Annotated in this window: 50 protein-coding genes, 1 tRNA gene and 2 pseudogenes (1 of these 53 running past the window's edge); 33 read left to right on the forward strand and 20 right to left on the reverse strand. The window is 63.2% G+C overall.

Going from position 1 to position 57671, the window contains the following annotated elements:
* Positions 1 to 436 precede the first annotated feature (436 nt).
* Positions 437 to 883, reverse strand: a complete 447-nt coding sequence (locus F758_RS0127890) for a hypothetical protein (protein ID WP_024510978.1) — start codon at positions 881 to 883, stop codon at positions 437 to 439.
* 525 nt (positions 884 to 1408) lie between these two features.
* On the opposite strand from F758_RS0127890, the gene F758_RS44660 reads away from it, so the two are divergent.
* Positions 1409 to 3082 (forward strand): carbohydrate-binding domain-containing protein, encoded by a 1674-nt coding sequence (locus F758_RS44660; RefSeq protein WP_024510979.1) that lies wholly within the window; start codon positions 1409 to 1411, stop codon positions 3080 to 3082.
* Between the two features lie 48 nt (positions 3083 to 3130).
* On the opposite strand, the gene F758_RS0127900 is transcribed toward F758_RS44660, so the two are convergent.
* Positions 3131 to 3733: a CinA family protein gene (locus tag F758_RS0127900; RefSeq protein ID WP_024510980.1), complete on the reverse strand. Its 603-nt coding sequence runs from the start codon at positions 3731 to 3733 to the stop codon at positions 3131 to 3133.
* Between the two features lie 2 nt (positions 3734 to 3735).
* Positions 3736 to 4917, reverse strand: a complete 1182-nt coding sequence (locus F758_RS0127905; protein WP_024510981.1) for a bifunctional 2-C-methyl-D-erythritol 4-phosphate cytidylyltransferase/2-C-methyl-D-erythritol 2,4-cyclodiphosphate synthase — start codon at positions 4915 to 4917, stop codon at positions 3736 to 3738.
* A 302-nt stretch (positions 4918 to 5219) separates the two neighbouring features.
* Between F758_RS0127905 and dusB the strand changes: the two genes are divergently transcribed.
* From dusB to hflX, 9 genes are all read left to right on the forward strand, one after another.
* Positions 5220 to 6221 carry a tRNA dihydrouridine synthase DusB gene (dusB, locus tag F758_RS0127910; protein ID WP_084305697.1) on the forward strand — a complete coding sequence of 334 codons (1002 nt, stop codon included), beginning with the start codon at positions 5220 to 5222 and terminating at the stop codon, positions 6219 to 6221.
* Positions 6218 to 7396 (forward strand): two-component system sensor histidine kinase NtrB, encoded by a 1179-nt coding sequence (locus tag F758_RS0127915; RefSeq protein WP_035723296.1) that lies wholly within the window; start codon positions 6218 to 6220, stop codon positions 7394 to 7396. Before dusB ends, F758_RS0127915 begins: the two co-directional genes overlap by 4 nt.
* A 9-nt stretch (positions 7397 to 7405) precedes the next feature.
* Positions 7406 to 8848 (forward strand): nitrogen regulation protein NR(I), encoded by a 1443-nt coding sequence (gene ntrC / locus F758_RS0127920; protein ID WP_024510984.1) that lies wholly within the window; start codon positions 7406 to 7408, stop codon positions 8846 to 8848.
* A gap of 236 nt (positions 8849 to 9084) precedes the next feature.
* Positions 9085 to 9321, forward strand: coding sequence for a DUF3551 domain-containing protein (locus tag F758_RS0127925; RefSeq protein ID WP_024510985.1), 237 nt, complete (start codon positions 9085 to 9087; stop codon positions 9319 to 9321).
* 314 nt (positions 9322 to 9635) lie between these two features.
* Positions 9636 to 9761: a hypothetical protein gene (locus tag F758_RS53025; protein ID WP_349543428.1), complete on the forward strand. Its 126-nt coding sequence runs from the start codon at positions 9636 to 9638 to the stop codon at positions 9759 to 9761.
* Between the two features lie 504 nt (positions 9762 to 10265).
* Positions 10266 to 12635 (forward strand): sensor histidine kinase NtrY-like, encoded by a 2370-nt coding sequence (locus tag F758_RS0127940; protein WP_024510987.1) that lies wholly within the window; start codon positions 10266 to 10268, stop codon positions 12633 to 12635.
* Positions 12636 to 12655: 20 nt separating this feature from the next.
* Positions 12656 to 14026, forward strand: a complete 1371-nt coding sequence (ntrX, locus tag F758_RS0127945; protein ID WP_024510988.1) for a nitrogen assimilation response regulator NtrX — start codon at positions 12656 to 12658, stop codon at positions 14024 to 14026.
* 259 nt (positions 14027 to 14285) lie between these two features.
* On the forward strand, positions 14286 to 14534 hold the full coding sequence (gene hfq, locus F758_RS0127950; protein WP_006613906.1) for an RNA chaperone Hfq: 249 nt from the start codon (positions 14286 to 14288) through the stop codon (positions 14532 to 14534).
* A gap of 11 nt (positions 14535 to 14545) precedes the next feature.
* Positions 14546 to 15922 (forward strand): GTPase HflX, encoded by a 1377-nt coding sequence (hflX, locus tag F758_RS0127955; RefSeq protein ID WP_024510989.1) that lies wholly within the window; start codon positions 14546 to 14548, stop codon positions 15920 to 15922.
* 164 nt (positions 15923 to 16086) lie between these two features.
* Here the strand turns inward: hflX and mazG are convergent, their stop codons facing one another.
* Entirely contained in the window at positions 16087 to 16947 is an 861-nt protein-coding gene (gene mazG / locus F758_RS0127960; protein ID WP_024510990.1) for a nucleoside triphosphate pyrophosphohydrolase, read from the reverse strand.
* A 117-nt stretch (positions 16948 to 17064) separates the two neighbouring features.
* Here mazG and queC point away from each other — a divergent pair, with 117 nt between their 5' ends.
* Complete coding sequence (gene queC, locus F758_RS0127965; protein ID WP_024510991.1) at positions 17065 to 17784, forward strand: 7-cyano-7-deazaguanine synthase QueC; 720 nt, start codon at positions 17065 to 17067, stop codon at positions 17782 to 17784.
* A gap of 129 nt (positions 17785 to 17913) precedes the next feature.
* Here queC and F758_RS0127970 read toward each other — a convergent pair whose 3' ends face one another.
* From F758_RS0127970 to nthA, 3 genes are read right to left on the reverse strand one after another with little or no spacing between them, the layout of a single operon-like run.
* The gene (locus tag F758_RS0127970) at positions 17914 to 18285 is read right to left on the reverse strand and encodes a nitrile hydratase accessory protein (RefSeq protein ID WP_035723299.1); all 372 of its coding nucleotides are present in this window, start codon (positions 18283 to 18285) and stop codon (positions 17914 to 17916) included.
* The gene (gene nthB, locus F758_RS0127975; protein ID WP_024510993.1) at positions 18285 to 18944 is read right to left on the reverse strand and encodes a nitrile hydratase subunit beta; all 660 of its coding nucleotides are present in this window, start codon (positions 18942 to 18944) and stop codon (positions 18285 to 18287) included. The genes F758_RS0127970 and nthB overlap by 1 nt, the downstream gene beginning before the upstream one ends.
* Entirely contained in the window at positions 18941 to 19567 is a 627-nt protein-coding gene (gene nthA / locus F758_RS0127980; protein WP_024510994.1) for a nitrile hydratase subunit alpha, read from the reverse strand. The genes nthB and nthA overlap by 4 nt, the downstream gene beginning before the upstream one ends.
* Positions 19568 to 20130: 563 nt before the next feature.
* Between nthA and F758_RS0127985 the strand changes: the two genes are divergently transcribed.
* Together F758_RS0127985 and F758_RS0127990 are read left to right on the forward strand one after the other, a co-directional pair.
* The gene (locus F758_RS0127985; protein WP_024510995.1) at positions 20131 to 23322 is read left to right on the forward strand and encodes an efflux RND transporter permease subunit; all 3192 of its coding nucleotides are present in this window, start codon (positions 20131 to 20133) and stop codon (positions 23320 to 23322) included.
* Positions 23319 to 24581, forward strand: coding sequence for an efflux RND transporter periplasmic adaptor subunit (locus tag F758_RS0127990; protein WP_024510996.1), 1263 nt, complete (start codon positions 23319 to 23321; stop codon positions 24579 to 24581). Before F758_RS0127985 ends, F758_RS0127990 begins: the two co-directional genes overlap by 4 nt.
* A gap of 16 nt (positions 24582 to 24597) precedes the next feature.
* Here F758_RS0127990 and F758_RS0127995 read toward each other — a convergent pair whose 3' ends face one another.
* Positions 24598 to 24762, reverse strand: coding sequence for a hypothetical protein (locus F758_RS0127995; protein WP_157450184.1), 165 nt, complete (start codon positions 24760 to 24762; stop codon positions 24598 to 24600).
* Between the two features lie 233 nt (positions 24763 to 24995).
* On the opposite strand from F758_RS0127995, the gene F758_RS0128000 reads away from it, so the two are divergent.
* The 6 genes and pseudogenes from F758_RS0128000 to F758_RS0128020 all read left to right on the forward strand — a co-directional run bounded on the left by F758_RS0128000 (position 24996) and on the right by F758_RS0128020 (position 29795).
* Positions 24996 to 25451, forward strand: a complete 456-nt coding sequence (locus F758_RS0128000; RefSeq protein WP_024510998.1) for a baeRF12 domain-containing protein — start codon at positions 24996 to 24998, stop codon at positions 25449 to 25451.
* 327 nt (positions 25452 to 25778) lie between these two features.
* Positions 25779 to 26783: pseudogene (locus tag F758_RS53390) on the forward strand (class I adenylate-forming enzyme family protein); the annotation flags it as partial.
* Between the two features lie 275 nt (positions 26784 to 27058).
* Positions 27059 to 27349, forward strand: a pseudogene (locus tag F758_RS48175) (AMP-binding enzyme); the annotation flags it as partial.
* 84 nt (positions 27350 to 27433) lie between these two features.
* Positions 27434 to 27691 (forward strand): hypothetical protein, encoded by a 258-nt coding sequence (locus tag F758_RS0128010; protein WP_024511000.1) that lies wholly within the window; start codon positions 27434 to 27436, stop codon positions 27689 to 27691.
* A gap of 24 nt (positions 27692 to 27715) precedes the next feature.
* Entirely contained in the window at positions 27716 to 29098 is a 1383-nt protein-coding gene (locus F758_RS0128015) for an FAD-binding oxidoreductase (RefSeq protein ID WP_024511001.1), read from the forward strand.
* A 127-nt stretch (positions 29099 to 29225) separates the two neighbouring features.
* Positions 29226 to 29795, forward strand: coding sequence for a DoxX family protein (locus F758_RS0128020; RefSeq protein WP_084305701.1), 570 nt, complete (start codon positions 29226 to 29228; stop codon positions 29793 to 29795).
* A gap of 18 nt (positions 29796 to 29813) precedes the next feature.
* Here the strand turns inward: F758_RS0128020 and fsrB are convergent, their stop codons facing one another.
* Complete coding sequence (gene fsrB / locus F758_RS0128025) at positions 29814 to 31103, reverse strand: siderophore utilization protein FsrB (protein ID WP_024511003.1); 1290 nt, start codon at positions 31101 to 31103, stop codon at positions 29814 to 29816.
* A gap of 97 nt (positions 31104 to 31200) precedes the next feature.
* Entirely contained in the window at positions 31201 to 33444 is a 2244-nt protein-coding gene (locus F758_RS0128030; RefSeq protein WP_024511004.1) for a TonB-dependent siderophore receptor, read from the reverse strand.
* A gap of 199 nt (positions 33445 to 33643) precedes the next feature.
* Between F758_RS0128030 and F758_RS53395 the strand changes: the two genes are divergently transcribed.
* From F758_RS53395 to F758_RS0128050, 5 genes are all read left to right on the forward strand, one after another.
* Positions 33644 to 33949, forward strand: coding sequence for an SUMF1/EgtB/PvdO family nonheme iron enzyme (locus F758_RS53395; protein ID WP_502689186.1), 306 nt, complete (start codon positions 33644 to 33646; stop codon positions 33947 to 33949).
* A gap of 271 nt (positions 33950 to 34220) precedes the next feature.
* On the forward strand, positions 34221 to 34976 hold the full coding sequence (locus F758_RS0128035) for a hypothetical protein (RefSeq protein ID WP_024511005.1): 756 nt from the start codon (positions 34221 to 34223) through the stop codon (positions 34974 to 34976).
* Between the two features lie 476 nt (positions 34977 to 35452).
* Positions 35453 to 36472 (forward strand): TRAP transporter substrate-binding protein, encoded by a 1020-nt coding sequence (locus F758_RS0128040; RefSeq protein WP_024511006.1) that lies wholly within the window; start codon positions 35453 to 35455, stop codon positions 36470 to 36472.
* An 11-nt stretch (positions 36473 to 36483) separates the two neighbouring features.
* The gene (locus F758_RS0128045; protein ID WP_035723329.1) at positions 36484 to 38385 is read left to right on the forward strand and encodes a TRAP transporter large permease; all 1902 of its coding nucleotides are present in this window, start codon (positions 36484 to 36486) and stop codon (positions 38383 to 38385) included.
* 26 nt (positions 38386 to 38411) lie between these two features.
* A complete protein-coding gene (locus tag F758_RS0128050) occupies positions 38412 to 40061 on the forward strand; it encodes an acyl-CoA synthetase (RefSeq protein WP_024511008.1) in 1650 nt (549 codons plus the stop codon).
* Positions 40062 to 40225: 164 nt separating this feature from the next.
* Here the strand turns inward: F758_RS0128050 and F758_RS0128055 are convergent, their stop codons facing one another.
* From F758_RS0128055 to F758_RS0128080, 6 genes are all read right to left on the reverse strand, one after another.
* Positions 40226 to 41023 carry an MBL fold metallo-hydrolase gene (locus F758_RS0128055; protein ID WP_024511009.1) on the reverse strand — a complete coding sequence of 266 codons (798 nt, stop codon included), beginning with the start codon at positions 41021 to 41023 and terminating at the stop codon, positions 40226 to 40228.
* Positions 41020 to 41808, reverse strand: coding sequence for a TatD family hydrolase (locus tag F758_RS0128060; RefSeq protein WP_024511010.1), 789 nt, complete (start codon positions 41806 to 41808; stop codon positions 41020 to 41022). Before F758_RS0128060 ends, F758_RS0128055 begins: the two co-directional genes overlap by 4 nt.
* A gap of 12 nt (positions 41809 to 41820) precedes the next feature.
* On the reverse strand, positions 41821 to 43737 hold the full coding sequence (gene metG / locus F758_RS44665; protein WP_024511011.1) for a methionine--tRNA ligase: 1917 nt from the start codon (positions 43735 to 43737) through the stop codon (positions 41821 to 41823).
* 66 nt (positions 43738 to 43803) lie between these two features.
* On the reverse strand, positions 43804 to 44850 hold the full coding sequence (locus F758_RS0128070) for a DNA polymerase III subunit delta' (RefSeq protein WP_024511012.1): 1047 nt from the start codon (positions 44848 to 44850) through the stop codon (positions 43804 to 43806).
* Positions 44847 to 45536, reverse strand: coding sequence for a dTMP kinase (gene tmk, locus F758_RS0128075; RefSeq protein ID WP_024511013.1), 690 nt, complete (start codon positions 45534 to 45536; stop codon positions 44847 to 44849). The genes F758_RS0128070 and tmk overlap by 4 nt, the downstream gene beginning before the upstream one ends.
* Before the next feature lies 1 nt (position 45537).
* The gene (locus F758_RS0128080) at positions 45538 to 46785 is read right to left on the reverse strand and encodes a D-alanyl-D-alanine carboxypeptidase family protein (RefSeq protein WP_035723306.1); all 1248 of its coding nucleotides are present in this window, start codon (positions 46783 to 46785) and stop codon (positions 45538 to 45540) included.
* Between the two features lie 152 nt (positions 46786 to 46937).
* On the opposite strand from F758_RS0128080, the gene F758_RS0128085 reads away from it, so the two are divergent.
* Positions 46938 to 47888, forward strand: a complete 951-nt coding sequence (locus tag F758_RS0128085) for an alpha/beta fold hydrolase (protein ID WP_024511015.1) — start codon at positions 46938 to 46940, stop codon at positions 47886 to 47888.
* 9 nt (positions 47889 to 47897) lie between these two features.
* Here F758_RS0128085 and F758_RS0128090 read toward each other — a convergent pair whose 3' ends face one another.
* On the reverse strand, positions 47898 to 48836 hold the full coding sequence (locus F758_RS0128090; protein WP_024511016.1) for a septal ring lytic transglycosylase RlpA family protein: 939 nt from the start codon (positions 48834 to 48836) through the stop codon (positions 47898 to 47900).
* A 1099-nt stretch (positions 48837 to 49935) separates the two neighbouring features.
* On the opposite strand from F758_RS0128090, the gene F758_RS52825 reads away from it, so the two are divergent.
* Together F758_RS52825 and F758_RS0128120 are read left to right on the forward strand one after the other, a co-directional pair.
* The gene (locus F758_RS52825; protein ID WP_283805880.1) at positions 49936 to 50067 is read left to right on the forward strand and encodes a hypothetical protein; all 132 of its coding nucleotides are present in this window, start codon (positions 49936 to 49938) and stop codon (positions 50065 to 50067) included.
* A gap of 799 nt (positions 50068 to 50866) precedes the next feature.
* Positions 50867 to 50956 (forward strand) — tRNA-Ser (locus F758_RS0128120).
* Positions 50957 to 51051: 95 nt separating this feature from the next.
* Here the strand turns inward: F758_RS0128120 and F758_RS0128125 are convergent.
* Positions 51052 to 51828: a sulfotransferase domain-containing protein gene (locus tag F758_RS0128125; RefSeq protein WP_024511018.1), complete on the reverse strand. Its 777-nt coding sequence runs from the start codon at positions 51826 to 51828 to the stop codon at positions 51052 to 51054.
* Positions 51829 to 52387: 559 nt separating this feature from the next.
* Between F758_RS0128125 and F758_RS0128130 the strand changes: the two genes are divergently transcribed.
* From F758_RS0128130 to F758_RS0128145, 4 genes are all read left to right on the forward strand, one after another.
* Positions 52388 to 52588 carry a hypothetical protein gene (locus tag F758_RS0128130; protein WP_024511019.1) on the forward strand — a complete coding sequence of 67 codons (201 nt, stop codon included), beginning with the start codon at positions 52388 to 52390 and terminating at the stop codon, positions 52586 to 52588.
* 114 nt (positions 52589 to 52702) lie between these two features.
* Positions 52703 to 53215 (forward strand): NUDIX domain-containing protein, encoded by a 513-nt coding sequence (locus F758_RS0128135; protein WP_024511020.1) that lies wholly within the window; start codon positions 52703 to 52705, stop codon positions 53213 to 53215.
* A gap of 401 nt (positions 53216 to 53616) precedes the next feature.
* Complete coding sequence (locus F758_RS0128140) at positions 53617 to 54492, forward strand: S1C family serine protease (RefSeq protein WP_024511021.1); 876 nt, start codon at positions 53617 to 53619, stop codon at positions 54490 to 54492.
* The gene (locus tag F758_RS0128145; protein ID WP_024511022.1) at positions 54489 to 54860 is read left to right on the forward strand and encodes a response regulator transcription factor; all 372 of its coding nucleotides are present in this window, start codon (positions 54489 to 54491) and stop codon (positions 54858 to 54860) included. The genes F758_RS0128140 and F758_RS0128145 overlap by 4 nt, the downstream gene beginning before the upstream one ends.
* Positions 54861 to 54893: 33 nt before the next feature.
* Here F758_RS0128145 and F758_RS0128150 read toward each other — a convergent pair whose 3' ends face one another.
* Complete coding sequence (locus tag F758_RS0128150) at positions 54894 to 55895, reverse strand: glycoside hydrolase family 16 protein (protein WP_024511023.1); 1002 nt, start codon at positions 55893 to 55895, stop codon at positions 54894 to 54896.
* 127 nt (positions 55896 to 56022) lie between these two features.
* On the opposite strand from F758_RS0128150, the gene F758_RS0128155 reads away from it, so the two are divergent.
* On the forward strand, positions 56023 to 56433 hold the full coding sequence (locus tag F758_RS0128155; RefSeq protein WP_157450185.1) for a hypothetical protein: 411 nt from the start codon (positions 56023 to 56025) through the stop codon (positions 56431 to 56433).
* Positions 56434 to 56546: 113 nt separating this feature from the next.
* Complete coding sequence (locus F758_RS0128160) at positions 56547 to 56783, forward strand: hypothetical protein (RefSeq protein WP_051387062.1); 237 nt, start codon at positions 56547 to 56549, stop codon at positions 56781 to 56783.
* Here the strand turns inward: F758_RS0128160 and F758_RS0128165 are convergent.
* On the reverse strand, positions 56777 to 57671 hold the 3' portion of the coding sequence (locus tag F758_RS0128165) for a glycoside hydrolase family 17 protein (protein ID WP_349543439.1). The gene runs 758 nt beyond the window's last position; only the last 895 of its 1653 coding nucleotides appear in the window; the start codon falls outside the window, past its right edge; it ends in the stop codon at positions 56777 to 56779. The genes F758_RS0128160 and F758_RS0128165 overlap by 7 nt on opposite strands.

Genomic DNA, 57671 nt, shown 5'->3' on the forward strand with positions numbered 1-57671 from the left:
GCTTGTTGCCACCGTCGCCGGCGCGAGCATTAAGCATCGTCGCCAACTTGGCGCCTGCATGGGCGCGCCAGGACCACACGACTTCGCCGTCCGCAACAAGTGCTGCTCGTCCATCAACACCATCACGTCCACCGCACCCTGCCCCACGTTTCGTGACGATCGGCCGTAACGCCCCTCTTGCCGGGACAGGGTGCGCGAGACGATGGCGGTGATTTGCCCGACGGTGCAAGCCGACGGCCTGCGGCAGATTAACGCGACGGGCGAATCGGCGCGTTACACATTGGCGACGTCGTCACGTTGCTTTCCCCGCACGAGGCTCGCTGGATCACCGGTGAGACCGTCCGCGGTGAGCGCTTTCAGCGCATCCCGGAATGACGTGGACGACGTCGAGAGCCAAACCCAACGAAGATAATTGAAGGTCGTCGAGCATGATGTTTCAGTGACTCTTGTTCAGAGGTTCCTGACCGCCCCGCGCAGAATCACTCGCAGCGTCGTTGCCCGGGGCCACGGGGGCCTGAGTGGTTTGCTCGCTTTGCCGGGGAGGGGCGCTGCCTGTCGTCGCGCCTTTCTGTGTTCCCATGTTGGTGCCGTAGAGGGACCAGACCATCCACACGATCGCGAAACATACAATGACGACCGGGATGATAAGCGCGTAGGGAACATTTTTTCTTAACCCGAAATCCGGCCTCGCCGCGTTGGCTTCGGCCACCTCTTCGACGTGGCGGACGGCTTGCGTGTTCCGGTCGAGCCGCTCCCGCTCATTGCGCCGCAGCCAGCCGGCGCGCATAGCTGCATACGCAAGAGCCAGCCCGAGAACAATGATCCCCGCTGCCCAGCCCGCCAAAAGCCAGAACGAATACGCGTTCGGAGTCCCGCCGACCATGGATGTGAACTCCTTCGGTGCTTTGCTGCACATTCAGTGCGACTAGTCCAATGATCGGTCGTCCCGCCGGTTCCAAGACTCGATGATTTCGCGGCCCATTTCCGAACGACGCGATCAGCTTGCACCGCTTTCAGCAAAGCTCTCTGTGCACGCGCGGCCTTTGCCACCGAAATGATCTTCAAGCGAAGCGGCGAATGGGAGCGCTGAAACTGATTTGAGGCTCGTCACTGCGTGACATCTGGTCTGACATTTTTGACGTCAGCAAATTCATTCCCTTACCTTCGCCTAACCATCGGAAGTTCCTGTTCGATGGAGACACGTATCGACCTGTGCGGTTCAATCCGGCAGATCAGCGAAGCTGCTGCCTTTGAAATTGTCATCTCGGGGTGACGATGGATGCCTATCATTTCAGCGGTCACAACATCTTGCACCGCCGCATTTGCGTCGTGAAGAGCAACGAAGATGTGGTATGGTTGAATAATTCAGCCGCTTCAATCGACGGTTTCCGATTGCGAGGAGCGTCCGATGATCGATTTGACAGGCTACAAGCTGACATTCGATGACGAGTTCAACGCGAGAAGCATCTCGCTGACGGGGGCCGGCACCACCTGGGCTGATACGCGCGCGGAATGGCGCGGTGATGCGTTTTCTGACGTCGGCTTCGGCACGAGCTCGTTTGTCGATCCCGGCTCGGGCTATGATCCGTTCTCCGTCTCGCAGGGCGCGCTTACGATCACCGCCGTGCCTGATCGAACGCCGTATGGAGTCCCCGGAGCCTGGGAGTCCGGCCTGATTACCACGCAAGGAAATTTTTCCCAGACATACGGTTACTTCGAGATCCGTGCGGATTTCTCGAGCCTGCCCGGCGGTTGGGATGCGTTCTGGCTGCTGCCTGATCATCCGATCCCTGATCCGACCCAGACCGGGCATTGGCAGGAGCTGGATGTCGCCGAACGTTATGGCATTTCCGATTCAACCGTCTACAGCGGCATCCACACCACCGACCCGGGGCCGAACCAGGACTGGCAAGATCTGCTCCAGGTCACGAGCCAGATGCAGAATCCCGCCGGCTATCACACCTATGGCATGAACTGGCAGCCGGATCAGGTCAGTTTCTACATCGACGGCCAGTTCATCGGGTCGCACCCGACGCCGAGCGACATGCACGGCCCCATGTACATGATCGCGGACCTGGCCACGCAGGCAGCCGCCGGCATCGCAGACGTGCCGATCAGCTCGCACATCGACTACATCAGGGTTTTCTCTTCCGATCCGTCCGCAACCGCCGTTGCGCAAGGCACGGTCTCGTCGCCGGACGGACATGATCCCGGCCTGTACGGCGCCACGACGGCTTCGCAGGTCTCACAGGATCCACCACCACCGCCGCCGGCAGGATCGACCGTGATTGGCAGCGGACCGGACCAATTGGTGTTGAAGATCAGCGAAGACGCTTATCTTGGTGACGCCATGTACACCGTCTCGGTCGATGGCGTTCAGATCGGCGACACGCTCACCGCGCACGCCTCTCACGCCGCGGGCCAGGACGAGCTTGTTACGGTCGAAGGCGATTGGGCGCCCGGTAGCCATAGCGTGCTCGTTCACTTTCTCAATGATCGCTGGGACGGCACGCCGCAGACCGATCGCAACCTGTATGTCGACGGCGCGACCTACAACGGAGCTGTCGTCCCGGGAGGCGCGATCGGAAGCGCGGTCGGGCAGACCTTCACCTTCCAGGACACGTCGACGGGGACGACGGCAGCGACTGGAACGACAACAACGTCAACGTCGGCCACATCGGGCCAGACTTCCGGGTCTCAGACCTCATCGACGCAGTCGCCACCGGCGGGCTCGACCGTGATCGGCAGCGGACCGGACCAGTTGGTGCTGAAGATCAGCGAAGACGCCTATGTCGGCGATGCGATGTACACCGTCTCGGTCGATGGCGTTCAGGTCGGAGACACGCTTACCGCGCACGCCTCTCACGCCGCGGGCCAGGACGAGCTCGTCACCGTGGATGGCAATTGGGCCCCCGGCGATCACAGCGTGCTCGTTCACTTCCTCAACGATCGTTGGGACGGCACGCCGCAAGCCGATCGCAACCTCTATGTCGACGGGGCGACCTACAACGGAGCGGTGGTCCCCGGAGGCGCGATCGGAAGCGCGCTCGGGCAGACCTTCACCTTCCACGATTTGGCGTGACATCGGGGCGGCTGCTGCGGCTCAATGCAGTCGCTTGATTGAGGCCAACTATCCTCGGGGTGGTCGCCTTCGCTTCACCGCATGCCGGCGCGGCGTCCGCGCTACCCGCAGCCGCAACCGGCTTGCCGCTTCGCGGCGCGGCTTTGCGCTTGCATGGGGAGCCCGAGCGAGCTCCATCAGCATGCGGAGCGCTTCCACCACGCTGCGCTGGCGCACGGCGGTGCGGCCGATGCCGCCGAAGCGCATTTCGCGATGGATGATGCGGCCGTCGCGGGCAGCGGCGGCGAAATGCACGAGGCCCACCGGCTTGCCGGGAACGGCGCCACCGGGGCCGGCAATGCCGGTGATCGCTACCGCAAGATCGACGCCGGCGCGTTCCAGCGCCCCGATCGCCATTTGGGTTGCGGTCTCCTTGCTGACCGCCCCGAAGGTTGCGAGCGTCGAGGCGTTGACCCCGAGCATCGCGCGCTTGGCTTCATTGGAATAGGTGACAAAGCCGCGGTCCACCACGTCGGACGAGCCGGGAATGTCGGTCAGCGCGCCGGCGACGAGGCCGCCGGTGCAGGACTCGGCGGTCGCAATGGTGAGCTTGCGCATCCGGCACAGATCAAGCAGCGAACGGGCGAGGGGCCGAGCGTCGCTGCCGGTCATTGTCAAGCACTCCAGGGCAGGCGGATGGTGGCGCTCGCGGTGGCGGCGATGCCTTCCTCGCGGCCGGTGAAGCCGAGCTTTTCGGATGTGGTCGCCTTCACGGCCACCCGCGAGATGTCCACCCCCGAAATCTCGGCAATCCGCGCCCGCATCGTGTCGCGCAAGGGTCCGATCTTCGGCCGCTCGCAGATCAGCGTCACCTCGAGATTGGCGATGCGGCCGCCGCGTGCGGTGACGCGGTCCACTGCATATTTCAGGAAGCGATCGGAGGAGGCGCCTTTCCACTTGGCATCGGAAGGCGGGAAGTGGGAGCCGATGTCGCCGTCCGCGAGCGCGCCCAGAATCGCATCGACCAGCGCATGCAGGCCGACGTCGCCGTCGGAATGCGCAAGAAAGCCCTTGGTGTGGGGCACGCGCACGCCGCAGATCATGACATGATCGCCCGCGCCGAAGGCGTGCACGTCATAGCCGGTGCCCGTCCTGATGTCGCCGAGAGACGCGGCCAGGCGCGCTTCCTCGCGCACAAAGTCTTCGGGAGTGGTGAGCTTCATATTGGCAACATCGCCTTCAAAGGTTGCAACCGTCAATCCCGCCCACTCGGCGAGCGCCGCATCATCTGTGAAATCATCGCGTCCCTCCTGCGCCGCGCGGCGGTGCGCCTCCAAAATGACGTCGTAACGAAACGCCTGTGGCGTTTGCGCGATCCGGAGCTGCGCGCGGGCAGGGGTGTCGGCGACATTGCCGCCGGCGTCGACCAGCTTGATGGTGTCGGCTACCGGAATGGTCGGAATCGCAGCGCCGGTCCGGTGTGCGGCCTCGATTGCGCGCGAGATCAGCGCCTGCGAGACAAAGGGGCGCGCCGCATCGTGGATCAACACGATATCGGGCTTTTGCTCGGCCAGCGCCTCGAGCCCGGCACGCACGGATGCCTGCCGCGTCGTGCCGCCATGCGCCGGTTCTCGATGACGCAGACCCTCGGTCGCCGCATTAAACATCGCGGTGTCGTCGGGGTTGAGCACGGGCTGCACGGCATCGATCTGCGGATGCGTGCAGAACGGCTGCATGGCGCGAAAAATTACGGTTTGCCCGGCGATGACGCGATATTGTTTCGGTCCGCCGCTGCCGGCGCGTAAGCCTCGCCCGGCTGCGACAAGGACGGCTGCCGTTCGTTCAGAATTTGCCATGCGACTCAAATATCGGTGATGCGTTGGAGAGGGTTTCGCGCGAAGCGCGGCCCAGGCGGGGCAGCCCATAACACGGGTTGGCCGAAAAGGTGAGAGATTCAGCTTCTCGTCGGCGGTATGAGCAGGGCAGATATTGCTGCAGTGCACTTGCCAGACTGCAAGAATTGTCTAAAGTGTAGGCATAAAGCTTGACTGCACAAGAATTGTGCGCAAAATTGGATCGACAGCAGCCGCGATGATGCGGCTGCGCCCCGAAAGACGAGACATCCGTGAACGGCCCGGACGATCTACGTTCCAAGTCGCTGAGAATAGGCGATATTCAGCTCGCCAACCGGGTCCTACTCGCCCCGATGTCAGGCATTACCGACGCCCCTTTCCGGCGCCTGGCGGCAAGGCTGGGGGCCGGCCTGGTCGTCTCCGAAATGACCGCCAGTGACGATTTGGCTCAGGGCCGCGCCATCTCCAGGTTGCGCTGCGAGGCGGCCGGAATCGGACCCCATGTGGTGCAGCTTGCAGGCTGCGAAGCCCGTTGGATGGCCGAGGGGGTTCGAATCGCCGAACAGGCCGGCGCCGACATCATTGACATCAATATGGGCTGTCCCGCCCGCCACGTGACCGGCGGACAGTCCGGATCGGCGCTGATGCGCGATCTCGACCATGCGACCAGCCTGATCGAAGCGACCGTCGCGGCCGCAACTGTCCCGGTGACGCTGAAGATGCGGCTCGGCTGGGATGATCGCACGCGCAATGCCCCCGAACTGGCGCGCCGGGCTGAGGCCGCCGGCGTGAGGATGGTCACGGTGCACGGCCGCACCCGCGCGCAATTCTACAAGGGCAGTGCCGACTGGGCCGCCGTACGCGCCGTGCGCGAGGCTATTTCCATTCCGCTGGTCGTCAATGGCGACATCACCTCATTCGAGACCGCGGTCACCGCGCTCGACGAATCGGGCGCGGATGCCGTTATGATCGGTCGCGGCGCGCAAGGCGCTCCTTGGGTGCCCGGGCAGATCGCGCGGCGGCTCGCGACCGGGATCGTCGAGGAGACGCCGAGCCTGCCGCAGCAGCTTGCTGACCTGCGCGCGCTCTATGATGAAGTCTGCAGCCATTACGGCTTGCGTGTCGGCCTGCGCCACGCGCGCAAACATCTGTCCTGGGCCCTCGACATTGCGGCCGCTTGCGCGCAGGCGCCCGCCGAGACGCTCAAGGGCTGGCGCGAGCGGATTCTGACGTCGGACGATCCGCGCCGCGTGCATCAGGCCCTCACCGAAGCGTTCGACGACTTTGCATGGAGTGCCGCTGCATGACGACGACAGCCGCAGAACATCGCAAGGCACTGCTATCCGACAGCGATGCGATCCTGAACGCGCTGCCCAATCCGGTGCTGCTGATCGGGCCGGACGGCAAGATCATCGACGCCAATAACGCCGCCGAGGCCTTCTTCGATCTCTCGACGCAGTTCCTGCAGCGCCAGTCGCTGAAGGAGCTGGTGCCGTTTGGCAGTCCCTTGCTGTCCTTGATCGACCAGGTGCGGTCGGGCAATTCGCCGGTCAATGAATACAAGGTCGATCTCGGCACGCCGCGCAACGGCGGCGATCGCCAGGTGGACCTGCACGTCGCGCCGCTCACAGAGCGGCCGGGCCATATCGTGGTAATGCTGCAGGAGCGCACCATCGCCGACAAGATGGACCGCCAGCTCACCCATCGCAGTGCCGCGCGCTCGGTGATCGCGCTGGCCGCCATGCTCGCGCATGAGATCAAGAACCCGCTCTCCGGTATCCGTGGCGCGGCGCAACTCCTGGAGCAGCAGGCCTCGTCCGAGGACCGCATGCTGACGCGGCTGATCTGCGATGAGGCCGACCGTATCGTGACGCTCGTCGACCGCATGGAAGTGTTCGGCGACGACCGTCCGGTGGCGCGCGGCCCCGTCAACATCCATTCCGTGCTCGATCACGTGAAGCGGCTGGCGCAATCGGGATTTGCCCGCAACGTCCGCTTTGTCGAGGATTACGATCCCTCGTTGCCGCCCGTGCTCGCCAATCAGGACCAGTTGATCCAGGTGTTCCTGAACCTGGTGAAGAACGCGGCTGAAGCGGTGGTCGATCTCGGGACCGATGCCGAAATCCAGCTTACCACCGCGTTCCGGCCGGGCGTGCGGCTCTCGGTTCCTGGCAAGAAATCGCGTGTCTCCTTGCCGTTAGAATTTTGTGTCAAAGACAATGGTCCCGGCGTGCCGGAGGACCTGTTGCCCAATCTGTTCGATCCGTTCGTGACGACGAAGCAGACCGGCAGCGGCCTCGGTCTCGCGCTGGTCGCGAAGATCGTCGGCGACCACGGCGGCATCATCGAATGCGAGTCGCAGCCGCGCAAGACCATCTTCCGGGTGCTGATGCCCATGTACAACAGCGCCAAACAGCAACCAGAGCAAAGCCATCGCGATGACGTTCCGGGGACGCCGTTGCATGCCTCACAGGACCGATGAGGACTAACAATGCCTGCAGGAAGCATTCTTGTCGCCGATGACGACACCGCCATCCGGACGGTTCTCAATCAGGCTCTCTCGCGCGCCGGCTATGAAGTCCGGCTCACCGGGAACGCCGCCACCTTGTGGCGCTGGGTCAGCCAGGGCGAGGGCGACCTCGTCATCACCGACGTGGTGATGCCGGACGAAAACGCGTTCGACCTCTTGCCGCGCATCAAGAAGATGCGACCGAACCTCCCGGTCATCGTGATGAGCGCGCAGAACACTTTCATGACCGCGATCCGCGCGTCCGAGCGCGGCGCATATGAATACCTGCCAAAGCCCTTCGATCTGAAGGAGCTTATCGCGATCGTGGGCCGCGCGCTCGCCGAGCCGAAGGAGCGCACGCCGAGCCAGCCCGACGAGCAGGAATTCGAATCGATCCCGCTGGTCGGCCGCTCGCCGGCGATGCAGGAAATCTACCGCGTGCTGGCGCGATTGATGCAGACCGATCTTACCGTGATGATTTCGGGCGAGTCCGGCACCGGCAAGGAGCTGGTGGCGCGCGCGCTGCACGACTACGGCAAGCGGCGCAATGGGCCGTTCGTTGCGGTCAACATGGCGGCGATCCCGCGCGATCTCATCGAATCGGAACTGTTCGGCCATGAGCGCGGCGCGTTCACCGGCGCCAACACCCGCGCCTCGGGCCGCTTCGAACAGGCCGAAGGGGGCACGCTGTTTCTGGACGAGATCGGCGACATGCCGATGGAGGCGCAGACCCGGCTATTGCGCGTGCTGCAGCAAGGCGAATACACCACCGTCGGCGGCCGTACCCCGATCAAGACCGACGTGCGCATTGTCGCCGCCTCGAACAAGGATTTGCGCATCCTGATCCAGCAGGGCCTGTTTCGCGAAGACCTGTTCTTCCGCCTCAACGTGGTGCCGCTGCGGCTGCCGCCGCTGCGCGAGCGCATCGAGGATTTGCCGGACCTCGTGCGGCACTTCTTCGCCCTTGCCGAGAAGGACGGCTTGCCGCCGAAGAAGCTGGACGCGCTGGCGCTGGAGCGGCTCAAGCAGCATCGCTGGCCGGGAAATGTGCGTGAATTGGAAAATCTCGCCCGGCGGCTCGCGGCGCTCTATCCGCAGGACGTCATCACCGCCTCGGTCATCGACGGCGAGCTGGCGCCTCCGGCGGTGACCGCCGGCGCCGCCGTCCAGCACGGCATCGACAATCTCGGTGGCGCCGTGGAGGCATATTTGTCGTCGCACTTCCAAGGCTTCCCGAACGGCGTGCCGCCGCCGGGCCTCTATCACCGCATCCTCAAGGAGATCGAGGTTCCGCTGCTCACCGCAGCGCTGGCGGCAACCCGCGGAAATCAGATCCGGGCGGCCGACCTGCTCGGGCTCAACCGCAACACGCTGCGGAAAAAAATCCGCGACCTCGACATCCAGGTCTATCGCAGCGGCAATTGACGCTATGGAACCCCGCCTGCTGGAGGATCTAGCAGGCGGGGCCGCTTCGAGCTTGGGAGACCGAAGCTGCGCCTCTGAGAACGGCGCGCGGTCATCCTGCAATGCGAAGCTTACACGTCGCTTACAACATGGGCCTATCCACGACTTCGGCGCGAAGAGGCCGGACGCAACTTACGATAGGAACGGTAAGGGGGTCGGAGCGTTCATCATCAAACCCGACCCGAGGAGCCAGTCAGATGCATCGCATTCTGTTCGCCGGCATGTCTGCTGTTGCCTTGCTTGTCGTTGCCGCCTCGCTCTCGCCGGCATCCGCCGCGGGACGTTACTGCCTGCAGGGGAGAACCTGGGGCTATCCAGGCAATTGTCAATTCGCCACCTATCGCGAGTGCATGGCGAGTGCAGCCGGCACCAATGCGACCTGTGGCATCAACCCGCGCTATGCTTTCGCACGCCAGCGTCGCGGCTACCGGTAACGGGCCGCTTCCGTTCGCATTTGCACGCCATCCGGACGCACGGGGAACTTCGTAAGTCCCGGTGCGTTGGTTCGGCTGAACAACCCAACCGAGTTGCGTGCGAATGCGATCGCGGGTCCGCCAAACGCTTACACAAAGGCTGAGAGTGGCGCTGCCGATTGGGTCGGCTTCGGCTCGCTCGGGTCCGGAGCCGGAGTCTCGGCCCCGAACCCGGTAGGCCGCTCGTGAGCAGCAAGCGTCCAGACACTCTTTCCCCAGAACAGGCAGCGCGGCAGGACCGACAGCGGCGAGCTGCCGAGGAGGGTGCGCAAGCCATGAAAGAGGTCGCCGAGAAAGCAATAGCGGTGCGGGCAAATATGGCGCGGCTTCGTGAACTCAGGCTCGCCAAGGAAGCCGCCGACAACCGGACCAGGACCGCCAAGGCAAGCCGCAAAACCTAGTCCACGCAGCCAGTTCGGCCCGGACCACGTGCCGGTTTAGTGAACCAGCTCACAAAAAATACCCGCGACATCATGTAGGTGAATGTCGTCTGACTCCGATCACCTCATGATCGGAAGAAGGAGAGCAATTGAGCCCGAGAATGGAGCACGAGATGTCGCCCCTGGAACGGCAGGCCGCAGACGCTCTGCGTCGCGCGCGCCGGCTCCCGATCGGCCCGGATCGAAACGATTTGCGGCAGCTTGCAATGGGTCTTCTGTGGCTCCACCGGCACGGCATGGATGCGCTGGTGGAACGCCGCTCCGTCATACGCGAGGGCCGCTCCCTCGATACATCCGAGCCCGCATAGGTTTGCCGCGACATTTCGAAAGGTTTGGTTCGCTTGTGGATGAATATTTCGATGGCAGACGCGCCGCGGAATTGTCGCAATTCGGCAACATTGTGATATGAATGCATCAGTTCGCATCCCGCGAATGTGACCCGCTTCAGCACCACACCTTGCCGGAATGATCAGCGCAGAGGCCGCACCAGCACCGTTCGATCCATCGCTTGCTGAGCCGAAGCGGTCGTCCCTGCGGCGCTGGCTGGCGCCGTTTGCGGTCGGCATCGCGCTCCTGTCGGCGTTCCTGACCTTCATCGTCCTGACAGGGCTCACCCGGATCCCACCGACCCCGCCGGTGGTGAAGTCGTTCTACCTGATTAACGTCGCCACCATTCTGCTCCTGGTGGGGATCATTCTCCGCGAAGTCTGGCAGATGGTGCTGGCGCGGCGCCGTGGCCGGGCCGCGGCGCGCCTGCACATCCAGGTCGTCGGGCTTTTCTCGGTAATCGCCGTGTTGCCGGCGGTGCTGGTGGCGATCATCGCCAACGTCACCATCGACCGCGGCCTCGACCGGCTGTTTTCGGGGCCGACGCGGGAAGTCATTCAGAACTCGCTGACCATTGCCCGCGCCTATGTGCAGGAACATGCCCAGCTCATTCGCGGCGACATTCTGGGAATGGCCGTCGACATCAGCCATGCAAGGCCGTTGTACGATCAGGATCGCGGCTCATTTCTGCAATTGCTGACGGCGAGTGCCGTCGCCCGCAATCTGCCGGGCGCCATGATCATGGACAAGGACGCCAAGCCGTTGGTCACGGCGGATACCGGCTCTCAGCTACCCTATTCGCCGCCGTCACCCGACTTCCTGAAAAATGTCAATGAGGACGAGCCCGAAATCGCGGTGCTGCCCGATTCGAATTCGGTCGCGGCAGTGATCCGGTTGCGGGCTTTTACCGACACGTTCCTTTATGTCGAGCGCGTGCTCGACCCGCGCGTGGTGGCGCAACTCAAGCAGACCGAGGCCAGCGTCGCCGGCTATTCCGAAATGGAATCGCAACGGCTCGGCATTCAGGTCGCCTTCGCGCTGATGTTTGCCGTGATCGCGCTGACCATCCTGATGGCTTCGGTCCTGATCGGGCTGAATTTCGCCAACTGGCTGGTAGCCCCGATCCGGCGCCTGATGAACGCGGCCAATATGGTCTCCACCGGCGATCTGCATGTGCAGGTGCCGGTTATGAAGTCGGAAGGCGATCTCGCCCAGTTGGGTGAGACCTTCAACAAGATGACGCAGGAGCTGCGCACCCAGCGCGACGAACTCGTCAACGCGAGCGAGCTGATCGACAGCCGGCGCCGTTTCATCGAGGGCGTGCTGTCGTCGGCCAGCGCCGGCATCATCGGCGTCGATGCGTCCGGCAGCATCGGCATTCTCAACCGTTCCGCGGAAAAGCTGATCGGCCATGCCGAATCCGAGACGCTGGACCATCCGCTCTCCGATGTGCTGCCCGAACTCGATGAATTGATGAAGACCGCGCGCGAGGGCAACCAGCGCCTCGTCCAGGGGCAGGTGACGCTCCTGCGCGACGGCAGCGAGCGCAATCTCTCGGTTCGCATCAGCGCAGAGAAGAGCAGCCAATCCTCGCGGGACAGCTACATCATCACGCTCGACGACATCACCGAGCTGGTCTCGGCGCAGCGCACCTCGGCCTGGGGCGATGTGGCGCGCCGCATCGCCCACGAGATCAAGAATCCGTTGACGCCGATACAGCTCTCTGCCGAACGCATCCGCCGCAAATTCGGCAAGGTCATCACCGACGACAAGGCGGTGTTCGACCAATGCACCGAAACCATCGTGCGCCAGGTCGACGATATCAGGCGGATGGTCGATGAGTTCTCACGTTTCGCGCGCATGCCCAAGCCGGTGATCGAGGGCGAGGACGTGGCCGACACCGTGCGGCAGGCCGTGTTCCTGATGAAGGTGGGGCACCCCGATATCGATATCGAAACCGACATCAAGGAAGATCCGCTGCGCGCGCAGTTCGATCGGCGGCTGATCTCCCAGGCGCTGACCAACATCATCAAGAACGCGACCGAAGCCATCGAGGCGGTGGCGCCGGACGAATTGGGCAAGGGCCGTATCGACGTCGTCGCCCAGCGCGAGAAGGACGAGATCATCATCGACGTCATCGACAACGGGATCGGACTGCCCAAAGTGGCGCGCCAGCGCCTGCTCGAACCCTATGTGACGACGCGCGCCAAGGGCACGGGCCTTGGGCTTGCCATCGTCGGGCGCGTGCTCGAGGACCATGGTGGGCGCATCGAACTCAAGGATGCATCCGATTTCCGGCCCGGCCAGCGCGGCGCGTGGATGCGCCTGCGTTTTGCGGTCTCGGGACATGCATCGAAAATCGAGGTGAAGGGGCAGGGTACGGACAACAATCCGACGATGAGCGAAACGAAACCGACGGACGAAACAAAACAGCCGGCATCCGAAACCAACAACTCGGCTGAAGCGACCAACAGTGACACAAAAACCGAAGCCGCAACAGGCAACTGACGAGAGGCAGGGTGGGACCGATGGCAAGTGATATTTTGATCGTCGACGACGAGGCCGATATTCGTGAACTGGTTGCGGGCATTCTCGACGATGAGGGATTTTCGACCCGCACCGCGCGCGACAGCGATACGGCGCTCGCCGAGATCGCCAACCGCCGCCCGCACCTGGTGTTTCTCGACATCTGGCTGCAAGGCTCCAAGCTCGACGGCCTGCAGCTCCTGGAGCAGATCAAGCGCGATCATCCCGATCTGCCTGTCGTCATGATCTCCGGTCACGGCAACATCGAAACCGCCGTCGCCGCGATCAAGCGCGGCGCCTATGACTTCATCGAGAAGCCGTTCAAATCGGATCGGCTCATCCTCGTGGCGACGCGCGCGCTGGAGACGTCGCGACTGAAACGGGAAGTGCGGGAATTGAAACAGCTTGCGCCGACCGCGAGCATTCTGACCGGACGCTCGCCGTCCATGAACCAGCTCCGGCAGACGATCGAGCGCGCGGCGAAGGCCAACAGCCGCATCCTGATCGTCGGCCCCGCCGGTTCGGGGAAGGAACTGGTGGCGCGTACGCTGCATGCTGCTTCCAATCGCGCCGATGGACCGTTCGTGGTGATCAATGCCGCGGCCATCACGCCGGAGCGGATGGAAGTCGAACTGTTCGGCATCGAGCAGTCCAACGGCGAGCAGCCGCGCAAAACCGGCGCGCTGGAGGAGGCGCATGGCGGCACCCTGTTCATCGACGAAATCGGCGACATGCCGCGGGAGACCCAGAACAAGATCCTGCGGGTACTGGTCGACCAGACTTTCCAGCGCCAGGGCGGCACCACAAAAGTCCATGTCGACGTCCGCATCATTTCCTCGACCGCGCGCAACCTCGAAGAGGAAATCGCCGCCGGCCACTTCCGCGAGGACCTCTATCATCGGCTCTCGGTGGTGCCGATCCGGGTGCCGCCGCTGTCGGAGCGGCGGGAGGACATCCCCGAACTGATCGACTATTTCATGGACCAGATCTCGGCCACCACCGGCCTGCCGAAGCGGCAGATCGGCCAGGACGCGATGGCGGTGCTGCAGTCGCATGTCTGGCCGGGCAATGTCCGCCAGTTGCGCAACAACGTCGAGCGCGTCATGATTCTGGCCGCCGGCGGGCCGGAAACCATCATTACCGCTGATATGCTGCCGCAGGACGTCGGCTCCATGGTCCCGGCGATGCCGACCAGCAACAATGGCGAGCACATCATGGGCCTGCCCTTGCGCGAGGCGCGCGAGGTGTTCGAGCGGGATTATTTGATCGCCCAGATCAGCCGCTTCTCCGGCAATATCTCGCGGACCGCGGAATTTGTCGGTATGGAGCGATCGGCGCTGCACCGGAAGCTGAAGGCGCTCGGGGTCGGCTGAGAGGCGGAAATCCCAAAAAGCGGTGCAGTTTCATGCATTTGCTTGGGAAAATTCGCCTTTCTTCGAAAGTTTTGCAAAGAAATCTACGATTTAGCCCTCCCACTGCCGTCTCAAGCGGCTTGCCTAAAAACCGGACCTGCCCTCTAATCGGCTCGCCGCACCCCCAGAGGGGGACTCAAGGGGTGGGGCAGCCGGGGAATGCCCCATCAGAGGGCGGCAACCGGTTCAATAAAAAGAAGCACATAGCGGGATAAAAACAATGGCGGCAGACCGCGCACAAAATCTACAAGACACCTTCCTCAATCACGTTCGTAAAACCAAAACGCCACTGACGATCTTTCTGGTCAATGGGGTGAAGCTGCAGGGCATTGTCACTTGGTTCGACAACTTCTGCTTGCTGTTGCGGCGCGATGGACACTCGCAGCTTGTGTACAAGCACGCGATCTCGACCATCATGCCGGGTGCACCCATCCAGTTGTTCGAAGGCGGCGAGGATGCGTCGGCTTGAGAGTGATCTGATTGGAGCCCCGAGAGCGAGAACGGGGAGCTGACCGTCCGCGGTCGGCGGGACAGAAATCAACCGGGCGGGTGATCGTCATCGGCCCGTATATACGGATGCGCCGCGGCGGAGTCGAAGCGCAAACGGACGAACGTGCCTCGCGCGATTTCGAGGCCCGGCTCGATGAAGCCAAGGGCCTCGCTCGCGCCATCGATCTCGAGGTCGTCGATGCCCTGATCGCGCCGATCAGCGAAATCAGGCCGGCGACCTATCTCGGCAAGGGCAAGGTCGAGGAAATCACAGGCCTTGTCAGCGCGCGAGATGCGGAGCTCGTGGTGATGGATTGCGCGCTCTCGCCAATCCAGCAGCGCAATCTGGAGAAGGCCTGGAACACCAAGGTGCTCGACCGCACCGGGCTGATCCTGGAAATCTTCGGCCGCCGCGCCAAGACCAGGGAGGGCGCGCTGCAGGTCGAGCTCGCCCATCTGAACTATCAGCGTAGCCGCCTGGTGCGGTCCTGGACGCACCTGGAACGCCAGCGCGGCGGCTTTGGCTTCATGGGCGGCCCGGGCGAAACGCAGATCGAAGCGGACCGACGGCTGATCGGCGAGCGCATCACGCGTCTCGAGAATGAATTGAAGAAGGTTCAGGCGACGCGACGGCTGCATCGCGCAGGACGCAAACGCGTGCCCTATCGCGTGATCGCGCTGGTCGGCTACACCAATGCCGGCAAATCGACGCTGTTCAACCGGCTGACCCGCGCCGACGTGCAGGCCGCCGACATGCTGTTCGCAACGCTCGATCCGACGCTGCGCGCGATCCATCTGCCGCATGGCGGCAAGGCGATGCTGTCGGACACCGTCGGCTTCATCTCCAACCTGCCGACCCAGCTCGTCGCGGCGTTCCGCGCCACGCTGGAAGAGGTGCTGGAAGCCGACGTCATCCTGCATGTTCGCGACATCTCCCATGAAGATGCGGAGGCACAGCAGCGCGATGTCGACGCCGTGCTGCGCCAGCTCGGCATCGATCCCGACCCCGGGCGTATTCTTGAAGTCTGGAACAAGATCGACCGCTTCAGCCCGGAGGAGCGCGAGAAGCTCGCCAATATCGCCGCGCGCCGTCCGCCGGAGCATCCGTGCCTGTTGGTGTCAGCGCAAACCGGGGAGGGCATCGACGCGCTGCTGGCTGCGATTGAAGATCGGCTCGCGGCTGCACGCGTCACGCTGGATCTGTCGATCGATGCGTCTGACGGCGCCGGCATCTCCTGGCTGCACCGCAATTCGGAAGTGCTCAATAAGGAGCTCCACGACGGCCGTTTCGATATGACCGTGCGCGTGGACCCGAGCAAGCGCGACATTGTGGTGTCGCGGTTTGATGCAGAGCCGCATGGGATGTAGCTGTCGCTCCTGAGAAAGTATGCGACGGCAGGGGCCCACAACTTTATCGCCATCACCCTGAGGAGCGCGCATCGCGCGCGTCTCGAAGCGCGACGGCCCGTCTCTCACAGCGGGGGCCGTTCATCCTTCGAGGCTCGCTATCGCGAGCACCTGAGGACGACGGTTCAACTTGGGCGTTCGCTTTGCTCGGCCGGCTGGGACGACGGAGAGCTTTCGTTGCGCTTCGCCTCGTTCCACAGCGCATCCATCTCATCGAGTGAAGCTTCCTCCAGCGTTAGCCCGCGTGCCTCCAGCGCGCGCTCGATATAGGCAAAGCGGCGCTCGAATTTGGCGTTGGAGGCGCGTAGCGCCATGTCGGGGTCGGCGCCGACATGGCGGGCGAGATTGACCAGCGCGAACAGGAGATCGCCGGTCTCGCTTTCGAGCTCGGCCTTGTCGTTGCGCTCCAACGCAGCCTCGATCTCGTCGGCCTCTTCGCGGATCTTCTTCAACACCGCGCGCGGATCGTTCCAGTCAAAACCGACGGTCGATGCCTTGCGCTGTAATGCCATCGCACGGCTCAGCGCCGGCTGGCCGGCCTTGACGCCTGACAGCACCGATTTGTGGGTGTGTTCTTCCGCGGGACGGCGCGCGGCACGCTCGGCCTTTTCTTCCGCCTTGATGCGGTCCCAGTTGCCCTTGACGTCGGCCGGCGTCAGTTCCCCGTTCTCGTCACCGAAGACATGCGGGTGCCGGCGGATCATCTTTCTTGTGATGGCTTCCACGACATCGCCAAAAGCAAAGGCGTGCTGCTCTTCGGCCATGCGGGCATGGAACACGACCTGCAGCAGGAGATCGCCGAGCTCCTCGCGCAGATCGTCGAGGTCGCCACGCGCAATCGCGTCGGCGACCTCATAGGCTTCTTCGATGGTGTAGGGGGCGATCGTCGTAAAATTCTGCACGAGGTCCCAGGGGCAGCCCGTCACCGGCGTGCGCAGCCTCGCCATGATCTCGAGCAGGACGGCGATATCGCGGGAAGGAGTCATGGCGATTGGAGTTCCCTAACAGAAAGGCTGGCTTCTCTATGCCGCAAGATGCGGCGCGGTCCCAGTCTCAAACAGCGCTGATTTCCACTTGTTCGCCGGAAATGCTATGGGCCGCGTATGAGTGATCAATTCCCATCAGAAACAGCGCTGGTGCTGTTTTCCGGAGGGCAGGATTCGACCACCTGTCTCGCCTGGGCGCTGTCGCGCTTTGCGCGCGTCGAAACGCTCGGCTTTGCCTATGGACAGCGCCACGCCATCGAGTTGTCCTGCCGCGATCGGTTGCTGGACGGCATCAGGGCCTCGCGCGACGATTGGGCCGCCAAGCTCGGCGATAGCCATACGCTGGAAATTCCGACCCTGGCCGCGATTTCCGAGACGGCGCTGACGCGCGAGGTGGCGATCGAAATGGGAGCGGACGGCCTGCCCAACACGTTCGTGCCCGGCCGCAATTTGATCTTCCTGACTTTTGCGGCGGCGCTCGCCTATCGGCGCGGCATTTCGCACATCGTCGGCGGCATGTGCGAGACCGACTATTCCGGCTATCCCGATTGCCGCGACGAGACCATCCGTGCTCTCGGCACCGCGCTCAATCTCGGCATGGCCAGGCATTTTGAGCTGCACACGCCGCTGATGTGGCTGGACAAGGCGGGGACCTGGCGGCTCGCGCACGCGCTCGGGGGCGCGGCGCTGGTCGACCTGATCCGCGAGCACTCCCACACCTGCTATCTCGGCGAGCGCGGCGCACACCACGATTGGGGTTATGGCTGCGGCGAATGCCCGGCCTGCGAGCTGCGGGCGAAGGGCTGGCGGGAGTATGTGGCGGGCGCTCAGCTCTGACTCTCATTCCGGGGCGATGCCACCCGGTCCGCGCGAAGCGCGGCCGGCTGAAAGGCTCCGCATCGAACCCGGAATCTCGAGGTTCCGGTTCGTCGCTGGCGCGACGCCCCGGAACGACGGCGATGGAGCCTACCCAAAATCCTCCGGCTTGAGCTCGATCGGCTTGCCGTGCGGGGTGCGGTCGGCGGCATGGTCCCAGGCGTCGCGGTAGCGGTCCAGCGTGTCCATTGAAGCCACGCCCTTTTGCGCAACCAGCTTTTCCAGCGTGGCCAGCCAGTGCCGGTAATAGGTCTCGCCAGTGTCGGGATCACCGGCCGCCTGCGCGCGCTTGATTTCGTCGGCGAGTGCCGCGGCCCATTCCGTCCAGGTGAAGACGCCGCGCTGATTCAGCGTCAGCGCTATCGCAAAGGCATGGGCTTCCCAGGGTTCGCGGAAGACCGGGCCGCCCTCGTCGCGAGGAATGCCGGGGATTTCCGCGGTCGCGCGCGCCGCCGCGTCCATCAGACGGGCTCCAGATAGGGCTCGAAGGCGTCGATCGAGACTTTCACGGTGGGATCGCTGTCGCGCCCCCAAAGCTCACGCCCGTCGAACACGACAGTGTAAAGCCATTGCGGGTTTTCGCCCGATTCCGTGGCAGCCGAATCCGGAAACACATGACAGCCATGGTCGCGCTCGACCACGCCGACATGACCGCGCACATAACGCGGGAGTCTCGTATGCGTCACGGGGTGCATGTTCCTGGCGCGCACCTTGTCGCCTGGCTTGAACTTGGCCGCGGCCTGCGGCGTGCGCCCGAACTGGCCGCGCGTCATGATGCGCTCGACATCGCCACGCGTGAACTGACCGCGCTTGAGCGGCTTTGCTGATTGCACCGCATGGCCCGCCGCCATGTCGGTGTCGGAGACGAAGCCCTTGTCGATCAGCATGTTCTCCAGCCCGAGCAGCCATTTCTGGTAATATGAGCTGGCGAGATAGACATGCGGCGGCAATGTCTCGCGATAGTAGCGCGAGGTGTCGATGTTGTAGGCGCCGGCGGCGCCCATCGCGCGCACCATCGCCATCACGCGCGCTTCCCAGTCGGCATGAAACATCGGCTCGTTCGGTTCGATCTCGACCTTGCCGAACCCGTCCATGCCGCCCATATCGTGCACGCCGTTCATGATGCCGCTCCCGGCGCTTTCGGAAAGCCCGTGCCGATCATGGAGTCGCGGGTCACGAGTTCGGCGAGTTGCTGCTCGCTGAAACCTTCAGTGCCGGCGGGCCGCATCGGCAGCACCAGGAAGCGGGTCTCGGCGGTCGAATCCCACACCCGGATCTCCGTGTCCTTCGGCAGCGTGACGCCAAAATCGGCGAGCACGCCACGCGGGTCTTTGACCGCGCGCGAGCGATAGGGCGAGGATTTGTACCAGACCGGCGGCAGGCCCAACAATTCCCAGGGATAACAGGAGCACAGCGTACACACGACCATGTTGTGACGGGCCGACGTATTCTCCACCACCACGAGATGGTCGCCGACGCGGCTGACATGGCCGAGCGTGCCCACCGCCTTCGTGCCGTCTTCCAGCAACGCCTTCTTGAAGGCGGGATCCGTCCAGGCCTTGGCAACGACGCGTGCCCCGTTGTGCGGGCCGATCTTGGTCTCATAGGCCTGGATGATCGCATCGAGCGCGCCGGACTCGACATAGCCTTTCTCGGTCAGGATGGTTTCGAGTGCGCGCACGCGCAGCTCGGTTTCGGACAGCTCCGAGCGGTCGTGATCGTGGTGATGGTCTTGAGGGCTCATGGCGCAAAAATAGGCTCAAGATGCCATCCCTGTCGAGGTCTATCGGCGCCGTGAGCTGGCCTGCTTTGTCGAATCCTAAAATGCAGTCCGTGCGACGGCTGGCGCGAAACTTGCAATTCATTTTCGCGTTTGCCGGCGTGTCCTCAATCACTTTTGAGGCGGCGCGTCACGGCAATCACCGATTTGTGGTCAGAGAAGCGGACGTATTACGGCGGAAACGGACTGCTTGGACATTCAACTCTCGCTTATGATCCCTAGATGGGGTCTTCGGCCGGCGAGTGCGGTGTAGGCGGCCGCGGTAACAACGCCGCCAGCTCGTCGGCGCGGCGGGGGCGCTTCTTAGCGAGCTGCCAACAACAAGCAAGGGAACGCAACAGGCGGGGCGGCGGAGAAATCGCGCGCAACGGCCGGTCGTGGGCGCTCTTACGTCATGGGGCTTCGCGCTCCCTGGCGAGTGCCGATCCCGCTTTTGCGCGGGCGCGGCGGCTGCCGCCAGTTGAGGCTGTTACGAGAATTGCGCCCGCCCAGCCGTGCCCACGGCGAGGTGCGGGCGGGGAGTGCCAATGGGTATTGTTCGTTTCGCGCTCAGGTATCCGCACACGTTCTACGTGGTCGCCGCCCTGATCCTGTTTCTGGGCATCGTCAGCGTGCGCGAAATGCCCACCGACATCTTTCCGGAAATCAATATTCCCGTGGTGACGGTGATCTGGAGCTACACGGGCTTGAGCACGCCCGAGATGGAGCAGCGCGTCACCACCTACAGCCAGTATTCGATCTCCTCGAATGTCAACGGCATCAGGAATATCGAGGCGCAGACGCTGGCCGGGCTGTCGGTGCAAAAGATCTACTTCCAGCCGGACGTCAATCTCGACCTTGCGATCTCGCAGATCGTCTCCGCCACCAACTCCATCCGCGCGCTGATGCCGCCCGGTATTCAGCCGCCGATCGTGGTGCAGTTCAATGCCTCGAGCGTGCCGGTGCTGCAGATCAGCCTAAGCTCGGATTCGCTGAGTGAGCAGCAGCTCTATGACTACGGCATCTACCGGATCCGCCAGCAGCTCGCGCCGATCCCTGGCATCACGCTGCCGACGCCGGCGGGCGGCAAGTACCGGCAGATCATGGTCGACATCGATCCGAACAAGCTGGTGGCGAAGGGCCTGACTCCGCTCGACGTGGTGAACGCCGTCAATGCGCAGAACCTGACGCTGCCGGCGGGCACCGCCAAGTTCGGTAACACGCAGTATGTCGTCCGCACCAATGCAACACCGCCCTCGATCGACGACCTCAACAATATTCCGATCAAGGTGGTGAACGGGGCCACCGTCTTCGTCAAAGACGTCGGCCAGATTCATGACGGCTGGCTGGTGCAGCAGAACGTGGTGCGCGAGAACGGGCGGCGCTCTGTGCTGCTCTCCATCATCAAGAACGGCAATGCCTCGACCGTCAGCGTGGTCAATGCGGTGCATAAGGCCCTGCAGACGGCTCGCGCGGCCGCGCCGCCGGGCATGCAGATCAACGAGCTGTTCGATCAATCCGTGTTCGTGAAGGAGTCGGTCACGGGCGTGCTGCGCGAGGGCGCGATCGCCGCGGGCCTGACCGCGCTGATGATCCTGTTGTTCCTGGGCTCATGGCGATCGACGGTTGTCGTCATGGTGTCGATCCCGCTGTCGATCCTGGCTTCGCTGATCGTCCTGTATTTCCTCGGCGAGACGCTGAATACGATGACGCTGGGCGGCCTTGCGCTCGCGGTCGGTATCCTCGTCGACGATTCCACTGTCACCATCGAGAACACGCACCGCCTGCTCACCGAGGAGGGCCAGCCGCTGCCGCAAGCCACCCTGCATGGCGCGGCCGGGATCGCGGTGCCGACGCTGGTCTCGACGCTCGCGATCTCCTGCGTGTTCACCTCGGTCGTCTTCCTGGAGGGGCCCGCCAAATACCTGTTCACGCCGCTCGGCCTTGCCGTGGTGTTCGCGATGCTGGCCTCTTACGGGCTGTCGCGGACGCTGACGCCGATCATCATCGGCCTGTTACTCAAGGGTGAGCATCACGGCCCCGCCGATCAGGCGACGCGCAATCCGTTCGCGCGCTTTCATGCAGCGTTCGAGCGCAATTTTGAGAGGTTGCGTCACGCTTATTCGCGCTCCCTCATCGAGCTGCTCAACCACCGTTTCATCTTGCCCATCGGCATGGTGGCAGTGCTGGCGCTCGGTGCGGTGCTGTATCCGATGGTCGGCCGGGACTTCTTCCCGGCGATTGACGGCGGGCAGATCCAGTTGCACGTCCGCGCCCCCGCGGGCACCCGGATCGAGACCACGGAACGGACTTTCCAGGACATTGAGAACAAGATCCGCGAGATCATCCCGGACAGCGAGCGCGAACTGGTGGTGGACAATATCGGCCTGCCGGCGCGCGCCTATAACCTCGCTTTCAGCGACGGCTCGACCATCGGCGTGAACGACGGTGTGATCCTGGTTTCGCTGAAGGAGGGCCACCGGCCCACCGCCGAATATGTGCGCAAGCTGCGCGAGGTCCTGCCGGCCGCGTTCCCGGAAGACACATTCTACTTCCAGGCAGCCGATATCGTGACGCAGATCCTCAATTTCGGTCTGCCGGCGCAGATCGACGTGCGCACCGTGGGCTATGACCGCGGCAACAATCTGCGCATAGCGAAGAAATTGCGCCAACGGATCGCCGCGATCCAGGGCGTCGCGGACGCGCATCTGCAGCAGGAAGTGGACGCGCCCGCCTTCTTTGCCGACATCGACCGCTCGCGCGCGGCGCAACTCGGGCTGAACGCGAACACGATCGCGACCAATGTCAACGTCAGCTTGAGCTCGTCGGAGCAGGTGACGCCGAATTTCTGGACCGATCCCGCGTCGGGCATTCCTTATTACCTCGCCGTGCAGACACCGGAGAGCAAGATCAGTTCGTTGAACGATCTCGCCAACACGCCGGTCTCGACGTCGCTGGCGTCAGCTCTGACCGACACGCCGATCCCGGGCCTGCTCAGCAATGTCGCGACCTTCAAGCGCACGACCGTCCCGACCAATGCCAACCAGGCCAATATCCAGCCGGTCTACGAGGTCTATGCCAGCACGCAGGGCCGCGATCTCGGCAGCGTGGCCAGCGAGATCAGCAAGATCGTCGCCGACCTGCAGAAGGAGCTCAAACCCGGCAACACCATTCAGGTGATCGGGCAGATCCAGAGCATGAACGGCGCCTTCATCGACCTCGGCATCGGGCTGCTATTTGCCGCCGTGTTCGTCTATTTCTTGATGGTGGTGAATTACCAGAATTTTGGCGATCCCTTCGTCGTCATCCTGGCGCTCCCGGCCACGCTGTGCGGCATTCTGACCATGCTGTTCGTCACCGGTACCACGATGAACGTGCCGTCGCTGATGGGCGCGATCATGGCCGTCGGCGTTGCCTCCGCAAATTCCATCCTGCTCGTGACATTCGCGCGCGAGCAGCAGCTCGCAGGCAAGACCGCCTTCGAGGCTGCCATCGAAGCCGGTCACACCAGGATCAGGCCGGTGCTGATGACGGCGGCGGCGATGATCGTCGGCATGATCCCGATGGCGATCGGCGCGCCCGGCGAAGAGCAGAATGCGGCGCTGGCGCGCGCGGTCATCGGCGGGCTCCTGTTCGCGACGCCGACGACGCTGTTGGTCGTGCCCTACCTGTTCGCCATGCTGCGCAAGGGCAACGACGGCAAGACACATCACGGGGTATTCGACGAGGTGCTGGAATGAACTTCAACGGGCCTTTCAACGCGGAAGTGGCGACGGAGACCGATCGGCAAACCGAGATGCCGGCCCCGCTTGCGCACAAGCGCAAGCGGCGAGGGCGCTTGATCCTGCTCGGCGTGGTGCTCGTCTTTGCAGGGGCGCTGACATCCGGCGCCTGGAACCATCTGTCGCAATACCGTCAGACCGCAGCCGCTGCGGAACAGCAACGCGATCTGGTCCCGCAGGTTCGCGTCGCCGCCGTGCAGCCGAGCGAGGAGACCCAGACCGTCACCCTGCCTGCGACGACCTCGGCCTTTGCCAGCGCCAACATTTTCGCGCGCGCCTCCGGCTATATTGGTCGGCGCGAGGTCGATATCGGTGATCGCGTCAAGACGGGGCAATTGCTGGCGGAGATCGTGGCACCCGAGCTCGATCACCAGATCGCGCAGGCCGAAGCGACGCTCGCCCAGCTCAAATCGGCGTTGCAGCAGGCCGAAGCCAACCGGAAGCTAGCGGAGGTAACGTGGGACCGTGATCGGCCGCTGGTCGAGAAGGGCTGGGTAACCGCTCAGCAGGGCACGATCGATCAGCAAACGCTGAAGGCACAGGAGGCCGCCGTCCTGGTCGCGCAGTCCAATGTCGCCGCCGAAGAAGCGCAGCTTCAGGTGTTGCATCAGCAGAAGGACTATCAGCGCGTAGTGGCACCCTTCGACGGCGTCATCACGCAACGCAATATCGACGTGGGTAGCCTGGTGCAGGCCGATGCGACCTCGGGCACTTTCATGTTCAACATCATGCAGGGCAACGTCATCCGCACCCAGATCTTCGTGCCGCAGGACCAGGCGTTCGGGCTCAAGCCCGGTATCGATGCCGTGGTGCACGTACCAGAGATCCCGGATCGCACCTTTCCAGGCAAGGTGACGCGCATCGCGGACGCCCTCCAGCCGGGCTCGCGGACCCTGCTGACGGAGATCGATATCCCGAATCCAGACGGGGCGCTCACGCCCGGTATCTACTGCACTATCGACCTGCACATCCCGCGCAAGACGCCGAGCTTCAGAGTGTCGGCCGATGCCGTGATTTTCAACGCGGGCGGCATGCAGGTCGCCGTGGTCGAAAACGGCGTCGTGCATCTACGCAAGATCAACGTGGTGCGCGACTTGGGGCGGGAGGTCGAGGTCAACAGCGGCGTCAAGCGCGGCGACCAGGTCATCCTCAATCCGGCCGTCGATCTCGCCGAGGGCGCGAAGGTGCACATGCGCACGCCCGCGGCAGTGTCGTGAGGGCGGGCGGGCTGGATCAGGTGACGACCTGCGTCACCAGTCGGAAGATGATCCATCCCGCCACCACCAGCAATATGCCGATGAGCAAGAGCTTCTCTTGCCAGGTCACGCCGCGACGGATTTCGTCGGCCTCATGGTGCGCCGCAGCCTTGCGCGCGGCGGCAGCGCTGATGTGAGACAATGGCTGCTCCGCGCCTTGCATCCTAAACGTCCACAGATCTCGCCCTTGCGTAGCTCGCAAGCTCCTTGCTGGGAGCGCCGCTATTGTGGCCGCTTGCGGCGCAATTTCCATTGATGCGGATCAATTGGGTGGCCGGCCGCAATCCGCCGGCAACTTGACCTTCGTCAATTCCAACCCGGCGCCTACATCTACCTTGGCGAAGATGAAGATAATGGATCGCCTGGAGCGAAGGAATGAGCAAGTTAAAGATTCCGCATAATGCATTCGTATTCGTCGGGGACGGTCGCAAGGCCTTGTTCCTGCGCAACGAGGGCGATGAGAAGTTCCCCAATCTGAAGACCGAAAACGTGTTTGCCAACGAAAACCCGCCGACCCATGAGCAGGGCAACGAGGAACCTGGACGGGTGAGTAAAGCCCTGGAGTCGGGTCAGCGCAGCGCGGTCGAGCCGGTCGATTGGCATCAGATCGAAGAGCATCGCTTTACACGGAAGGTGGCGGCGGCGATGGAGCAGGTGGTGCGGACGAGGAAGGTCCCGGCGCTGGTCGTGGTGGCACCGCCGAAGACCTTGGCCGACCTGCGCAATGCTTTCCACGAGGACATCAAGTCGCGTGTGATCGCCGAGATCAACAAGGACCTCACCAAACACCCGATTGGCGAGATCGAATCGCACCTGACCAGTGCCGCCTGAGAAATTCTCGCGGCAGTGCAGCGCACGACGAGAGCGCGGGGCTCACAACCGAGCACGCGCTCCTTGTCTATTCATGTGCGTCTGCAGGCGAGGCTGCCCCTCCGCGACATAACCAAGAGATGAAGGCTGAGCAGAAGGCCCGCTTCGCGCGGGCCTTTTCACAGGTGTGGTCGGCTTGGTCGCACTTTTGCCGCTTGTCGGGCGGCCGGTTACCAACGCAACTATTTTCCTGAAAACCTGAAATCCGGCAGTAGCACGACCGCTGCAATGTCGCTCCCATCGCACAATGGGAGAAGGTCGATGATATCAACCCCACTCGACGCTTTGATGGCGCAGGCGCAAGCCCGACCCAGGAGCGCAGCTTTCGTCTTTCACGAGGAGGCCTGGACCTACGAGCGGATCCTCCGCGAATCCGAAACGGTTGCGCGCGGAATGGCGGCACGCGGCGTCAGGCCGGGCGATCGCGTGGTGCTTCACATGGTGAACCGGCCGGAATTTGTTATTGCCTATTATGCCTGTTTTCACTTGGGAGCGATCGCGGCGCCGCTCGGACCCGCACTCAAATTCGCCGAACTCGCACCGCTCTTGCAGCGGTTGAGGCCTGCACTCTACATTGGCGAGACGCAAACTTACGACAACGTCGCTGCTGCCGATGAGGTTATCCTGCGGCGGGACAAGCGCTTCATTGTCGGCGCAACCCCGGCAGACGATGACGGCCTGCCATGGGAAAGTCTGTTCGACGGCGCCAGCAACGATCGTCCGCCGGCTTCCTGTGCTGTGGACGAAGCCGCGGTGCTTATCTCCACGTCTGGAACCACCGGCGAACCCAAATTCGTCGTTCATACGCCGACAACGCTCGGCGCTTCCGTGGACCAGCTCATCACGAACTGGGAAATCGCCGGGGATGACGTCGTCACCATGCCGCTGCCGCTGGCGCACATGGGCGGGCTGATCAGCCTCCTGTGCTACGTACAGCTCGGCGCCGTCTTCGTGCTGCTGGAGAGTTTCGACGCCGACGAGGTTCTGGATACGATCGAGCGCCACCAGTGCACATGGCACCTCGGCTTTCCCGCGCAGTACGCAGCCTTGCTCGATCGCCAACGCGCGCAGCCGCGCAGCCTGGAACGATTGCGGTGCTGCCTGACGGTGGGCGATGCCTGCCCGGTCGAACTGCAGGAGCAGGTCACGTCCGAGTTCGGCGCGGCGCTTTACAATGTCTGGGCCGCGACGGAAGCCGTAGGCAATCTGAGTTTCGGTCTCAGGCCTGGCTGCGTGACGCGGATAGGGCAGAACACGCAGATCCGGCTGGTTGACGAGCATGGCGAGGACGTCGCCGACGGCAAGGTTGGCGAGCTTCTGCTGCACGGCGCAAATCTGTTCGCCGGCTACTGGAACGATCGGCAGGCGACGGCGGAGAGCATGAGGGGCGGCTGGTATCATACCGGGGATCTGATGCAGCGCGGCGCGAACGGTGAGCTGCTGTTCGTGGGCCGCAAGAAGGACATCATCATTCGCGGCGGCACCAATATCTCGCCGGTCGAAGTCGAGCAGGCGCTTGTCGTTTCTCATCCTGCCGTGGAGGAAGCGGCCGTGGTGGGGTACCGAACCCCATGCTCGGTGAACGCATCATGGGTTTCATCAAACTTGCAGATGGAGCGGGAGAGGCGGTCGTTTCAGACATCCTCGGCAAACTCGCGACGCGGGTCGCGGCGTACAAGGTTCCCGAGCGTCTCATCGTGCTCGACCAATTGCCGCGCAATGCGCTCAGCAAGATCGATCGGAAGGCGCTGCAGATGATGGCGGTGAATGCCGACAAGACCCGTCCGCCTTCGGCCATGTCTCCGGAAGTGAAGCGCCTGAATGGGTATCCATCCCGGCGCGCGGCGCTGCCCCGGTAGAGCCCTCCACCATCACATCGAACAACGCGGACGCCGATAGCGTCCGCGGCCCGAAAGATGCGTCAAGCGCCTGGATATCCGACCATGCACAAACTGATCCGAAGCATCGCCTTGGCAGCGTTACTCAGCAGCCGCACAGCATTAGGCGAGACCGTTGGCCTTGCAAAATCGTCCGTGATCGAGGTGCCTTCACCGCAGATGCAAATGGCCCGACGCGCGCCAATTGGCCATCGCCAGCCGCAGGCGAAAGACGTTCCGTCCGAAAACCCCAGCGATCTCGAACGCGTCAGCGAAGAGGACCGTGACGTCGATCGCAAGCTCATGATCTGTCGGGGCTGCTGAGCCCGACCAGCAAGGCAGCTACAAATGACCGATCTGACAGAAAAGGCGCTGCGCCGGTTAGGCGAACGTCTGCCCGGCCGCGTATCGCGGCCCGGCCATGGCCGCTACCGGACGGCTACGGCGCTCTGGGCGAAGCCGACCGGCGCCATGCCGCAAGCCGTCGTCCATTGCCGCACCGCGGTGGACGTCCAAGCGGCGATCGACACCGCTCGGCGCGCCGGACTCCCTCTGTCCGTTCGCGGCGGCGGTCACGACTGGGCGGGGAGGGCGCTGTGCGACGGACTGGTCCTCGACCTCGCCGACATGCGCGATGTCATCATCAGTCCAGATCGGCGCAGCGCGTTGGCCGGGGGAGGCGCCCGGATCGCTGACGTGCTCGTGGCGACGGATCGTCTGGGCCTCGTCGCTGCCACAGGCTCCTGCAGCGGCGTGGGAATGGCCGGCCTCACCTTGGGCGGCGGTTATGGAACGCTGATCGGCCGGTTCGGGCTCGCCCTCGACAATCTAATTGCCGCCGACGTCGTTCTCGCCGACGGCAGCGCGGTCACCGCGGATGCCCTCCGTGAGAGGGAGTTGTTCTGGGCGCTGTGCGGCGGCGGCGGCAATTTCGGCGTGGTGACGGCCTTGCGGTTTCGCGTGCATGAACTGCCCAGTATTACCTCCGGCATGCTGATCTTTCCATTCGCGGAGGCCAAGTCCGTTTTGCAACGCTATGCAGACATCCTGCCTTCGCTGCCGGCGGAATTCACGCTGGAGCTTGGTCTCCTGGCCGGACCTGATGGCATGCCGGTGATCTTCCTCTTGCCGACGTGGTGCGGCGCGCCTGGGAAGGGCGATGCCTTGATCGCGCGGCTGCTTGAGTTCGGGACGGCTCTCGACAGCACCGTTGCTCGTCGGCGCTACGGCGAATTGGTGGCAAGCCTTGATCGGCACATCTCCTATGGGCAGCGGGTTTTCATGGAGAGCTGTTGGCTGGCCGAGTTCAACGACGCGGGCGTCGATGCGCTGGTCGAGGCCATGGCGAATGCCGCTTCTCCCGGATGCGCCATTCTTACCCATCAATTCAAGGGAGCCGCGACCGAGGTGCCTCTTGGCGCCACGGCTTTCGGACTTCGTCGCAATCATCTGCTTGTCGAGCTTCTTGCATCTTACCCGGATCGATCTGATCCCACCGAGGACGAACGTCATCGGCAATGGCTGCGATCCGCCACCCAGGCGTTCGCTGCTCACGCACTTCCCGGCGCGTACCCGAATTTCCTTCCACATGGCGATGTCACGCGGGCCACCCTGGCCTTCGGCTCGAATGCGGATCGATTGATCGCGGCGAAACGGAAGTACGACCCCGACAACCTGTTCCGCTCCGCGATTCCATTGCCGCGTTCCGCGGCAATCAAAGCGGCCGACTGAAAGCCGCATGCTCACGTCTTCGTGCGCGGGAGGGACGTAACAACAGACCCTTGGGGGCGAACTGAGGGACATGACCGCGAATGGAAGCCGCCGCCGCTTCATCATGCTGAAGACGACAAGGATGAGCATGTCCGAATCAAAAGCCCTCAACACCAACAGCTTCGCCGCCATCACCCGCCTGAGCTTTGCCGTCGTCGACTTTCTCGTCTCATCCTCGGTTGCGCGCTGGGCGCCGATTCCGCTGCGCTTGATGGTCGGCTACGGCTTCGCCGAGCATGGCTTTGCGAAACTCTTGCGCGGTGCCGACAATTTCACGGGGCTCTTGCACGCGCTCGGACTTCCGCTGCCGCACCTCCTTGCCTGGCTCACGATCATAACCGAGATCGCCGGAGGGATCTGCATCGGCATCGGTGCGCTCGTTCCGCTCGTCAGCATTCCGATGGCCATCGTGCTGCTGGTGGCGATCTTCACGGTGCACCTGCCGTACGGCTTCTCGTCCATCAAGCTTCAAGCGATTACGCCGGAGGGAGCGCATTTCGGCCAGCCCGGCTACGAAACCGACTTGCTCTATTTGGCCTGTATTCTTGCGCTTGTCCTCGGCGGCAGCGGACCGTTCGCCGTCGACAATTGGTTGTACCGACGCATCGATGCCGCACGTCACGCCACGCGATCCGCCGCTCCCCACATGGGTAGCTGATGTCGAGAGCTAACCGGGCTATTCGGCGGGNGCGAGCCGTTGGAGCTTGCGTGTTGCATTGATCTCGCGCATCCGGACACGGGCGCGGCGCTTGCGCCACCAGATCACGACTCCGGTCACTGCCAGCGCCGCAACCACCAATCCCATCATCGAGATCAGGATGCGGCCGGGAAGTCCGAGGATGCGGCCGGAGTGAAGGGGAAACTGCGCCTGCACGAAGATGTCCGCGGCGGTGCCAACCCACGGCAGCCTTTCACCGATCGGGCGTCCGTCCTCGCTATCATAATAGAGCTGCGCCGGGCCGACGCCGCCGGCACCATGATCGTCGCCGGGGAAGAAGAACGCCGCGGCATACACGCCGTGGGCCGGCCCGTAATTGATCGAGCCGACCGGCGTCATCCATCCGCGACTCCTGCCGTCTGCTGCGGCACGCGTCGCGATGTCCGCAAAGCCGACCTTCGGCTCGATCGGATCGTCAAGATGGCGATACGGCCGCAGCTCATATGGCGTTGGAGTGTAGTTCGACACCATCTTCATCAGTGGCGAGAACACCTCGAAATAGAGATTGAGTGAGAACGCCGTAAAGGCGATCACAAACAGCGGCACCCATGTCCAGAGGCTGAAGGCACGGTGAATGTCGAAGTTGATCCGGTAAGCGCTGCCTGAGGTCTTGATCTTCCAGGACGGCGCCCAGCGCGCCCAGAAGCCACGGCCGAGCTCGCGTTCGACTGCAGGCGCTCGCGCTGCACTGGCGCGTCGGCGGGCGGGCACTGTCAGATAGAAGCCGACGAAGCAATCGACGGTCCAGATGATGGCGATGATGCCAAGGATGCGCATGCCCCAGCGGTCGCTGCCCCAGAATTCCGGAATGTGCATCGTGTAGTGGAGCTTGTAGAGGAACGAGACGAAGTTCTCCTTTGTCACCGGCCACACCGCGCCCCAATAACGCCGCCCGAGTTCTGCGCCCGTGTTGGGATCCAGAAAGATCTGGTTGTAGTCGAGGATGTAGCGTTTGCCGGTTGCAGGATCGACCCTCGGCAGCACGAAGAACCACAGCGATTGGCCTTTTTCCGGGGTCATGAATATGTGGACGACCCGTGCGCGCGGGTCGCGCTGCTCGATGAGCCTGGCAAGATCGACCGACGGAATCGCAGGACCGATGCTGCTCACCTCGAACAGATGCTTGTTCAGGATCTCGTCGATCTCGTGGTCCCATGAGATGATCGCGCCGGTGATGCCGGAAAAGAACAGGAAGCCGGCGGTGAGCAGGCCCGCCCAGCGATGCAGTCGCCCGAAGATCGATCTCATGACATTCCGCCCCCGTCGTTGTGTGTCTCACTAGCGTGGGCGCCGCTCGTCGATCGACCTGCGGCGTCGAATTGTCGCGCTTGGAGATGTTCTAAAATCACCAGCGATAGGTCAGCCTGGCGACTGCCTTGCGGCCTTCGGCGTAGAAGCAACCCGACAGGCTGTAGCAGGCGGCGACATAACGCGTATCGGCGATGTTGGTGACGTTCAGCGCCAGGCGATAATTGTCCTTGCTGTAGGCGATCAGCGCGTCTGCCACCGTGGAGGCGCCAACCCTGAAGGTGTTCGCGTCGTCGCCCCAGGTCGCGCCGACATAGCGGATGCCGCCGCCGAACTGCACACCGGCCAGCGGCCCGCCCTGCAGCGTGTAGTCGCTCCACAGCGAGAAGCGATTGAGCGGCACCGTGCTCGGCGTCTTGCCGACATTCACTGGATCCTGCGTGATTACTGCATCGACGTAGGCATAGGCGGCACGCAGATTCCAGCCGTCGGCTAGCGACGCCGTCCCTTCGAGCTCAATGCCGCGCGATCTCACCTGGCCGGTCTGTTCGGCGGTGTAGAGGGGAGGCGGGTAGGTGACGACGTTGTCGCGCGTCAGGTCGAATGCGGCCAGCGTGAACAACGCGTTGAGTCCGACCGGCTGGTATTTGACGCCGACCTCGTATTGAACGCCGGTCTCCGGCTTCAGCAACTGGCCGGCGGCATCTGCCGCGAGCACCGGCAGGAACGATTCGGAATAGCTGAAATAGGGCGCAACGCCGTTGTCGAAGTTATACATCACGGCGGCGCGGCCGGTGAAGGCGGAGGCATCGGTCGAGGCTGTGGTGTTGGCAAGGCCGCTGTCGACCGTCGTCGTCACGAAATCCTGGCGGCCGCCGAACTGGAACGACACCCGGCCGATCTTGATCTGGTCCTGAGCGTAGAGCCCGACCTGCGATTGCTTGACGCCGGTATTGTCTGTGAGGCCGCCGATCGTCCAGTCGTTGCTGTAGACCGGAGCGAACACGTTGATATCGGGGCTCGAGGTCGTGACCGCGTAGGCAGTGTCGCGGAAAGATGTGTTGCGGTAGTCGAGGCCGACCAGCGTCGTATGGCCGAGAAGGCCGGTAGTGAACTTGCCCTGGAGCTGGTTGTCGACCGCGAATGAATTGATAGTCGAGTTGCTCGTGCTGCCGACGCGCGCCAGCAGGCCTGCGGCCTCGTCTGCATAGCCAGCGCCGTAAAACACCTTCTCCTCGTTGTGCTGCCAGGCATAGCGCAGGTTCTGCCGGAAGGTGATGGCGTCGTTGAAGTCGTGCGAGAGCTGATAGCCGGCCGTGGCGATCTCGGTGTTGAATGCATCGAAATCAGGAACGCCCGCGAAGAAGGAGGTCGGGATGATGCGGCCGCTATTGGGCCACACCGTGCCCGAGGCCGGCAGATACTGCAGACCCCAGCCCGCTCTGTCCCTTTGATAGTTGGCCAGAAACGTGATGGTGGTGTCGTCGTTCGGCCTCACGGTGACGGCGGGTGCTATGAAGACGCGGTTGTCCTTGGTGAAGTCGACCTGGGTTTCGCCGTCGCGGACAAGCCCGGTCAGGCGCCACAGCACCGTGCCTTCCTTGTTGGCGGCGCCGCCGATGTCGAACTGGCCCTGGTAGCGGTTGAAGCTGCCGCCCGACACGGATATCTCGCCGAATTGCTGCGCTGTCGGCAGCTTGCTCACATAGTTGAGGATGCCGCCGGTGCCGCTGCCGCCATACATGGCCGAGGAGGGCCCCTTCAGCACTTCGAGCCGCTCGGCGCCGTAGGGATCGAGGCCGTTGAAATGAACGTAGTTGGAGGAGGGCACGCGCAGGCCATCAAGATAAAGGCCGGGCATGGTCATATCGAAACCGCGGATCTGCAGGCCGCCGAAGCGCGTGTCTGATCCGCCATTGACGTCGCCGCTGACGCCTGCGGTGTAGCGCAGTGCGGCGCCGATCGACTCGGCGCCCTGGTTCCTGACCTGGTCGGTGGTGATGACGGAGATCGACTGCGGGGTCTCGATGATCGGCGTATCGGTCTTGGTCGCGGTGCCGCTGCGGGTCGCGAGGAAGCCATGGACCGGACCATTGGCGCGCTCACCAGCACCGGCACCCGATGCGGTTGCGGCCGGCGCAGCTTGGGGCGAACGTACGGCGCGGCTGGTGCGTGCCGCTCGCGCGGCTGCAGCGCGACGGGATGACTGGACTAAATGGGAACGCGTGCGCTGCTGCGGAGCATCCACAGTGACGGGGGGAAGTGACGACTGCGCTTGCGCGGTGCCACCGGGCAGCGAGAGTTCAAGTGCGCCGACCGCTCCGAGGCAGATCACTTGCATGCAGATCAGTTGTAGGGGGTGCAGCCGAGTGTTGAACCGCGAGTGAGATGCAGTTGCTGTCACGCTGTGATGCTCCGAGATGTGCCGGCTTCGCCGGTATGATTTTTGGTAGCCCGCTCTATCGCAGGCGTCTTCGGAGCACGATGGGGGACGGTCTGGAATTGCTCCAGGTTTGCGCGGCTTGAGTGTAGATGTTGCTGTGATCGCTAGAATTAGCAGCGCTCGCTGCGACAATCTGTCCCGCGACGGCTTTGGTAATAACGTCCAGCACACCGCGTCGCGTCTGAGCGATAGCGAATCCGAGCGTCAGGAGTTGTCATGCAGTTCGCTGGCATGGCTTACAGGCGATCAGGAGTATCGTGTCATCCGAGGTGGTTCTTGGCACAAAGAGAGCGAACTGATCGGAACGGCGGTACGCATCCAACGTCACCGCCATGTTCGGTTTGATACCCTCGGCTTTCGAGTAGCTCATCACGATGACTCCCCACGCTCTAAATCAAGATAGGCAAGGGATCATCGAACACGCGATGTCAGAAGATGTGGCGCCTGCAAGCAGACTGGATGAGCGCAAAAGAGACGATGACCTTCGATGAATGGCGTCTCCGTGTGAGAGAACGACAGCGCAATCTATAGTCGTCGTGATGCCGGCGAAGTAAGGAGAAGGATCGCCTCGGGGCCAGAATGAATCCCTCGCGTTGCCGGATTTGAGTCGCATTGCGACCTAGGTCCCGGTCAAAGGTCGCGCCCGGGCGGGGCGCAACACCGGGGGGTGTGCCATGTCCGGTCATTTGCGATTTGGGTTCGTCGCCTTTCTTTTCCTCGCCGCGGGTCTGTCGACGTCGCCTGCATCGTCGAATCCATTCGCCAACCTGTTCTCCCCCGATACCGCTACTCCGGAAGCCACTGCACCCGCTCGCGCCGAAGAGGAGTGCTTGCCGCAACCCGGCAAGTCGACGGCGGACGGCCAGCACTGGGTCTATCGTTTCGACGGCCAACGCAAATGCTGGTTCCAGGCAGCCGAAGGGACCGTGACGAAGAAGCCGGTTCATCGTCACGCCGCGAAAAACGCTGCCCCTCGCAAGGAGAACGAGGCCACGTCGCGCAAGCAGAAAGTGGTCGTGGATGCGCGTGCGGAGCTGCTGCACTCCGCGCCAGCGGAACCGCCCCAGCCGGCGGCGGCCGCGCCCGAGCTCGAGGTGGTCGATGCGGCTCCCGTCCATGTTACCGGAGCCGCGGCGCTCGTGCCTCCGGCACCGGTCATCGCCAAGCCCGCCAACGACCAGCTCACGCCGGACCATCTCACGCCCCGCCAAGTCGACGTGGAAAAGCTTCTGGTGGCCGCGCCGGCCGCCAGCGACGCGGTTGGCGCCTCAGTGCCTCCGGCAGCAGCCCCGGTTGCCCTTTCCATGACCGAAGCGGGCGACCAGGGGCGAGGGTGGACGACAACCTGGCTCGGCGCGCTGCTACTGGCGCTCGGGTTCGTCTCCCTCTTGAGCTCAAGCCGGACTCTTCGGCGAGTGCTTGGCATCTGACCGGTCGGACGACTTCTCGATCCGAGGACGAGGCGATCCGAGGACGGAGGCCGCGCGCGGCCTTTCATCTTGGGTCAGAATAGGTCCGCGTTTCGGCCGAGCTTTCCAATCGCGAGCATGGCTGGCGCAGGAATCGCGTCTGAGTCAACGGTGGTGAGCGCTACAACAAGCCATCTGCTCACCGTTCGCTGTACCAACGATTCGCATAAGGTATATTATGGAATATATTTATATTGAATAAGATCAGGCATTTACGGCTAAATCCTGGTGCATCCAATCAATATGGGCTGATGGCGGCCGGTTTGGCTGACATCCGCTGGGCGTTACGCGGTCACTTCTCAGAAAGCCGATATTGCCGGTCCGCCACGCACGCTGCAATAAGCGCTCGTCACGGGATCAAGGCTGACCCCAACCCACCCGCTGCGCCGCAGTTCGTATTGCGGCCCACAACAACAAGAAGCTTCAGGGAGAATGAGATGAGCTTTTCACGACGCGCACTGTTGAAGGCTTCCGCTGCCTCGGCGGTCCTGGGCGGCCTTGGAGCCCCGATGGTGGCGCGGGCTCAGGCGGCCGAGTTCTCGTACAAATACGCCAATAACCTGCCGGACTCTCATCCGATGAACACGCGCGCCAAGGAAATGGCCGCGGCGATCAAGGCCGAGACCAACGGGCGCTTTGAGCTCCAGATCTTTCCCAACAACCAGCTCGGCTCCGATACCGATATGTTGAGCCAGGTCCGCTCCGGCGGCATCGAGTTCTTCACATTATCGGGCCTGATCCTGTCGACGCTCGTGCCGGCGGCCTCGATCAACGGCATCGGCTTTGCGTTCCCGGACTACGATACGGTCTGGAAGGCCATGGATGGCGACCTCGGCGCTCATGTGCGCGGCGAGATCAACAAGGCCGGCCTCGAGGTCATGGACAAGATCTGGGACAACGGCTTCAGGCAGACCACGTCCTCGACCAGGCCGATCAATGGTCCGGACGACTTCAAGGGCTTCAAGATCCGCGTTCCGGTCTCGCCGCTCTGGACCTCGATGTTCAAGGCCTTCGACGCGGCGCCCGCTTCGATCAACTTTAGCGAAGTCTATTCAGCGCTGCAGACCAGGGTGGTCGAGGGCCAGGAAAATCCCCTGGCGATCATCTCGACCGCCAAGCTCTACGAGGTGCAGAAATACTGCTCGCTGACCAATCATATGTGGGATGGTTTCTGGTTCCTGGCCAACCGCCGCGCCTGGCAGGCCGTGCCGGCCGACATGCGTGCGATCGTCGCCAAGCACATCAATGCGGCGGCAGTGAACGAGCGTGCCGATGTCGCCAAGCTGAATGCAAATCTACAACAGGAGCTGGCGGCCAAGGGCCTCGTCTTCAATCAGCCGGCCACGGCACCATTCCGCGATAAGCTTAAGTCCGCGGGCTTCTATGCCGAGTGGAAGGGCAAATATGGCGAGCAGGCCTGGGCGCTCCTGGAAAAGGCGGTCGGCAGGCTGTCGTAATGGGTGCCGCCATGGCCCGGGTCCAAATCACGGAAGTCGACATCACGGAAGCTGCGGTCGGTGAGGTGACCTTGAAATCGCCTCGCCGCCCTTCCCTTGTGGCGTCGATCGAACGGGGGCTGGGGCTGATGGTCGAGATCCCGGCAGCGATCCTGGTGGTTGCCGAGATCGTCATCCTGTTTGCCGGCGTGGTGTCGCGGTACGCATTGCGGCAGCCTCTGATCTGGTCGGACGAACTGGCGTCGATCCTGTTCCTGTGGCTGGCCATGCTGGGCGCGGCAGTCGCGTTCCGCCGTTCCGAACACATGCGGATGACCGCTATCGTGGGCAGCGCCAGTCCGCCTGTACGGGCCTATCTCGACGTGGTCGCGACCTGCGCGGTGCTGGCCTTCCTGCTCCTGATCGTCTGGCCGGCCTACGAATACGCTTACGACGAAAGCTTCATCACGACGCCTGCGCTGCAGATCCCCAATATCTGGCGCGCGCTGGCGCTGCCGATCGGTAGTTGCCTGATGGCGCTGTTTGCACTGTTGCGGCTGGCGCGGGCCGGCAACGTCAAGTTGGTGCTGGCGGCGGCGATTTCCGTGGCCGCCTTGATCGGGCTGTTCTGGCTGGCCCAGCCGTGGCTGCGGCCGCTCGGCAATCTCAACCTGGTGATCTTCTTCGTCGGCGTTGCCGGCTTTTGCGTGTTCGCTGGCGTACCGATCGCATTCGGCTTTGGGCTTGCCGTGTTCGGCTATCTCGCGCTGACCACGCACACGCCGCTCTCTGTGCTGGTTGGGCGGATGGATGAGGGCATGAGCCATTTGATCCTGCTCTCGGTGCCGCTGTTCGTCTTCCTTGGACTTCTGATCGAGATGACGGGCATGGCGCGGGCCATGGTCGCGTTCCTGGCGAACGTCCTCGGCCATGTCCGTGGCGGTCTGCACTATGTGCTGGTCGGCGCGATGTACCTGGTGTCGGGCATTTCCGGCTCGAAGGCCGCCGACATGGCCGCTGTCGCACCGGTGCTGTTTCCCGAGATGAAGCAGCGCGGCGCAAAGCCCGGCGATCTCGTCGCTCTGCTCGCCGCGACCGGCGCGCAGACCGAAACCATCCCGCCGAGTCTGGTGCTGATCACCATCGGCTCGGTCACGGGCGTGTCGATCTCGGCGCTCTTTACCGGTGGTCTCTTGCCCGCCGTAGTGTTGGCGGTCACGCTGTCGGCGCTGGTGTGGTGGCGCTATCGCAGGGAGGATTTGAGCCACGTCCGCCGGGCCGGCTTCGGCGAGGTGGTCCGCTCCCTGATCATTGCCCTGCCCGCGCTTGCGCTGCCCTTCGTGATCCGCGCCGCGGTCGTGGAAGGGGTGGCAACGGCGACCGAAGTCTCCACCATCGGCATTGTCTACGGCTTTGTCGTCGGCCTCCTGGTCTACCGCCGCTTCGACTGGCGACGGCTGATGCCGATGCTGATCGAGACGGCCTCGCTCTCCGGCGCCATCCTGCTGATCATCGGCACCGCGACCGGCATGGCCTGGGGGCTGACGCAATCCGGATTTTCCCGCGCGCTCGCCGCCGCCATGACCGGCCTGCCCGGCGGCGGCGCGTCCTTTATCGCGGTGTCGATCGTGGCCTTCACCATTCTCGGCAGCGTGCTGGAGGGTATTCCGGCCGTCGTGCTGTTCGGCCCACTTCTGTTCCCGATCGCGCGGACTGTCGGCGTCCACGAGGTGCACTATGCCATGATCATCATCCTGGCCATGGGCATCGGATTGTTCGCCCCGCCCTTCGGCGTGGGGTATTATGCGGCCTGTGCGATCGGGCGAGTTGATCCGGCGCAAGGCATCCGGCCGATCTGGGGTTATTTGCTCGCGCTCCTGGTCGGACTTATCATCGTCGCCGTATTTCCATGGATCTCGATCGGGTTCCTGTAAGTTTTTTTATAAACGGGAGGTGGCCGATGGATGGGAAAGTGAACCAATACGATATCGGTCTGGACAAGAACGCCGCCAATTACGTGCCGCTGACGCCGTTAAGCTTTCTTGCGCGCAGCGCCGCCGTCTATCCCAACCACACCAGCACGGTCTATGAAGGCCGCCGCTTCACCTGGGCCGAGACTTACGCGCGCTGCCGGCGCTTTGCCTCCTATCTCGCTGCGCACGGCATCGGTGGCGGCGATACCGTGGCGGCGATGCTGCCCAACGTGCCCGCAATGAACGAAGCGCATTTCGCCGTGCCGATGACGGGCGCTGTGCTGAACACGCTGAACATTCGCCTGGATGCCCCCTCGATCGCATTCCAGCTCGATCACGGCGGCGCCAGGATCATCCTGGTCGACCCGGAATTCGCGGACGTGATCAGCGAGGCGCTGAAGCTGATGAGCGGACCGAAGCCGCTCGTGATCGACGTCGATGATTCGTCCTTCGCGGGCGGCAAGCGCATCGGCGAAATCGAATATGAGGCCGCGGTCGCGCAAGGCGACGCCAGCTTCGCCCCGCGCTATCCCGACGACGAGTGGAACGCGATCGCCCTGAGCTACACGTCGGGCACGACCGGCAATCCCAAGGGCGTCGTGACGCATCATCGCGGCGCGTATCTGAACGCTGTGAGCAACATCCTCGCAGGTGGGCTCGGCCAGCATCCGGTCTATCTCTGGACGCTGCCGATGTTTCACTGTAATGGCTGGTGCTTCCCTTGGACAGTTGCCGCCGCCGCCGGCGTCAATGTTTGTCTCCGCAGGGTCGAGCCGACAAAAATCTTCGAGCTGATCAAGACGCACGGCGTCACCCACATGTGCGGTGCGCCGATCGTGTACAACACGCTGATCAACGCCCCCGACGCGCCCAAGGGCACAGCCGCGCGGCGCGTAACCGGCCTGATCGCGGGTGCGGCACCGCCGGTCGCGGTGCTCGAGGGCGCCGAGAGCATCGGCATCAAGCTCACCCACGTCTATGGCCTCACCGAGGTCTATGGTCCCGCCTCCGTCTGCGCCGAGCAGCCAGGCTGGGATGAGCTGCCGGCCGCCGAGCGCGCGCAGATGAAGCGGCGGCAGGGCGTGTCCTATCCGCTGGAGGAAGCCGTTACCGTGCTTGATCCCGAGACCATGTGCGAGGTGCCGCGCGACGGGCAGAGCATCGGCGAGGTCATGTTCCGCGGCAACATCGTCATGAAGGGCTACCTGAAGAACGAGAAGGCGACTAGGGAAGCCTTTGCAGGGGGCTGGTTTCATACCGGCGATCTCGGCGTGCTCGACGAGCACGGCTATGTCATCATCAAGGACCGCTCCAAGGACATCATCATCTCCGGCGGCGAGAATGTTTCGTCCGTCGAGGTCGAGGATATTCTCTACAAACATCCCGCCGTCCTGTTCGCCGCCGTGGTGGCAAAACCCGATCCGAAATGGGGCGAGGTGCCCTGTGCCTTCGTCGAATTGAAGGAAGGCGCCAACGCCACCGAAGCCGAGATCATCGCCTATTGCCGCAGCCAAATGTCGGGCTTCAAGACGCCGAAGATGGTGGTGTTCGGGCCGATCCCGAAGACCTCGACAGGCAAGATCCAGAAATTCCTGCTGCGCAACCAGATGCAGTCGGCGAAGGCGATTTCGGCATAACTTGCTCTTTTCACCCCGCCCCGCTTGCGGGGAGAAGTCGAATCGCATCGCAAGACGCGATCCGAGTGAAGGGGGACTCTCCAAGAGCTCAGCTCGTGGTGACTCCCCTCACCCCGCCCTCTCCCTGCAAGCGGGGCGAGGGAGACCAGGCCCACGCCTTCCTATCATCTCACCTCCAACCGCATTCCGTCGTAGGCTGGCACCACGTTCTCCGGCAGCTTGTGCCGCAGTACCTCGTAGTCGAGGTCGGAATGCAGGTTGGTGATCACCGCGCGGCGCGGCTTGAAGCGATCGATCCAGGATAGAGCGTCATCGAGGCTGAAATGGCTGGGATGGGGCGTATAGCGCAGCGCGTCGACGATCCAGAGATCGAGATCTTCCAGGAGTGGCCAGCTCTCCGGCGGGATGTCGTTGAGATCAGGCGAATAGGCAGCGTTGCCAATGCGGTAGCCGAGCGCTGGGATGTTGCCGTGCTGCACCTGGAAGGCCGACATGGTCACCGTGCCGCCCTTGCCTTCGATCTTGCGGCTTTCATTGGCTTCGATCCCATGGCGCTCCAGGATCGGCGGATAGTCGCTGCCCTCCGGCGAAATGAAGCAGTAGGAGAACCGCGCCATGATGTCCTTGGCGGTGGATTGATTGAAATAGGTCGGAATGCGCCGGCGCTGGTGGATCACCACCGAGCGGAGATCGTCGATCCCATGCGTCTGATCGGCATGCTCATGCGTCAGGAATACCGCGTCGAGGTGATCGACATTGGCATCGATCAATTGCTCGCGCAAATCGGGCGAGGTGTCGATCACGATGCGCGTGACGCCCTGCCCGGTGACCCGTTCGACCAGAAGCGAGCAGCGGCGCCGGCGGTTTTTCGGATTGTTCGGATCGCAACGGCCCCAACCGAGCGCCGGGCGCGGAACGCCGGCCGACGAGCCGCAGCCGAGAATTGTGAGTGTGAGCGTCATGCTGTCTGCGGCGCCGGCACTTTCGAGAACAGGCGGAAGAAATTCTCACTGGTCTGGCGCGAAATCTCTTCGAGCGACACGCCGCGCACCTCCGCCAGCACCTTGGCGACCTCAACGACATAGGCCGGCTCGTTGCGCTTGCCGCGGAATTTGCCGGGCGCGAGATAAGGAGAATCGGTTTCGACCATGATGCGGTCGGCGGGCAGTTCAGCGGCCAGCTCGCGCAAATTCTCGGACTTCTTGAACGTCAGAATGCCCGTGAATGAGATCGAAAGGCCCAATTCGATTGCCTTCATCGCAAGGTCCCGCCCACCAGTGTAGCAATGCAGCACGGCGCGAAAAGGTCCCTTAGCGACTTCCTCTTCCAGGACGCGGCGGCAATCCTCATCGGCCTCGCGGGTGTGAATGACGAGCGGCAAACCGGTCAGGCGCGCGGCTGCGATATGGGCGCGAAAGCCGCGCGCCTGCGCGTCCGGCGAGCCATTGTCATAGAAGTAGTCGAGCCCAGCCTCACCCAGCGCCACGACTTTCGGATGGCGGGTCAGTTCGGCCAGCTCATCAGGGGAAATGCCATCCTCTTCATCTGCGTGATGCGGATGGGTGCCAACTGAGCAATAGACATTGGGAAAGCGCTCGGCGATCGCGATGAGCGCCGCCAACTGCCGCACCCGTGTCGAGATCGTGACCATGCGGCCGATCCCGGCCTCGGCTGCGCGCGCCACGATCCCGTCGAGGTCGCCGGCGAAATCTGGAAAATCGAGGTGGCAATGACTGTCGACAAGCATGAAGAAACCGCCTTAAGCCGCTGTAGGCTCAATATAACGCGGGAATACCGCCTGCGGTGCCGGCAACTTCGTGCCAGGTGCGATCCGCGTTGTCCCGCCGAGCATCGCGAAATTGCGCTCGCTCTCGGGGATACCGAGGCTGTCGAGCAGTTTTGCAGCGGCCGCCGGCATCACCGGCTGGGTCAATATGGCGATCTGCCGGACCACTTCCGCCGTCACGTAGAGCACGGTGCGCTGGCGCACGGGATCCGTCTTCGCGAGCGCCCATGGTGCCTCGCCCGCGAAATAGCGGTTGGCTTCGGCAACCACTGACCACACGGTGTTCAGCCATTGATGGATCTGCTGGGTCGCCATCGCGCTGCGTGACGCCGCAATCATCGCATCGGCCTCGGCGAGGATCGACTTGTCGCTGTCGCTGAACGCGCCGGGCTCGGGCAACACGCCGCCGAGTTGCTTCGCGATCATCGACAGCGAGCGCTGCGCCAGATTGCCGAGGTCGTTGGCGAGATCGGCATTGATCCGCGCGACGATGGCCTCGTGGTTGTAATTGCCGTCCTGGCCGAACGGCACCTCGCGCAGGAAGAAATAGCGGATCTGATCGACGCCATACTGGTCGGCAAGATTGAAGGGGTCGACGACATTGCCGACCGACTTCGACATCTTCTCGCCTCTGTTGAACAGGAAGCCATGCGCGTAGACCCGCTTCTGCACGGTAATGCCCGCCGACATCAGAAACGCCGGCCAATAGACCGCGTGAAAGCGGATGATGTCCTTGCCGATGACATGCACATCAGCCGGCCAATAGCGCCAGTTCGGATCGCCCTCATCGGGGAAACCGACACCGGTGATGTAATTGGTGAGTGCATCGACCCAGACATACATCACGTGCTTGGGATCGTCGGGCACCTTAACGCCCCAGTCGAACGTGGTGCGCGAAATCGAGAGATCGCGCAGGCCGCTCTTCACGAAGCTGATCACCTCGTTCTTGCGCGCGTCGGGGCCGACGAAATCCGGCTGCGATTCGTACAGCGCAAGCAGCTTGTCCTGATAGGCCGACAGACGAAAGAAATAGCTCTCCTCCTCGACCCATTCGACCGGCGTGCCCTGCGGGCCGAGGCGCACCCCATCCTCGCTGAGCCTCGTCTCCTCCTCGGCGTAATAGGCCTCATCGCGCACCGAGTACCAGCCGGAATAGCTGTCGAGATAGATGTCGCCACTCTTGGCCATCCGCCGCCAGATCTCCTGGCTGGAGCGATGGTGCTGCTCTTCCGTGGTGCGGATGAAGCGGTCGAAGGAAACATTGAGACGCTCGTCCATGTCCTTGAACCGCCCCGCATTCCTGGTGGCGAGCTCGTGTGGCAGCATGCCTTCGTTCTGCGCGGTCTGAATCATCTTCAGCCCGTGCTCGTCGGTGCCGGTCAGGAAGAACACATCCTTGCCGTCGAGCCGCTGGAAGCGTGCCAGCGCGTCCGTCGCAATCGCCTCATAGGCGTGGCCGATATGCGGGGTGCCGTTGGGATAGGCGATGGCGGTCGTGATGTAGAAGCGGTTGCCGCGCGAGGTTGCCTGCGGCGTCTCGACGGTTGCAGCTTTTGGCGTGGTGGCACGCGCCGGCTTGGCAACGGCCGATTTGGCGGCCTTTGTTCCTCGTGCGGCCGTGCTCTCAGCCGCCGCCTTTGGAGCTTTCTTCACGCTCCTTTTCGCGGTCTTTGACGCGGATCCGGTCTTTGCAGCCGTCTTGGCGACCTTCCCCGCCTTCTTGACGCCGCGCTTCGCCTTTTTGGCAGCGCCCGTTGCTTTCTTGACACCGCGCTTGGCTTTGGCGCGTTTCTTCGTCGCCACTGCGGCGGACTTGCGCGCGCGCTTCTTGCCCGCTCTCTTCGCGGCTTTCTTGGTCGTCTTCTTGGCAATTGTCTTACGCGCTGCCACCGCAAATGTCCTTGGTTTGAGCTCAACAGAATGTCGGGATTGAAGCGCGCGGGCTTGCGAAATCCCCTACCGCGTCGCTTCCGCAAGCATGCCGAACACCGAGAAAACCAGCGGTTTTCGTTCAAGATTGTAGTCCTGGGTGTCGCGCGCGGCGCGGGCGATCTTTTCCCATACCTCCGCCAGCCGTGCAAGGCGGGGCAGGTTCGCATTCGCGTCAAGGCCAGGCGCACGCATGCGCTCGGCCACCCAATGCTCGATGCTGTCGACGAAGGCCGCGAGCGCCACGCGGTCGCTGGTGCCGAGGGCGTCACCGAGCGCGTGCAGCTCGCGCGGATCGACGCTTGGCAAAGCGGCGAGCAGCGCTGCTGTGCGCTGCTGCAACTTCAGGCTGTTGCCCCCCAGCAGCGTGAGCGCTCGCGCCACGCTGCCTTCCGAGGCAGCGGCTGCTTCGGGCAAGCCGGGCTCATCGGCCGCGAGCCCCGCGGCCTGTGCCGCGGCGCTGATCACGTCGGCCTGCGACAGCGGCCGCAACGAAAGCTTGCGGCAGCGTGACTGGATGGTCGCCAGCACCCGGCGCGGCGCATGGCTGATCAGGAGAAACAGCGATTGCTGCGGCGGCTCCTCGAGAATCTTGAGCAAGGCGTTCGCCGCGTTGGGGTTGAGCTCGTCGACGGTGTCGACGATGCAGACCCGCCAGCCTTCGACGGCCGCCGTCGAGCCGAAGAAGGCGATCGTCTCGCGCGTTTCGTCGACGGTGATGACCGTGCGCATCACGCCTTTGTCGTTCAGCGTGCGCTCCAGCGTCAAAAGACTGCCGTGCGCGCCCGCGGCGACCTGCCGGGCTATCGGCTCGTTCCGGTCGACCTGGAGCGTCTCGGCATCCTGCACCTCGGCAGCGAGCGGATCGCGATGGCTCAGCACGAAGCGCGCCATGCGATAGGCGAGCGTCGCCTTGCCGATGCCCTGTGGCCCCCCGAGCAGCCAGGCATGCGGAATCCGTCTGCTGCGATAGGCGGAAAGCAGCGCCGCTTCGGCGTCGCGATGCCCGAACAACACGGACGTCTCGCGCGGATGCGGCACGACAGTCTCGACTTCCGCCTGGCGAGCACTCATGCGGGCGCGGCCACGTTGGCGGGGTTGACGAAGAAGCGCCCGCCCACGGCGCCCCAGACACGGGCTGCAACCGTGTTCACATCGGCATCGGCGTCGATCAGTACGCAGCGCTCCGGTTCACTTGCGGCGATTTCGCGATAGGCCTCGCGAAGCTCTTGATGGAATTTGAGGTCCTCTGACTCAAAGCGGTCCGGCGCCTCGCTGCCGCGACGGGAGGCGGCGCGCTTCAAACCGACCTCGACCGGCAGGTCGAGGATGATAGTCAGATCGGGCTTGAGGTCCCCAATGGTCACCCGCTGCATGGCGTTGAGCACGGCCGGCGCGACATGACCGAGCTTGACCTGATAGGCCCATGTCGAATCATAGAAGCGATCGCAGAGCACCCAAGCGCCCTGGGTCAGCGCCGGCAAGATCACCGCGCGCACGTGGTCGTCGCGTGCGGCCGCAAACAACAGGGTCTCCGCGTCTGGACCGAGCAGCTTGCCCACTCCTGACAGAACAAGATGGCGGATGATTTCCGCGCCCGGCGAGCCGCCAGGCTCCCGGGTCAGCACGACGCGCAGCCTGGCCGCTTCAAGATGCTCGGCCAACTTCTTGATTTGGGTGGATTTTCCGGCGCCCTCGCCTCCCTCGAATGTGATGAAGCGCCCGCGCCCGGGGGCTCGTCTGGTCGCGTCCTCCGCCATGTCAGAGCTTCTCGACACCGGCGCGGAACATGCCGATCACAAGCTCGCTCGCGCCATCGATCGCGCGGCGCATGGTAGATCCTGTCCCGATCGATTCAGCGGCGTAGACGGGCTGCTCCACGGCGATATTGGGGCCACGCCAGACCTTGATGACGCCGACAGGCTGCCCCGCCTGGATGGGCGCGCGCACCGGGCCATTATAGACGAGGCGCGCGATCAGTTTCTCGTTGCCGTTCTTCTGCACCATCACCTTGATCGGCTCGGGACTCGTGAGCGGGACCGAGCGGCTGTCGCCGCCGAACACGCGCGCATAGCCGAGCGGCTGCTGTGCGGCGAACAGGTTGCGCCATTCGAAATTGCGGAACCCCCATTCCAGCATCTTCTTGGCCTCGTTGGCGCGATCTTCAGAGTCCTCCAGGCCGTTGACCACGACGATCAAGCGAACCCCGTTCTGGACCGCAGACCCGACCATGCCGTAGCCGCCTTCCTTGGTGTACCCGGTCTTCAGGCCGTCAGCGCCCTCCAAAGAGTTGAGCAGCGGGTTGCGGTTGAGTTGCCGGATCTTGTTCCAGGTGAACTCCTTCTCGCCGAACAATTTGTAGAATTCGGGGTAGGTCAGGATGATATGGCGCGCCAACATGGCGAGCTCGCGCGCCGTCATCTTGTTGCCGGGGTCCGGCAGGCCGTTGGCGTTGGCGAATGTCGATTTGATGAGGCCGAGTTCGCGCGCGCGCTTGGTCATGAAGTCGCTCGCAAATGTGCGCTCGTTGCCGGCCATGCCCTCGGCCAGCGCGATGCAGGCGTCATTGCCGCTCTGGATGATGGCGCCATGCAGAAGATCGTCCACCGATACCTTGCTGTGGATGGCCGCAAACATCGTCGAGGTGCCCGAGGGCGCACCGCCGTGGCGCCAGGCATATTCGCTGATCGGATATTCATCGGTCAGCTTGACCTTGCCCTCCTGGATGGCGTGGAACACCACTTCCGCGGTCATCAGCTTCATCATGCTGGAGGGCGCGCGCAACTCATCCGCGTTCTTCTCGAACAGCACGCTGCCCGTGGTGGCTTCGATCAGGATTGCGGTCGGGGCATCGCCTTCAAAGCCGCCCTCTTCCTTCTTGGCCCCCTGCACGCTCTGATTGGCGGCGAGCAGCGCGCCGCCCCAGGCAACCGATGCTGCGATCGCGCCAGCGATCAGGCCGCGCAGCAGCCGTCCGGTCGTAACCTTACCCAGGCTGAACGGGAACATCAGGCGCGCCTTTAACGAAGTCCTTGAACAAGGCCTTCTAACAGTTGGAAGTCACGCAAACAACACGGCTTTTTGGCGCCGCCGGCGATTGTCGGTGAAATCGAAGGAACCTATCGTGAGCATTCCACATTCAAAAACAAACGGGAAACGCAATGCCTTCCTCACGCGCCATCGCCGTCAACGGCATTGAGCTGTACTTGCTCGAGGCGGGCCAGGGCCCGCTTGTCTTGCTCTGTCACGGCTGGCCGGAATTGTCCTACTCCTGGCGCCACCAGATTGCCGCGCTGGCGCGGGCCGGCTTTCATGTCGTGGCACCCGATATGCGAGGCTTCGGCAACAGCAGCGCGCCTGCCGATGTCGGCGCCTACAGCATCTTTCATACCGTTGGGGACATGGTTGCGCTCACCGCAGCGCTTGGCGAAAGCAAGGCTGCCATCGTCGGCCATGATTGGGGCGCGCCCGTCGCCTGGCACGCCGCGCTGTTCCGCCCCGATCTCTTCACCGCGGTAGCCGGGATGAGCGTGCCGCCACCCTTCCGCGGCCGCGGCCGGCCGCTCGACACCTTGCGCGAGAACGGCATCAGCAACTTCTATTGGCAATATTTTCAGACGCCCGGCATTGCCGAGGCCGAGTTCGAGCGCGATGTCGCGCGCAGCATGCGAGCTCTGCTCGGGAGCGGCTTTTCCGATGCGTCGGCTTCGCTCTTCATCGATGCGGCAAAAGGCTTTCTCGGCGAGGTCTCCGCCGACCGTCCGCTGCCGCACTGGCTGAGCGAGGCCGATCTCGCATTCTTCGTCGGCACCTATCAGCGGACTGGCTTTCGTGGCGGGCTAAATTGGTACCGCAACATCGATCGCAACTGGGAACTGACCGCGCCCTGGCAGGACGCGCAGATCCGCCAGCCCTCACTGTTCATCGCAGGCGCCCAGGATTCGGTGGTGACCGGGCTGATCGGCGCCAAACGCATCAACGAGCTCGAGCGGGTGCTGCCGAACCTGAAAGGAAGGCTCATCATCGATGGGGCCGGCCACTGGATCCAGCAGGAGCGGCCGGAACAGGTCAACGCGGCCCTGATCGCGTTCCTGAAGGACAATGCGGTCTAGCTGACGCGTTCAGTACAGGCCGCGTCCGGCCAGCACTTCGCTCGGGCCATGCGAATCCACCGGCGCATAGGCCGAGGCCGGACTGACCGGCTCGGTATAACGCGCGTCTGCCTCATAGGAGACTGCGCGCGGGTTTTCGAGGGGCCGGCCGCTCGAGCGTGCGCGGCTTGCGGCCGACATCTCGGAGGTCGCGTTGATCGAGGCGTAATCGGCCGAGGTGTTGCCGAGGCTGTAGGGCCGGTCCTGCGGCATCGGCACCTCGCCGTGGACCGGGCGGCCGTAGGACGGACCTTCCGGAACGAATGACCGGGCGGAAGCAACGCGCACGAGCGATGGCGCTGGCGCCGGCGCGCCGGTGCGCAAAGTCGCCATCAACACCCGATCGTCTGAACCCTCCAGCGGCGCCCGGCCGACATATTCGACCCGCACCCGGGCGGTGCCGTTGCCCTTGAAGCCGAGCAGATCGGCCGCCTTGTGCGAGACGTCGATCAGGCGGTTGGCGGCATAGGGGCCACGGTCGTTGACGCGCACGATCAGCGACTTGCCGTTGGCGAGATTGGTGACCCGCGCGTAGCACGGCATCGGCAATGTCGGATGCGCCGCGCTCAGCGAATCCATGTCGAAGACCTCGCCGTTGGCAGTCAGCCGGCCGTGAAAGTCGTCGCCATACCAGGAGGCCAGCCCCTCCGCGCGATAATTGACATCTTCCTGGGGCACATAGATGCGACCGGCCACCACATAGGGCTTGCCTACGCGGTAGGTGCCGCCGCCCTTCGGCACCGGCTCGCCGGGCTCGACAACGCGCGGACTCGAAGAGACGCCGTATTTGGGATCGATGCGGCTCGCGAACTTGTTGGACGAGGCGCAGTTGGCGAGCACCAGGCAGAGAGTTACGGCAACAGCGACGCGCGCCACGCCGACCACGCGATCTGTTTGTCGAATCCCCATCTGCCCCAAATTACCATTCAGCCGGCCCGCCGCCTATTGCACAGACTGCGGCCGGCTCACTTTACGTTTCGGTGCACCACCCCTCGCACCGGGAGCGGACGATATCGCAACCGGAACAAGGCGGAAATGGGGAGACCGTTGTCGTGGTGAATCAATGGTTGTCCGCGCAGATCGTTGATCTGCGGGCTTGAACCGCACTCTCCTTGCTCCCTTTTGAGACACCTGTTGCGGGAAATCCCCACCTGAACGGGAATATCGGCAGCGCCCGAGGAATCTTTTTGACTGTGCAGGGTGGCACTGTGTTTTCTGCTGCGCGGGGCCGGAAGGATGCTTGCAATGTTCGAAACTGTGACTGCGGTAATGGGCTTGGTTGGTGTCGGGATTTTCCTGGCTCACGCTTTTGAGGGTGTGCTTTGGGCCTGATGGCCTGAAGCAGCCGCCTACGGCGCACTGCCGCAAATTCGACTCGTTCGGAACGCTTGATCGATTCGAACGAGCTTGGGGATCGGAGGGTGTACATGCGCAATCATGACCTTGTCTCCGACAGCTTTCTAGCACTGACCGCTGCCGGTCTTGCACTGCTGTGCTCGAGCCTGATCGCGTTCGCCTTTACTTGACCGCGCCGTTGTGTGGCGCGAGCGTGAAGCATGAAATGACTCGGCGGCTTTGCCGTCGCTGCGGGCCCTGCCGCCTTTAGGCTGAACAAGCCGGGGTTGCTTCTGATCTGGCCGTTGCGCTTGATGCCGGTCGGAAATGCGTCTTTCCCACTGAGGCAGCTTCCCGTTAGCCGCGCATTCTCGAGCGAGAGAGCTCGCAAAGCCGTGAACTGACTTCACCGCTGACCTCGCGACGAAGTTTTCGCTTCTCCGACGAAATCATTTTTCCACGCGTGCGAAGACGCGCCGAAACCAAGCGGCGCCATCATGGCTCTATTGATCAACAATGGAGTCGATCATGTGGACGGTCCTCAGCCTGATCTACCGGCACTATTGCCGTATCAGCCTCATCAAGATGCGGAAGCTTCATTTCGGCGCAGCCGGCTGAAGTGCGACCCGCTACGCTTTGCGCATGCGGTGCGGAAATTGAATGGGGGAAATCCATGCTTGCCGAAAAATTCTTTTTGATGCTTGAGACGCTCATTAGAAGCCACGCCTATGCCGACGGCGGCCCGCGCGTCGTGAGCACTTCGCCGCACGTGCCGGTAAAACCACCGGAGGGCAAGCAGGCCTGAGCCGACGCTTGCAGCCGGCGGTGGAAAGCGACCGATCTGCGCCTTCTTGCGGATGAGTGTGACCGTTCTGTCCATGGGCATCATCGGCTCGAGGCTGCGCACGCCGGCCGACGCGAACGCGCCGCGCCTTGCGCACGCCGGCAGCTTCCCAGCCGATGCTCCGGCGCGCGGGATTGTTTATCCTCGCGAGGCCCCCACCTCTTCTTCCAACGGCAACGCCTGCTTGCGCCCGATCACGGAGGCAACATGAGGAACCTTTTCATCGCCGCCCTATTCGCCGCCACCATCCCCGGAATGAGCGCCGCCAAGGCCGCAGATGGATGCGGCGCGGGCTGCTATGCAGCCCCCAGAGGAGGCTGCGTCGTCAATGGCTGGAGCATCGCCGCCACGGGAGGCGTGTCCAATGAATGCCCCGTATGGACGAGGCCTCGCCGCCCCTGCCCTTACGGTTATAGCTGGAAATTCGGGGCCTGCTTCATGAGCAGGTAAGGGATCAATCGCGGCGCGCGAGGGTCAGCCCAGGGCGGCGGACTCCAGCGCGGCCCAAGCTGCGGCGGCTTCACGGTGGTTCAGATCGGCACTCCCTGCTGGACGATCGCCACACAGAATCACCTGCGCGGAGAGACCAGGCTGATCTCGCTTCTTTGAGGCTCCGAATGATCGAAATGCTGCAAGCGCCAGCCGGCCCCGAACTCGCTGCAAGCCTAAGCGTCACGTCAGGCCCGCTGCGGGCCTGACCGCATTCTGTTCCCATCCATCCTTGAAATTCCCCCCGCCAAATGCTTGATGTCGCAGCATTGGAAGGGTGGCCGAGTGGTTTAAGGCACCGGTCTTGAAAACCGGCGTGCCCGCAAGGGTACCGTGGGTTCGAATCCCACCCCTTCCGCCAAACTCGCAAAATCCCTCATGAGCCAGTGTAGCCGTTAGCGGTTGCCGCCAGCGGCTGCGTCCTCGCGCCGCGGCAAGACAGTCCAGTCCCCCAGACTAGTCAACAGGCCACGCCATGCGCCTTCGCAACGTCTCGGGAATGGCGGCCAGTGAATGGGCCTTTTGCTCCTCGGTGAAGACGCTTCGCCACTCCGCAACTTCGCCCTTTCTGAAATGGTGCGCCTCGCTGCGAAACCGCGACAGGTCGCCCAGCTCCGGGTTGGAGATATCGAAAAAGCTTAGGAGCCGGCGAAAAAATGCTGCCTGGTCATCGATCATCTCCTCGTAGGTCGACACCAGAACGCGATCGGCATTCCTATCCGCATACTCGAGCCACGAGGCAGTCCAATGGACGATGTGAGGCAAGAAATGAGTTATCTGCCAGTCCAGCCGGCCGCTGAAGTCCAGAGCAAGGTAGTCCTCGCCTGGGATTGGCGCGACATAATCGAGCATGCTCCTTTGATTGAGTGCAACGAACTTATCCAGGTGATGCGTCCAACTTAATGTCACAGAGCGCGGATCGCGCAAATGGACCACCCATTTGGGGACGAATTTTTCCAGAATGGCAAGATTGTTCGGTCTGCAATCGGCGTGCTGCTGAGCCGCGAATCCTCCTTCGCTGAACTTGCGGGCCTGATCGAGAAGCAGAGAGTCGTTTGGGACGTATCCGGTGCCCAGGACAAGATGCTCGCACCCAGCGAGCTCCTGCAACGCAGTCAGAATGAAAACACTCCCGGACTTCGGAATAGTGTTCACAAAGATCTTCGCGTGATTTTTCCTCGGCGAATTTGTTTCCGAATGTTTCTGCAACGAGTGGCGTACCGGGCGCAGCATTCGACCCATCTGCTGAAAGGACGATGAAAATCGCAACTGCAGCCCCCGTCGGCAACATTGATTCGTTGCGCGCGAACCTGGGCCCAACAAGGCGATGTGACAAGTGAAGGATAGTTTAGATAGCTGAACGCGGCAGCATGCGTGAATGAAGCACGCCTGGTGCTCGCCCGCGCCATCAGGGCGAGAGAAGCCACGGGACGCGAGGCCGGTGCTTGAGCGCCCATCATGAGTCTGGCTCTCCTCGCATTCAGCGTTCGTCTTTCGCGTGAAGCGCGAGACAGCTGGCGCCAGCATGACTGCAAAATCTGGAGTGGCCGTCACTTGAACCCGACCCTGCGGTTTTCGCCGCCGATCATCATTGGCCGAAGCTATCCGCAAATTGTCGGCGCTTCGCAGGCATCCTGTTGATCAGCCCCGCCCTACGCCAAACGCCACTTTCGCGCGCCGGCCGAACGGCGGCTGCTGCGCAAACGCCGGATCACGCCAACGTGCTCGGAACCAATCCGGGATCGGTTGGGTTCACTGCGCATGGGCGGTAAACGGCAAGAAGGCAAACTGCATGGGTCGGAAGCTTACCCCCCGCCAGGCGATCGCGAGGTCCTACGCCGGCTGGGACTACGCCATGGCAGACCGGCTGATCGCCTGGCTCGATCGTTGCGGCTATGAGATCGTCGCGAAGAACGCGGATCACAAGGAGCCGAGCCTCGTTCCCGACGAATCGGCTTCGCCGGCGTCGCCGGAGTTCGAACGCAGCCACTGAAACAGACGCCCGCGAGGAGACCGCCGCCGCGGGCTTCGCCTCGGACGGTGACCGAATTGACGCCTCAAGGCTTCTGGGGCAATCCGGCATCGGGGACAAGCAATCCGGCGTAGCATGGCCATTTCCGATTATCTCAAGGCGATCCGCGCCAAGGTCGGGCACGACCTCGTTGCGCTCACGGCAGTTGCCGCTGTGATCTTCGACGATCAAGGTCGCCTGCTGTTGGGCCAAGATTCTGAAATGGGATTTTGGACGCTTCCCGGCGGCGCCATCGATCCGCACGAACAGCCTGCGGACGCGGCTCTGCGCGAATGTTTTGAAGAGACCGGGCTCTTTGCCGAGCTGCAAGGCATCATCGGGGTGTTCGGCGGCCCGGAATTCCTCATTCGCTATCCCAATGGCGATCTCGCGTACTACACCTGTATCGCGTTTCGCGCGACAGTCGTGGGCGGCAAGCATCAACCGGGCGATGGTGAGATGTCCGCCTTGCGCTATTTCAGCAAATCCGAATGTGAGGGTCTGATGCTCTCCTCCGCCAGCCGGCTGATTGCGCGGGAGGCATTTGCCGGCGCACCGCAACCCTATTTTCGACCGCCGACGTGGACTCCGGGCGCACCGAAAGCATAAGCGGCGATTTCCGGCGCGCCGATGCGAGCAGTGCGGATCGGGCCCATCGCACGCAGATCAAGGCTCGATCTCGTCCGTAGTCTCCCGGTCTAGGACCGCTCTGCATTACCCGTTAGAGACGTCGCCATCGGCGCACGTGATGGGCGGGGGGAAGTTGCGAGGCCCGGACTCCTAGGCACACCGGGCCTCGCACTTATTGCAGCGAAGCGAACCATCTTCGCGGGCCAACAAACCGCCAGCCCCAACAAAGACCCTTCAGACCTACTCCGTCTTGCGTTGGAACCGGCAAGTTGGCGGCCGCTGGCGCGAACTGCCCACCACATGGTGCCCCTGCCCACCCGGCTAGTTCCACAAGCGGCCACGAGCTCCCAGATTGAGGTGAAACCCCATGGGAGGCATCCATGACCGATCCGAACGCCACCAGCCTTGCCGCCATCTCCTCATCCCTCGCCGATATCGTCGCGCGCACAGCGCCGGCGGTAGTTTCCGTCCATTCCCATCGATTGCGCGCCTCCGGCTTTGTCTGGAAACCCGGCCTTGTCGTGACGGCGGACGAGGCTTTGGCAGAGGACGGCGAGATCTCCGTCAAGCTCGCCGACAGCGCGGAGCGCCCCGCGCGCATCGCGGGCCGCGATCACACCACCGACGTCGCGCTGCTGCGTGTCGATACGGGTAGCACCCCGCCCGCCACATTGTCCGCGACCGTGCCGGCGCTCGGCTCGCTCGCCCTGGTCGTTGCCGCCGAGCGCGGTGCGCCCACCGCATCCCTCGCCATGGTGTCATTGGTCGGGGAACGCTGGCGCAGCCTGCGCGGCGGCGAGATCGATGCGAGGCTCGAACTCGACGTCCACCTGCGCCACAGCCACCAGGGCGGCCTTGCCGTCGATGCCTCCGGTCAAGCGGTCGGCATGGCGGTGCAGGGACCAAGGCGCGTGCTCGTCATCCCCGCGGCGACCATCGAACGCGTCGCGGCCAGGCTCGAGAGCCATGGCCGCATTGCGCGTGGCTATCTCGGCCTTGGCCTACAGCCGGTCAGGCTCGATGAGGGCGTTGGCGCCATGGTCATGAACGTCGATAAGCAGGGCCCGGCGGCGGCTGCCGGCATCCGGCAAGGCGACGTCATTGTCGGTCTAAACGACGAAAAACTCACCGGCGTCCGCGCGCTTGCGCGTGCGCTCGGTCCTGATAGCGTCGGCTCCGTGGTCGACGTTTCGGTCCGCCGCGCCGGCGAGCCCGTACACTTCAAGCTGACCATCGGTGAGAGGCCGGAGGCGTGAGCGAACCGGAGCCCATCGTGCTCGCTGTCGAGATCGACGATCCGGTGCTTGCCGACCGTCTCGCCTCGTTGCTTGGCGGTGTCGCAGGCCTGCGGCTGGCAACTCCGGGAGAGACGGCGAACGTCGCGGTCGTCTTGCGTGATCTGCCCAAGACTGCCGAGCCCGCCGAGATCGAACTGACGCCGAGAGAGCTCGACGTGCTCGCGTTGCTCGCGGAAGGCGCGTCCAACAAGGCGATTGCACGCCAGCTCGGGATATCGGTTCACACCGCCAAATTCCACGTCGGCTCGATCCTCGACAAGCTCGACGCGACCGGTCGCACCGATGCGGTCACCCACGCGGCACGGCGCGGGGTCATCAATCTCTAGCGGGGATGATCTCCGCGCAGACGCTTCGCAGCGTCACCTCGTGGCGGTCTCCGCGGCCGGGAGCGCCGCGTCGAGCTGATAGGCCGAGATGCGGTCGACCTGGAATTCGACCGTAGGCGGCGATTGGGCATCGACAAATCCCACCCCGCCAAACACCTTGGATCCCATTGCCAGGTTCACGAGCATGTACATCGGATCCTCGAAGGTGCCCGGCGCTTTGATCTCCGACACCGGCTTGCGGTCGATGAAATAGACCAGCCGGTCGCGCTCCCACAGCACACCATAGTCGTGAAAGTCGACCCAAGCATTGGCGACGGAAAAATCGAAGCCGCAACGTTCGACAAAGCCGGTGGCCGGATTTCGCCATTGCGTGGTCATCACCACGGCACCCGGCTGTTGTCCCCGTCCCTCAATGACGTCGATTTCCGGCGGCCAGCCGCCATTGTTGGCAAGCAACCAGAAGGCCGGCCATACGCCGACGCCCACCGGGACCTTCGCGCGAATTTCGAAATAGCCATACTTCTGGGAGAAGGATTGTTGGGTGGTCAGGAGGCCTGACACATATTCGCTGTTGAAGAGCACCTCTTTCAATTCGGGAGGCGTTCGCCGGGCCACGATCGAAAGGACTCCGGCCTCGACCTTGAAGGGATCGAGGCCGAGGGGCGCTGTGCCGCGGCCTTCGTAGCCGGGATCGACATAGATCTGCTGCTCGCCATTATATTTCGTCTTGCGCCGCAGCTCCGATCCATCACCACCAGCATAGAAGGACTCCGGCATCACGACGGGCCCAGCGTAGTGCGGCACCCATCGTCCGCTTCGAAGCGGATGCTCATCGAAATCGTCCTGGAAGGTTCTTCGCAACGACACTGTCTGTGGTATCGGCGAACCGGACGGCTCGATGCGGGCACATCGTTCGCCGGGCGCGTCGTCCGGGATCTGCAGCAGGAGTTTTGGTGAGGCACCCGTGCTGGTGTCCTCTGCGAAGGCCGGCGACATCAACGCAAAACAGGCGCCCAGGATCAGCGCTCCCAGCATCGGGGTTGCCACGCTTTTGGATATCGACGCGCTCCTCACGTCTTTCCTCCAAATTGTGTCTTCGGCTGCACGGGCACGCTGACCTTCCGATCACAGTGAAGCTAAATGGCGGCCATGGCGTGAAAAAGTGCCCACCATTCAAAGAACCGTGTGGGCGGCGTTATCACCGCAGCCGACCCGTCATAGGGTACTGGCATCGCCGCGCCCCGCCTGTCAGGCCGAACGATTCCGGCGTCGATCGGAAATTGTGAACCTGTTCACAGCGCATTCCGCCATTTACCCCTTCAATGCGCCGCCCGTTGCTCTGGAATCCATGATGACAAAGAAAATCGATCTGTTGACGGCTTCGGTCGCCCTTGGTGTTGCGAGCTACGCGGCGATCATCCTGGACTGCCTGGCGCACGACCAATTCGGGTTGTCTGATCGGCAAATTTGCCGATCGGCGGTCGCAGCCGCCTTTCTGATCGCCCTCGTCCTCGGCGCAGCCTCCTTCAGCAAGGAAGCGGGCAAAGCCAAGAGCTCCGACCCGAGGCGCTAGCCAAGGGTCCTCGAATTGAGGTTTAACATAGCAGCGGATCGCGTACTTGTTTTGATCGGTTTGCGGATTCGCCCGATTTTTTTATTTGAAATGCCAATTTGCAGGAGACGATTTTGAAGGCTTTCTTCCGATCTGCACTGTTCACATGGATCTTGGCGTCACCCGCGCTGGCGGAAAAGCTGGTCGATCCCAGTACCGTTGCGCCGGAATATCGAGAGGCGGCGGTCAAGCGCCGTGCCGAGCAGATCAAGCAACTTGAATGCGCCAAGAAGGCCGACATCGCAAAAGTGGTGCCACGCGAACGGACCGCGTTCCTGCTCCACTGCCTCGAGGCGGAAGCGACTCAATAGATCCGATCAGGGCTTGGGTGACCGCCATTCGACGATGCAGCCGCGGCGGACTCCACAAGATTCGCCGGCTGCAAACCTGCTCGCGCAGCAACCGCTGGCATAATGGGTGCCATTGCGGCAACAGGCAGGGAACGCGCCCGCCACAGCGTGTTGACGAGCAGGAAATAGACCGCCGAGGTCCACAGGGACTGCCAATTCCGAAAGCCCTCGTTGAAGACGATATAGATCGCAGCGAGGGCAAGCAGGCTTGCGAACACTTCCTCCGCGATCGGTCGCGCAGACGACATCGAACGGTTCGCCAGCGTCACTGTCCAGAATGGCACAACGGCCATGGTCAGACTCGCGAAGGGGAAATCGCGCCACCGCGCGTCGAACACGAGGCTGAGCGCCGTCTCCACCGCGAGCAGCGTGACCGCCATCAACGCGAATCCCAAAATCTGCTTCGGCAATGCAAGCGGTGCGCCCTCGCCTCTGCCGATCAGCTCCCGAAATGTCGGCATCGCCCGCTTCGACGTGATCGCGTTCGAACACAGGATTGGCGCGGCGATGCCTACGCTCAGCAGCGAGCCCTGCAGGAGCCAGCCGCCGACCCCGTAGCTTTGGTAGAGAAAGTCTTCGGCCGCGAGGCCCAGCAAAATCCCGCCCAAGGTCGCCGATATCGCGACGCCAACCCACGATGCCAGGCGGGGCAAGGACGGCCGCCGCCTGAGCGCGAGCAAGGCGGAGCCAAATGTGCAAAGCCCGAATAAGAGGCCGCCCGCAAGCTGAAGGTGCCAGAGCGGATGATCGCTGACCGTCGCCCCAGCCGGATATTTCAGCTCGCGAGTCCACCCGTCAAACACGCCCCAGGCGCCCCCGACCGTGCCCTCCCACTGCCGCTTCCACGGC

This window comes from Bradyrhizobium sp. ARR65 (assembly GCF_000472385.1).
Classification (GTDB): Bacteria; Pseudomonadota; Alphaproteobacteria; order Rhizobiales; family Xanthobacteraceae; genus Bradyrhizobium.

Coding starts and splice junctions, on each gene's coding strand:
- F758_RS0127890 (WP_024510978.1), bottom strand. CDS start 883: ATGGTCGGCGGGACTCCGAACGCGTATTCGTTCTGGCTTTTGGCGGGC.
- F758_RS44660 (WP_024510979.1), top strand. CDS start 1,409: ATGATCGATTTGACAGGCTACAAGCTGACATTCGATGACGAGTTCAAC.
- F758_RS0127900 (WP_024510980.1), bottom strand. CDS start 3,733: ATGACCGGCAGCGACGCTCGGCCCCTCGCCCGTTCGCTGCTTGATCTG.
- F758_RS0127905 (WP_024510981.1), bottom strand. CDS start 4,917: ATGGCAAATTCTGAACGAACGGCAGCCGTCCTTGTCGCAGCCGGGCGA.
- F758_RS0127915 (WP_035723296.1), top strand. CDS start 6,218: ATGACGACGACAGCCGCAGAACATCGCAAGGCACTGCTATCCGACAGC.
- ntrC (WP_024510984.1), top strand. CDS start 7,406: ATGCCTGCAGGAAGCATTCTTGTCGCCGATGACGACACCGCCATCCGG.
- F758_RS0127925 (WP_024510985.1), top strand. CDS start 9,085: ATGCATCGCATTCTGTTCGCCGGCATGTCTGCTGTTGCCTTGCTTGTC.
- F758_RS53025 (WP_349543428.1), top strand. CDS start 9,636: ATGAAAGAGGTCGCCGAGAAAGCAATAGCGGTGCGGGCAAATATGGCG.
- F758_RS0127940 (WP_024510987.1), top strand. CDS start 10,266: ATGATCAGCGCAGAGGCCGCACCAGCACCGTTCGATCCATCGCTTGCT.
- ntrX (WP_024510988.1), top strand. CDS start 12,656: ATGGCAAGTGATATTTTGATCGTCGACGACGAGGCCGATATTCGTGAA.
- hfq (WP_006613906.1), top strand. CDS start 14,286: ATGGCGGCAGACCGCGCACAAAATCTACAAGACACCTTCCTCAATCAC.
- mazG (WP_024510990.1), bottom strand. CDS start 16,947: ATGACTCCTTCCCGCGATATCGCCGTCCTGCTCGAGATCATGGCGAGG.
- queC (WP_024510991.1), top strand. CDS start 17,065: ATGAGTGATCAATTCCCATCAGAAACAGCGCTGGTGCTGTTTTCCGGA.
- F758_RS0127970 (WP_035723299.1), bottom strand. CDS start 18,285: ATGGACGCGGCGGCGCGCGCGACCGCGGAAATCCCCGGCATTCCTCGC.
- nthB (WP_024510993.1), bottom strand. CDS start 18,944: ATGAACGGCGTGCACGATATGGGCGGCATGGACGGGTTCGGCAAGGTC.
- nthA (WP_024510994.1), bottom strand. CDS start 19,567: ATGAGCCCTCAAGACCATCACCACGATCACGACCGCTCGGAGCTGTCC.
- F758_RS0127985 (WP_024510995.1), top strand. CDS start 20,131: ATGGGTATTGTTCGTTTCGCGCTCAGGTATCCGCACACGTTCTACGTG.
- F758_RS0127990 (WP_024510996.1), top strand. CDS start 23,319: ATGAACTTCAACGGGCCTTTCAACGCGGAAGTGGCGACGGAGACCGAT.
- F758_RS0128000 (WP_024510998.1), top strand. CDS start 24,996: ATGAGCAAGTTAAAGATTCCGCATAATGCATTCGTATTCGTCGGGGAC.
- F758_RS0128010 (WP_024511000.1), top strand. CDS start 27,434: ATGCACAAACTGATCCGAAGCATCGCCTTGGCAGCGTTACTCAGCAGC.
- F758_RS0128015 (WP_024511001.1), top strand. CDS start 27,716: ATGACCGATCTGACAGAAAAGGCGCTGCGCCGGTTAGGCGAACGTCTG.
- F758_RS0128020 (WP_084305701.1), top strand. CDS start 29,226: ATGTCCGAATCAAAAGCCCTCAACACCAACAGCTTCGCCGCCATCACC.
- F758_RS0128030 (WP_024511004.1), bottom strand. CDS start 33,444: ATGCAAGTGATCTGCCTCGGAGCGGTCGGCGCACTTGAACTCTCGCTG.
- F758_RS0128035 (WP_024511005.1), top strand. CDS start 34,221: ATGTCCGGTCATTTGCGATTTGGGTTCGTCGCCTTTCTTTTCCTCGCC.
- F758_RS0128040 (WP_024511006.1), top strand. CDS start 35,453: ATGAGCTTTTCACGACGCGCACTGTTGAAGGCTTCCGCTGCCTCGGCG.
- F758_RS0128045 (WP_035723329.1), top strand. CDS start 36,484: ATGGCCCGGGTCCAAATCACGGAAGTCGACATCACGGAAGCTGCGGTC.
- F758_RS0128050 (WP_024511008.1), top strand. CDS start 38,412: ATGGATGGGAAAGTGAACCAATACGATATCGGTCTGGACAAGAACGCC.
- F758_RS0128055 (WP_024511009.1), bottom strand. CDS start 41,023: ATGACGCTCACACTCACAATTCTCGGCTGCGGCTCGTCGGCCGGCGTT.
- F758_RS0128060 (WP_024511010.1), bottom strand. CDS start 41,808: ATGCTTGTCGACAGTCATTGCCACCTCGATTTTCCAGATTTCGCCGGC.
- F758_RS0128070 (WP_024511012.1), bottom strand. CDS start 44,850: ATGAGTGCTCGCCAGGCGGAAGTCGAGACTGTCGTGCCGCATCCGCGC.
- tmk (WP_024511013.1), bottom strand. CDS start 45,536: ATGGCGGAGGACGCGACCAGACGAGCCCCCGGGCGCGGGCGCTTCATC.
- F758_RS0128080 (WP_035723306.1), bottom strand. CDS start 46,785: ATGTTCCCGTTCAGCCTGGGTAAGGTTACGACCGGACGGCTGCTGCGC.
- F758_RS0128085 (WP_024511015.1), top strand. CDS start 46,938: ATGCCTTCCTCACGCGCCATCGCCGTCAACGGCATTGAGCTGTACTTG.
- F758_RS0128090 (WP_024511016.1), bottom strand. CDS start 48,836: ATGGGGATTCGACAAACAGATCGCGTGGTCGGCGTGGCGCGCGTCGCT.
- F758_RS52825 (WP_283805880.1), top strand. CDS start 49,936: ATGCTTGCCGAAAAATTCTTTTTGATGCTTGAGACGCTCATTAGAAGC.
- F758_RS0128125 (WP_024511018.1), bottom strand. CDS start 51,828: ATGCTGCGCCCGGTACGCCACTCGTTGCAGAAACATTCGGAAACAAAT.
- F758_RS0128130 (WP_024511019.1), top strand. CDS start 52,388: ATGGGTCGGAAGCTTACCCCCCGCCAGGCGATCGCGAGGTCCTACGCC.
- F758_RS0128135 (WP_024511020.1), top strand. CDS start 52,703: ATGGCCATTTCCGATTATCTCAAGGCGATCCGCGCCAAGGTCGGGCAC.
- F758_RS0128140 (WP_024511021.1), top strand. CDS start 53,617: ATGACCGATCCGAACGCCACCAGCCTTGCCGCCATCTCCTCATCCCTC.
- F758_RS0128150 (WP_024511023.1), bottom strand. CDS start 55,895: ATGCTGGGAGCGCTGATCCTGGGCGCCTGTTTTGCGTTGATGTCGCCG.